This window comes from uncultured Clostridium sp., from assembly GCF_900547735.1.
Classification (GTDB): Bacteria; Bacillota; Clostridia; order Lachnospirales; family Lachnospiraceae; genus Otoolea.
Map to the genome: position 1 here is coordinate 1 of NZ_URHZ01000013.1, position 57,671 is coordinate 57,671.

Consider the following 57,671-nt stretch of genomic DNA (forward strand, 5'->3'; position numbering starts at 1 on the left):
ATCCAACCTCCCACTCCCCCGTCCGCCGTCTTACAGAGGCGTCCTCGCATCTCAATTAAATCCTTATTAGATCTTGTTACGTTTATGTATACCAGAAGAGAAATATAATGTCAATAGAGTGTGAGGACACACTATTGAAGGAAAATAATGGAATATTGAACAAAGTATCAGAAATGACGGCGAACAATAAAAAAAGTGCAAATTTTATCAGGAACAGTACACACTGAAACATTTCACCGAGAAATTTAAAAATCTTAAAGTGTACATGGAAATAAAAAAACGGCACACAAATCTGCAAATCAGACACTCTAAAATAAAATCAAAATGTAAAATCGTAAAAAAGCACTGTAAGACAACACACTTGACGGAGAGTTAAAAATCTGACAATTTTTGACTTATGTTTCTTCTGTTGTTACAATAATGCCATCGATGATTGGAACGTTCTAAAGAGATTAATAAAAACGGGAAAGGATGGCTGAAGTGGGAGAGAGAAAAAGTAAATTGTTCGTCTGTACGCATGGACGGTTTGGTGAAGAACTGATTCGGACGGCAGAAATGATTGTCGGGGAGATTAAGGACGTAACGCCGTTTTCGCTGCTTCCGGAGACTTCACCGGAAGAACTGAAAGAGGCAGTGAGGACCGAACTTGAGAAGGGCAGGAATGAAAGTTTTCTGTGCCTGGTTGATTTGCTTGGGGGGACGCCTTTTAATGTTATGGCTGAATTCCGCAAGGAATATGATATCACGATTGTGACGGGATTAAACCTTCCAATGTTTTTGGAAGCATACGGCGAATTTAGCGGCCGGCCGGTGTGGGAAACGGCGGAATGTGCCGGAGAAGCTTTGAAAGACAGCGGACGTGTGATAAAAAGCATAAAAGCGGAGGAGGAAGACAATGGGTGTTGAATTAATCCGGGTTGATTTCAGAATGATTCATGGTCAGGTAATGGTTAAGTGGTTAAAACAGACCGGCGCGAAAAAAATTGTTGGAGTAAATGATGGAGTGGCAACCGATCCTTTTCTGGGGGATATTTATAAAATGTCGGCGCCGGTAGGCGTGGACATCGATATTATGACACGGGATCAGGCAGCAGATTATTTTAGCGGTGAAATCGGGGAAAAGGTGCTTGTACTGTTTAAATGTGTGGAGGATGCGGAGTACTGTTTCAAGAGGGGATTTCCGATGAGATCATTGCAGATAGGCGGGCTTGGGGCAGGACCGGGCCGGATTAATGTATACGGACCGATTACCCTGGATGCAAAAGACGCCGCCATGCTGAAGGGAATGAGTGACGCGGGAGTGGACGTGGTATTTCAGCAGGTGCCGGATGAATCCAGCACATCACTGGAAAAAATATTGAAGAAGTTTGATTTTGGTTTGAGATAGGAGGAGGAGAGTATGAATTTAATAATGGCCTTAACTGCCGGATTATGCTACTTTATAGGCTCGTGCCGGGTTGGTTCCGGCACATACCATTCACTTGGTTCGGGCTGTTTTATCGGATTAATCTGTGGTCTGGTATTTGGTGATGTTCCCAAAGGACTTCTGATTGGAGCAAGTATCAATCTTGTTTATCTGGGAGTCGTCGCACCGGGAGGAAATATCCCGACGGATGAGATTCTGGCAAGCAGCATTGCAATTCCTCTGGCGCTCCAGGGCAATCTAGAGCCGGAAATGGCTGTTACACTGGCAATGCCGTTTGGAATGCTTGGAGTGTTCCTGGAACAGATCCGGAAAACCACGAATATTTATTGGGTACATAAAGCGGACCGCTATGCGGAAGAGGGCAACGACAGGGGAATCTATATGTGCGGAACCTGGTATCCTTTGGCACTGGCGTTTGTACTGCGGTTTGTTCCTGTTTTTACACTTCAGTTTTTCGGAGCGGATGTTATCTACCGTCTGTTGGAAATTCTGCCGACGTGGCTCACCAGTGGTTTAAACGTGGCGGGAGGCATGCTGCCGGCAATCGGCTTTGCGATTATTTTAAAATGCATTGGCAACAAGCTGCTTCTTCCCTACTTTTTTATTGGATTTTTTGCTGTTAAATATCTGGGGATTAATACAATGGCAGCATCGATATTCGGAGGATGCCTGGCCCTCATTATCTATTTTAACTCTATGAAAAAGGAGGCGGCATAGGATGGAAAATATTTTAGAAAATGGAAAGAAACCTGAGATAACCAGACTCAGCAACAAAGAACTGTTCCGCACCTATATGAGGCTCTATATCACGAATGAGATGAGCAACTCTTATGAGAGGCTGCAGTCCTTAAACTTCTGCGTGACGGTGGCGCCGCATCTGAAAAAATGGTATGCGGATAATAAAGAAGAATATGTAAGCGCCCTTCAGAGGCACCTGCAGTTTTATAATACGGAGTCCACAATCGGTTCCATCATCTGCGGCGTGGTGCTTTCCATGGAAGAGCGCAAGGCCCAGGGAGAGGACATTCCGGAAGAAGCAATTACCGGAATTAAAACCGGTCTGATGGGGCCGATGGCCGGAGTAGGTGACTCCCTGATCCGTTCAACACTCAAATCCACTATCCTGGCGTTAGCCTGTTCCTTTGCCCTTGCAGGGAATGCCCTGGGAGGCGTCCTGCCGCTGCTGTATCCGGTTATTATGATTATTGTGGGATATTACATGCTGAAAATCGGATATGAGGTAGGCCGAGAAGCAATTATGAACATCATGAAGACCGGAAAATTTGCCGCCATCATCCAGGCGACGGGAATTATGGGAATGTTCATGATGGGAGCTCTGTCCTCATCCTATGTGAAGCTGTCTACACCGCTTCAGTTTCAGATGGAGAATGCCGCCAATCCGATTATCGTCCAGCAGATTCTGGATGGAATTATACCGGGCCTCCTGCCCCTCGGACTGGTGTTTCTGGTCTACGGTTACCTGTCGAAAGGCGGTCAGAAATACAGCAACATAGTATGGCTCATTCTTGCAGCCGCTTTAATTGGAAGTATTATCGGACTATTCGGTTAAATGATAAGGAGGATTTGATTCATGATTATACCAATGCACATACTTTTGGAGGATGCAAAGAAAAACGGATATGCGGTTGCAGCCCCCAATGTATTTAACAGAGAAACAATCGAAGCCGCATTTATGGCAGGAAAGGAACTTAAATCGCCTGTTATCCTGGATGTTCATCCGGTGCACGGAATTTATGAATGTGCGGAAATCGCGAGATTCTATGAAAAGAGATATCCGGAAGTGGCGGCAGCGCTGAATCTGGACCACGGCAGTGAGTACGAGGTGGTGGTTAATGCAATTCATGCCGGATTCTCCTCCGTTATGATTGACCGTTCTACCTGCCCTTACAGGCAGAATGTGGACGAGGTGAAGGAGATTGCCAAAATTGCCCATGCAGTGGGGATTTCCGTAGAGGCTGAACTGGGACATGTCGGTCAGGGCAATGAATATGAGGAAACCAGGGATTCGGGCCTTACGAGGCTGGAAGAAGCGCTTCCCTTTATAGAAGAGACGGACGCGGACTGTCTGGCCGTTGCGGTAGGAACTTCCCATGGCGTTTATAAAGGCGAACCGAAGATTGACTTTGAACTCCTTAAAGTGCTGGCGGAACAAATTCCGGTTCCCCTGGTACTCCATGGCGGTTCCGGTACAGGAGATGACAATCTCCAAAAATCAATCCGGCACGGAATATCGAAAATTAATTTAAACACAGATTTAAATGAGGGCGGAATTGCCGCTATTAAGGAGGCGTGTGACAAGGACTTTACAAGAATTGTCAAAGGGAAAACCGATGATGAGATGAAAACGGCCCGCATGAATCTTCAGATGGTGTTTGCGGAAGGTGCAAAAGGGTGGAAGGAAAAACTGGAATATTACATGAAGCTGTTCGGCAGTGTGAACCGCATCTAATTGCCGGGAACTGTGAAAAAAGCGGTTTCGCAAAACAGGGAGGAGAACGTTATGGATTTTACTAAAACAGCCGTCCTCCGGGGAAAAGAGCAGGTTACCCTGGAACAGAGGAGGCTGCCGGAACTGGATGAAAATTCCGTTCTGGTAAAAATACATGCATGCAATATCTGTACGTCGGAATACGGCGTATATAACGGCAGCCGGACATCGCGTCCGATGCCTCTGGTCTTCGGCCATGAGTGGTCGGGGGAGGTCCTTAAGGCAGGCGCCCATGTTATGGGATTTAAAGAAGGCGATATGGTTGCCTGCGGCTACGAGTTTGATCCTTACAGCCCGGAGTCTTTGGAGGGAAGAACCGGTGAATGCCGCCATATTAAAACGGCAAATGATTTAAATGACGACGGGTATTACGGGAACGCCGGATGCGCGGAATATGCGGTTAAATCACAGGTGGGCCTCTATAAAATCGATCAATCGGTGGATCCGGCTGTCGGCGGGCTGTTAGAACCTGTTGCTTCCGTCGTATATGGACTCAGAAAGCTCCACGTTGAAAAAAACGAGACAATCGCGGTAATCGGCGCGGGGACGATGGGAATTATTAATGCCGTTACAGCCAGAGAATATGGATGCCGTGTCATTATCAGCGAGCTTCTCGACAAAAAGCTGGAGACGGCCAGGGCATACGGGTTTGAAGTAATCGATGCAAAAGAGACGGATCCGGTTAAAGAGGTTATGCGCCTGACGGACAACCGAGGAGCGGATGCCGTTGTGGTTGCAGTGGGCGCGCAGGCTGCTACGGATCAGGCGTTTGAAATGCTGAAACCGAAAAGAGGACGGGTACTGCTGTTTGCCGCAGCGTATCCCAGCCCGAAAATAAGCCTCGATGTAAATACAATCCACTACAGGAAAATCGATATTATCGGAACATTCGGCGCGGATCACTGTGACTTTACGGAGGCGGCGAGACTGATTAATAAGGGCGTGGATTACAGCCGGGTAATCGAGTGCTGTTATAAATTGGATCAGATAGACGAGGCCTTTCAAGCGGCCTGTGCAATGGGAGCATACCGTGTATGTGTGAAAATGGATTAGATGCACCGGCCGGTAAGAAGATACTGGTTGCAGGAGCCGGAAACATAGGTCTCGGCGTGGTGGGCCGGCTGTTTGGCGAGGCCGGCTGGCGTGTTTCATTTTACCGAAAAAATCAGGGCAGGCTGAGAAAACTCCGGGACATGGGATATTATGTGGTGACACAGAAAGACCCATCAAGGGAATCGTATACATATATTTATGGTTTTGAATGCGTGTTTGAGAATTGCCTTGCGGAAATGATAGTGGAGACGGACGTTGTGGCCTGCTGTGTTTATGAAGATGCTTTTCCGGATATCTGCAGTAAAATCGGCGAGGCGCTTAAACTAAAAGCCGGTTCCGGACGTAACAATAAGCTGGATATTCTTCTGTGTGTCAACCAGTTGAACGCCGCCCGGCAGTTTCACCGGTATATTGCTCAGGAGGTGGAGGGAAATCCGGGAGCGGAGCGGCTGCTTGATACGGCAACGGGAATCAGCCGTGTGCTGGTTCTCTCAGCCGCCATGCCGGACGGGGGTGCCGGAAAGAGGCTGCCATGTGAAGTAATATGCGTCTCCGGGGACGGCAGTCTTGAAATTGAGAGAGACACCTTTCTGGGGGCGCAGAGTTCCATGAAGGGAATCACCTTTACAGACGGTGTCGGAGACAAACTGGTGCGAAAAGTCTATCTTGGAAATATGAGGCATACAATGGCCGCCTGCATGGGAGCATTGAAAGGATATCAAACGATTGATGAATGCCATCAGGATCCCGAAATCAGGGGGAGCATTATCGCTGCATTTAAGGAAGCGGAGAAAGGCTATTTTAAGGAATACGGCATAGAAAAATCAGAACAGGAGGAGTATTGGAACTGGAAAAAGCGGCTGGATGAGAAGCTGGATATCAGGACCGGAGATCAAATCAGAAGGATTGTGTCAAACCCTGCCAAAAAACTCGGCAGGGAGGAACGTTTTACGGGCCCGGCACTCCTCTGTGTGAAACATGGCATAACGCCGGAATACCTGGCATTGGGAATCGCATCCTGCTTGATGCTCACCGAAGACTATGGCAGCGAACGCCGGATAATACAGAGCTGTATTGGTGAACTTGGAATTGAAAGGGCGGTGAGGGAATTCTGCGGCCTCCGCCAATCCGAAAGAGAAGAGGCGTATTTGACGGAAGAAATTGTAAGACAGTATAAAAAATTAGAAGATAAGACCCGGAAGGAGGAACGGCAGAATGAGGCAGTTCAGCTATAAGGTAAATGACAAACTTGGAATTCATGCCCGTCCGGCCAATGCCCTGGCAAAAATGGCAAAAAAATATGAATGCCGCATTGAACTGAAAAAGGGAAATGAGGGCGTTGATATGAAAAAAATGATGGCAATGATGAAACTGAATATTCACTGCGGTGAGGCGGTACAGGTGGTATTGGAAGGAGCCGATGAAGATATGGCCTATTCGGAAGTCAGTGAATATTTCCAAAATAACATTTAGTGAGTGATTGCATATGGAAATAAGGACCGGAAAAGCAGTAGTAAATAAAAGTGCAATAGGAAGAGTCTGGCTGTACAGGAAAAACAGGCCTGATATTAAAAAACGGAGCGTCGATGATATTGCACTGGAATTGGCGCGGTTTGAGAAGGCACAAAAAAAGGCTGCAGATTATCTGAACAGCCTGTATGAAAAGGCGTTAAAAGAAATTGGAGAGGAAGAGGCCGCTATTTTCGAGGCCCACCTCATGATGATGGAAGATGATGATTTTGCCGGAGAGATAAAGAACTTAATCACTGCCGAATGTGTAAATGCGGAATATGCGGTATCTCATGTTTCCTGTCTGCTGCAGCGCGAATTTGAAGATATGGAAGGGGATTATATGAGGGCAAGAGCCCTTGATATACGCGACATATCGGAGCGCCTTATATCGGCGTTAGGTGACGGAGAGTGGGAAATAGACTTTCCGGAAGAGCAGAGAATTGTAATTTCGGAAGATCTTGCCCCCAGTGAAACACTTCGGATGGATAAGAATAAAATCCTGGGCTTTATTATAAAAAATGGTTCTCTGAATTCCCATACGGCAATACTCGCAAGGACGATGGGAGTCCCGGCCCTGATGGGAGTGGAAATCTCAGAGGAATGGGATGGATGTCTTGCGGCCATCGACGGTGAGAAAGGACTTGTCTGCATTGATCCGGAGCCGGAACAGGTGGCCGCAATACGGCGGCAGATCAGCCGTGAAGAGGAAGAAGAAATCCTTCTGAAAGATTACAAGGGAAAAGAAACCGTCACACAGGATGGAAAAAAGATAAAGTTGTATACCAACATTGCCGGAGAAGAAGACATGGATTCAGCCTGCAAAAGTGATGCAGAGGGAATTGGACTTTTACGCAGCGAGTTCCTCTATTTACAAAACAGTGATTATCCGACGGAGGAGGAACAGTTTCTTACCTATAAAAATGTATTGGAGAGGATGGAGAATCAGGACGTAATTATCCGGACAATGGACATAGGGGCCGATAAAAAGATTTCTTATTTCGGACTGCCGGAGGAAGAAAATCCGGCGCTGGGCTTCCGGGGCATACGAATCTGCCTGGAGCGCAGAGAGATTTTTAAAACGCAGATGAGGGCGCTGCTGCGGGCGGGTCTGTATGGCTCACTTTCTGTAATGTATCCGATGATTACCTCTGTGCGGGAAGTCCGTGAAATCAGGGAGATAGTGGAGGAGGCGGAAAAAGAGCTTTCACAGAAGAATCTGAGGTACGGCAAAATAAAGCACGGGATTATGATAGAAACACCGGCCGCCGTGATGATAAGCGATGAACTGGCCCGGGAAGTTGATTTTTTCAGCATCGGAACAAATGATTTGACACAGTATACGCTTGCCATCGATCGGCAGAACGACAAACTCGACCGATTTTATGATCCGTATCATCCTGCGGTCTTTCGGATGATAAAGCTTGTGTGTGAAAATGCACACAAAAACGGCATCTGGGCGGGAATCTGCGGAGAGCTGGCCGCCGATCCCGGGGCGACGGAGCAATTGATAGCCGCGGGAATTGATGAGCTCTCGGTTGCGCCGTCGTCGGTTCTGGCGATTAGAAAAAAGATCGCATCCGTTTCTTCGGCGGTGAGAGACGGCTTTTAATCAAGGACAGAGGAGGAAATTTCAACCACCTAATAATACTCGACTTATGTTTCATAATGTGGTAAAGTTATATAGTGCGACTTGATACCGAATGAATGATTGGAATGTTTAGTTATGGGACAGTATATTGTATTAGACTTGGAATGGAATCAGAGTCCTCTTGGGAAAGACGGCTCGATGGACCGGCTGCCGTTTGAGATTATAGAGATAGGCGCGGTCAAGCTGAATACGAGCCTGCAGATCATATCGGAATTTCACCGCCTGATCCGCCCCAGGGTATATCGGCAGATGCACTTTAAGATATCCGAAGTAACCCATATGTCCATGGAAGAACTAAACATGGAGGGCGAAGAATTCGGAAAAGCCATGGAAGAATTTCTGGCCTGGTGCGGAGATGATTACAAATTCTGTACATGGGGTACCATGGATCTGACGGAGCTTCAGAGAAATATGGTGTACCACGGGCTGGACATACCTTTTAAGATGCCGCTGCTTTATTATGACCTTCAGAAGATCTACGGTCTTATCAAGGGGGACAAACGCAAGGATTCCCTGGACACGGTTGTGGAGGAGCTGGGTATTGCGGAGGACAGGCCGTTTCACAGGGCGCTGGACGATGCGTACTATACGGGCCGTATTATGGCTGAGATGGATTTCTACAGCATGGTGGAATACGTTTCCGTGGATTATTACAGACTGCCGGAGACGGAAGAGGAAGAGATTTATCTGGAATTTCCCGGATACGCAAAGTTTGTATCCAGGACTTACGATACAAAAGAGAAGGTGTTGGAAGAGCGAAGGATAACGGATATGGTCTGTTATAAATGCCACCGCACCCTCAGGAAAAAAATAAGGTGGTTTTCTTCAAACCAGAAGTTCTATTTCTGCCTTTCATATTGTCCGGAACATGGCTATATGAAGGGGAAAATCCGCATGAAGAAGTCGGAGGACGGCAGCGTCTATGCAGTAAAGACGACAAAGCTGACCGGCGAGGAGGGCGCAGCCCTGATCATGAAGAAGAAGGAAGAGGCGAAGAAGAAACGCACGGAGAGAAATAAAGCCAAACGTGCGTGTAAACACGATTCGGAAGATGAATGGCAGCAGTGATGCCGGTTTAGATGAATAAGAGAAATAGGTTGGCGGTAATATATCGGGACGATATATTACCGCCTTTTTCATATTCCCCTTGCCATGCCCGTCAACACCGGATAAAATAAAATCAGACGATAAAGTGCGTGAAAGGGCAGAGGAAATGACAAGAAAGATTACGATGGCGGACATCGCCGAGATGGCGGGCGTGACAAAAAGCACGGTATCCCGTTATTTTAACGGCGGTTATGTCAAGCAGGAGACCAGGGAGCGGATCCAGGAAATAATTAAAGAATATAATTATGAGCCCAATACGTTTGCCAGATTGAACGCCAGGGAAAGCAATGTGATCGGCGTGGTCGTTCCCACGCTGAATTCCAAGGTGACGAGCCGTGTTATCACAAGCATCGACCGTTATCTGAGGAACCAGGGATACGAGACGTTAATTAAGAACTCGGATCACGACAGTGAGCTGGAGCTTAAGAATATTCAGCGGCTGATCAGCCTGAATGTGGACGGAATCCTGTTCAGTGCAATTACCCTTACGAAAGCACACAGGGAGCTGATTGCAAACTGCGGGATTCCTGTTGTAGTCCTCGCGCAGGAATGGGAAGAGGGAATTGCCGTCGTAGACGACGACTACAGCGCAGGCCGCCGGATGGGGGAATACATCGGGAAAAATCATCCGCAGCGGGTGGCTTATATTGGCGTCGGTGAATCGGATGCGGCCGTGGGGATACAGCGGAAGAGAGGGGTTCTCGACGGACTTAAGTCCTGCGGCGTGCCCGAAGCGCTGGTCGTAACGGGAGATTACAGCTATGAGAGCGGCCAGGCGTCAATGAAAGAAATTTTGAATTCAGGTCCTGTGGATGCGGTTATCTGCGCAACGGACCGGCTGGCTTACGGCGCATACCGTATACTGCAGCAGGCGGGACTGCGGATCCCTGAGGACGTGTCGGTGGCCGGATTTGGCGGCTATGATGAGAGCGAGCTTTTGAGTCCGGAACTGACGACCCTTAAGTTTGATTCCTACGCAATGGGATATCTGGGTGCGGAGACGCTTTTAAAAATTATAAAAAGGGAACCGGTTCCAAAGAAACAGGTTGTAGGATATGAATTTATCTGTGGAAACAGCGTGAGAGTGGATGGAACATAAGGGGCCGCGGCAGGAGGACAGACTGGCAAAGATGTTTCGGACGAGTCTCCTTCCCCGGACGGGGGACGCCGGCAGGGAAATCAGCATCGGAAAAAGTCCGGCTCCGTGTGCAGTCGGAGGGTAAAAAAGTATTCTGAGGAGAAAAATCCTTAGAATACTTTTTTGATTGGCTGCTTTAGCGACTAAAATTGTATAAACTGCACAAAAATAAGAGAGAAAATTCTACACCTCAATGTGGAATCGGTTCCACAAACTGTATTGACTTTCGAACGGGGATGATCTAATATTTAAATATGGAACCGATACCACAAATAGTTGCAGAGAAGGGGTTATAGTTATGAATTATGAGAAGATTGCCAGTGAAGTAATCCGTTATGTAGGCGGAAAGGGGAATATCAAATCGGTGGCTCATTGTGCGACCAGGCTGCGTTTTCAACTGAGGAATAATGAACTGAGGGATGAGGAGGCCCTGGGCGGTGTCGAGGGTGTCAAAGGTGTTTTTCTGACTCAGTCACAGTTCCAGATTATATTCGGCTCGGGAACCGTTAATCTGGTGTGCCAGGAAGTCCAGAAACAGTTAGGAACCGCGAACGAGACCGGGGATGAAGCGGACGGGAAGACGGAGAAAAAAGGGAATCCGCTCCAGCGTTTTGTAAAGATGTTAAGCGATATTTTTGTTCCGATTATTCCCGCCATTGTGGCCGGCGGTCTTTTGATGGGACTTAACAACCTGCTGACCTCCGGGCTGTTCCACGGACAGTCGGTGATTGAGATGTATCCTCAGTGGCAGGGACTGGCAACGGCGATTAATACATTTGCCAGCGCACCGTTTACCTTTCTGCCCGTCCTGATAGGATTCAGCGCGACGAAGAAATTCGGCGGCAATCCGTTTCTGGGAGCGGCCATGGGCATGATCATGGTTCATCCGGATTTGATGAACGCCTATCAGATAGGAGTGGGAACCGCACCGGTCTGGAATATGTTCGGACTGGACATTGCGGCTATCGGCTATCAGGGAACCGTCCTTCCGGTACTGGCGGTATCATGGATTCTAGCCAATCTGGAAAAACGGCTGCACAGAGTTACACCGTCCTGGCTGGATAACCTGACGACACCGCTGCTGTCTATTCTCGTTACATCATTTTTAACTTTTATCTTTGTGGGGCCGCTGCTCCGCGAGGCCGGAAACCTTCTGGCAGCAGGCATCACATGGCTTTACAATACACTGGGACCGGTCGGCGGCGCTTTGTTCGGGCTTGCCTATGCGCCAATCACATTGACCGGTATGCATCACAGCTTTATCGCGATTGAGACGCAGTTGATTGCCGACAGTGTCCATACGGGCGGAAGTTTTATTTTCTCGACCGCAAGTATGAACAATGTGGCTCAGGGCGCCGCCGTACTGGCTGTCCTGATGCTGACAAAGAACGAAAGAATGAAATCCATCTGTTCCGCGTCCGGTATATCCGCACTTTTGGGAATTACGGAACCGGCCATGTTCGGTGTGACTCTTAAACTGAAATATCCATTTTACGCGGCAATAGCCGGATCGGCAGTGGGCAGCGCCTATCTGGCCTGGACGAAGACACTGGCACAGGCTCTGGGGGCCGCCGGTCTTCCGGGATTCATTTCCATGAAACCGGATCACTATCTGAATTTTGCAATAGGACTGATTTTATCCATGGGCGTTTCCTTCCTGCTGACGGTGTTTTTCTGGAAAAAATATGGCCTGGGGCAGGCAGAGGCCGCCGGGGAGAATGGAGGACAGAAGAAAGCTCTGAATGAGTCGGATGTGGTAGATGGCATGGCTGGAGAAGAAGCAAAGGAAGAGGACGCAAAGGAAGAAGATGCAAAGGAAGAGGATGCAAAGGAAGAAGATGCGGAGGAAGAAGCCGCCGAAAGGGAATCGTTAAAAGATAGGCAGGCAGAAGAGAGAACGGAAAAAGTCCTGGAACTTTATGCGCCTGTAAAGGGAGCGGTACTACCGGTAACGGGTTCCGACGATCCGATGTTTGCATCAAAAGCGCTGGGAGACGGCGTTGCGGTCAATCCGGCCGAAGGCACGGTCTATGCTCCGTGTGACGGAACTATCAGCCTGCTGTTTCCGACAAAGCATGCGGTCGGCATCACTTCAGAAGCAGGAATTGACGTGCTGATTCACGTGGGAATTGATACGGTACAGATGAAAGGAGAAGGTTTTGAGGCGTTTACCGAACAGGGAGCAAAGGTTAAAAGGGGCGACCGCCTGTTATCATTTGACCTCGCGCTGCTGAGAGAAAAGGGCGTCAATCCGCAGACCATGATGATTCTGCCTGAGGCGGGCGGCGTAGAACTGGAGATAATGGAATTTGATATGGCGGCGCCGGAAGACCGGATTGCTGTAATCAGTAAAAAGTCAGAGGTTTAAAATGGAAAAATATCAGAAAGTATATAGGTCAGACTACGAGCAGTGGTACAGAGACAACAGGAATTACAGGGAAAAGGTAAAAAATGCTCCGGGGCGGCTTAAATACCACCTGATGCCGGAAACGGGCTGGCTGAATGACCCGAACGGCCTCTGTGAGAAGGATGGTACTTATCATATTTATTATCAGTATACGCCGTTCGAACCGACGGGGGAGATAAAGCTCTGGGGACATTACACCACAAAAGATTTTATCCGCTATGAGGACAGAGGGCCGTTTTTGTTTCCCGATAACGACTTTGACGCCCATGGCGTATACTCCGGTTCCGCCTTTGTTGAGAACGGGGTGATCCATTACTTTTATACGGGCAATATCAAACTGTTCGACCGGGATGATTACGATTATATCACGGCCGGCCGAGGCAGTAATACGCTCCATTTCACCAGCAGGGACGGTGATGAGGCGGGGCCTAAGGAGCTCATTTTTACAAATCGGGATTATCCGCAGGATGTAAGCTGCCATGTGAGAGATCCCAAGGTATTTAAGAAAAATGGCGCTTATTATATGGTTCTCGGAGCCAGGGACCGGGAGAACCGCGGGCTCGTTTTACTGTATCGATCGGATGACCTGAAAAACTGGAAATATGATAACCGGATTACGACAAAAGAGCCGTTCGGATATATGTGGGAGTGCCCGGATTTGTTTGAATTGGACGGACAGTTATGTATGATTAACTGTCCCCAGGGAGTCGGTCCCCGGGGAATCGACTATCGGAATGTGCATCAGTGTACGGTTATGCCACTGAACTGGGATTTTGAGCGTAACACCTGCGGAATCGAGGAAGAAAAGATTCGGATGGTGGACCGGGGGTTCGATTTTTACGCACCTCAGACCTTCTGTGACGAAAAAGGGCGCAGGATTCTGATTGGATGGATGGGAATTCCGGATGCCGAATATGGAAATCCGACGGTGGAGGACGGGTGGCAGCACGCCCTGACTCTCCCGAGGGAGCTTCATATGAAGGATGGGAAATTGATCCAGACGCCGGTTGAGGAGCTGAACATGCTATGCGGTGAGGAGCACTGTTATGAGAGCAAGGAGAAGCTGAACGAAGCGGATGAAGATCAGCTGGTATTTGAGGCGGAGATTTGCTTCCATTTCTGCGAGGATGGTTCCTGCGATGATAATTCCTGTGATGATACGGCGATACAACTGAGAAAAGGAACAAAACTCACCTACAGCCGCACGGACGGATTGTTGACACTTTCTCTGAAAGAGGGCGGATATGGCCGTACGGAAAGAAGCGTGAAGATAAAGGCGCTTGATAATTTGCGGATTTATTCCGACACGACTTCCCTGGAGATATTTGTCAATGACGGAGAAGAGGTATTCACGACAAGAGTATATGGGAAAAGGGGCGGTTTTCGGATAGATGGCGGATGCAGTGCAAAGGTCAGGTTGTACCGGCTGAATCCTTTTATAATCGACAGAGAGCCGGGACGGCCGGAGACGGAGGAACAGAAAGGACTCTGCGCCATAGGAGAAGCGCTGATCGATTTTATTCCCGAGCGCAGAGGACAGCGGTTAAAAGATGTGGCGGCCTTCAAACGGGCGGCCGGAGGGGCGCCGGCCAATGTGGCTGGGGCGGTCAGCCGTCTGGGACTTCCGGCCAGACTCCTGACAAAGACAGGAAACGACGCTTTTGGAGACTACCTGATTGAAAGTTTTGCTGCGGCCGGGATAGACACAAGATTTATAAAGAGAGACAGTACCAAAGAGACACCTCTGGCATTCGTCTCCCTGGCGGAAGACGGGAACCGTGATTTCCAGTTTTACCGCAAAAACAGCGCAGATCTGTTTTATTCCCCGGAAGATGTGACGCCGGCGGTTCTGGATGGCTGCGGAATTCTGCATTTTGGCAGTGTGGATCTGGTGGAGTCACCAATGAAGGAGGCTCACAGAAAGCTGATCCGCATGGCGGATGAAAATGGGATCCTGATTTCATTTGATCCGAACCTGCGCCCGTCACTCTGGAATGATGATGTGAAATTAAAAGAAACCGTACTCGAATTTTTGCCGAAGGCGGATATTGTCAAGATTTCGGAAGAAGAACTGGAATTTATTACGGGCAGGACGAAAATTGAAGAGGCGCTGCCGGAACTGCTGCAGGGGAAGACCCGGTGCGTCCTCTATACACGAGGTAAAGACGGCGCCGCCGCTTACACTGAGAAATGGTCTGTCTCACGTCCCGGACTCAGGGTTGAGGCAAGAGATACGACCGGAGCCGGTGACTCCTTTACCGGGGCATTTCTCTCACGGCTGCTGTGGTACGGCATTACCGATCTGGCGGAAATGTCCGCCGGACAAATGGAAGACTTTCTGGACTTTGCCAATGCCTATGCAGCCCGTACAACGACGGCAGAGGGAGGGCTAACGGCAATGGCGCCGAAACCGGAGTTTGACGAGTGGATGAGACGGAAATAAATTATTGGAATTAAAAAATGGCATGAAGAGAGGAGGGGATCTCCCCGGCCGGTTTATGGCCTGAGAGATACCCTCCTCTTTTGAATATTGATTGCATTTTATTTTCTTGTAATTCTATTTCAGCACGCCAATCTCTTTGTAATATTTTGCAGCGCCGTCATGAAGCGGAAGGTCTGCAATATCCGTGATGGCATCTTCTGCCTTTAAACCGGTCATGGAACTGTTGCTTTCAGCCAGCTTGTCTACGTTCTCCCAGAAGGTTTTTGTCAAATCGTAAACCGTATCCTCGTCCAAATCGGCTGTTGTGAACATAACCATCTTGATGGCTGTGGTCTGGATATCGGAATCCTGGCCGGAGTAGGTGCCTGCCGGGATAGTGAATTTAGCATACCAGGGGTACTGCTCCTGAAGCGCTGCAATCACATCATCGCCGATATTTAACACTTTTGCATCAGCGGTGGAGGTAGCTTCTGTTACGGCTGAGTTGCCGAGAGCCGCCATGATCCAGGCGCCGTCAAGCTGTTTATTTCTCATCATGTCTACAGCTTCGGTGAAGCCGATATTCTCGATTTTGATATCGTCCGGGTAGGTGAGTCCGGCTGCGGTGAAATGGTTTCTGGATTCTCCCTCAGTGGAGCTTCCCACTGCGCCGCTGGCGAAATGTTTGCCTTTTACATCGGTCAGGCTGTTAATGCCGGAGGCTCCGGTCACGACTACCTGGTTTGGATTGTAGTAGAGGCCTGCGATTACGCGGAAGTTTTCGTTCTTGCGGCCGTCAAATGTTCCGGTTCCTGTGTAGGATTCATAGCAGTTGCTGCTGATGGCAATACTCACCTGAGCCTCTCCATCGGCCAGCAGATTCAAGTTCTCAACACCGCCGCCGGATGCCTGGGAGCTTGCTTTCACATAATCAAGTTCCGTGCTCCAGAGGTTGGTGATTGCCGCTCCCAGAGGATAAAGGGCGCCTGTGGTAGCTGCCGTTGGAAAGTTAATCGTTACGGTATCCTTTTTGTCATCTGCCGCTTTTTCTTCTCCCGCTGCTGCGCTCTCGCCGGATTTTGCTTCTTCCGTCTTTGCGGGTTCTTCCTTACTGCTGTTGGAAGAGCTGCAGCCGGTCAGCATGGCTGCGCCCATGGCAAAGCATAAACCCATGGCTAATACTTTTTTCATTGATTTTTTCATCTCGTTGTCCCTCTCTTTTTTGACATATTTTCTTGCATGATATATTAATTTGTTTATTAATATCTGAATTAAGCTGTACATCGGACGGGCCGCTTGCGGCCCGCCCGAAAACTAACAGGCTGTCGCGTCCGGATCCATTTTTTGTTTTTTCACTGCCGAATATTGGAACAGGAGCACGGCTGCGAACAGTGCGACTCCCACCACATCGGTAATCATTCCGACGTCGATGCCGCAGAATGCAACGATGAGAAGAATGGCGCGTTCCGGCAGGCTGCAGACTTTCAGGAGCATTCCCTGGAGCGCTGCGGCCAGTGCAATGACGCCGATGGTTGCCGTAGCCGCCGCCACGGCCGTAGCTATAAATGAGGCGTCCGTCACGCCGATCAGCAGGATCGGATTGCCCAGGAAGAAGAACGGAAGGATAAATCCGGTCAGTCCCAGTTTCACCGCAATCAGCGAAGTCTTTGTCTGATTGGAGTCGGCAATGCCCGCCGCCACATAGGAGCTCATGGCTACCGGCGGTGTGATATTGGACAGGCAGGCGTAAATCAGGCAGAACATGTGAGCGGCCACCGGATTTGCACCAATCTCGATCAGAACCGGAATTGCCACTGCCACTACGATAACGTAAGCCGCTACTCCGGGTACGCCCATACCCAGGATAATGCTCATAATCATAACCATAAAACCACCCAGATAGAGCTGGTTTTCACCCACCACGCGCAGAATCAGATATCCGATGGTCAGACCCAGTCCCGTCAGGGAAACGGTTCCGATAATCACGCCGATGACGACGCAGGACACGCCCACGCTGACCGCGCCTTTCGAACCTTCCACTGTGGCATCTATGATATCCCGAAAACTCATTCTGGTGTCTTTTCTGAGCCAGGAGGCCAGTACCGTGGAAAAGGTGGCAAATACCGCTGCATAGAGCGGCGTATATCCTGTAACGATCATACCAATTAAGACAACCAGCGGGATTACCAGATGGCCCTGCTTTTTAATTACCTCCATGGCGTTCGGAATATTTTCCGGGGCCAGGCCCTTGAGTCCCAGTTTCCTGGCCTCAAAATGGACGGAGAAGAGCAGGGATAAATAGTAAAGGAATGCGGGAATGCATGCCGCAATCATAACCTTGCTGTAACTGATGCTTAAAAATTCAGCCATAACGAATCCGACCGCGCCCATAATCGGCGGGGCGAACTGTCCGCCGGTGGATGCCACGGCCTCGACTGCGGCGGCGAACTCTTTCTTGTAACCGGTCTTTTTCATCAGAGGAATTGTGATCGTTCCGGTGGTTGCCACATTGGCAATGGCGCTTCCGTTGATCATGCCCAACAGGGCGCTGGCCAGAACCGCTACCTTGGCAGGTCCGCCCGGGCTCCTTCCCACCAGAGTCAGCGCGAGGTCGTTGATAAACTGGCTGAATCCGCTGTATTTCAAAAATGCCCCAAACAGCACAAAGAGGAAGATATAGGTAGCGCTGACACCGATACCGACGCCGAAGATTCCCTGGCTGCCCCAGACCATATGACTGAGAACGCGCTTTAAAGAGAATCCCGTATGGCCCAAGTCTCCCGGGATATAGGCTCCGAAAAAGTTATAGGCCAGGAATATAAGTCCCAGCACCGCCAGGCTGGGGCAGGCCCTTCTGGCAGCTTCAAATACCATCAGAAGTCCGATGGCGGCGATCCAGATATCCTGTTTTGAGAGATATCCGCCGCTCTGTGCGATCTTTGTGTAATGAAGCAGCATGTAACCGAATGCAAAGGCCGTCAGTCCGATCAGGACAAAATCCCAGATGGGAGGCAGCACACGCTTCTTTTTCTCTTTTTTATAAGTTGGGTACAGTAAAAATGTAAATACCAGCAGGAACATGCAGTGCCACATCCTGAGATTCATGGCGTTCATTACGCCGATCGTGTTGACATAGAGCTGAAAAACTGCCCAGCCCGTCAGCAGAACCACCAGAAGGCCGCCGAATATTCCGTCATAGGAGCGGGTTCTCGCTTCCGCTTCCTTCTCCTCCAAAAGTTTCTGGGCTCTTTCTTCCACAGTCTCAGAAACCTCTGATTTTCCTTTCTTTTCCATCACTCTTTCATCCTCCTGTATTTCTTTCAACCCGATACAACGGGTGACTTGCCGCGTTAAATCGTTAAACCGACACTATTATATCAGAGAAATGGGAAATAGTCAAAGAAATAACGAGGAATTGGCTGAGGAATGAGAACGCCGCCGGGACGGCTTGGGAAGGAATGGTTAGGGGAGGACTATGAGTCTTCAGTCCCGGTTTGCAGGTTGTTGCGGGTGGGGAATCCGGGCAGAAAAAGTCCCTGCGGGAAACGCTCGAGCACTTTGGAGTACATAGTGGTTCTAACCTCGAAAAGCCCTTGGTAAGTGCCGATGAACTCCCAGGTTCCCTACGGAATCGTTTTAGTTTTTTAGAATTACGACAGTGGCGTGACAGAAACAGGAAATACGCATTATGCCGTATTAACGAAGCGGTCTCCTTAAATATATGTGTGAAATGAATCCCCGAGCTTTTCCATTTCCTCCATCCGTTCCAGTGCCCGATCCGGGTTGCTTTTTGCGACGGAGGTAGTCAGGTACATGGCGATGGACATTGCCTCTGCGACCGGGTAGCTGCTTGAACTGGTGACCGAGAGAACGTATTCGGAGGATAGGGCGATTGGGGAAGTGTAACTGTCCGTGATGGCAATCACAATGCATCCCTTATCATAAAAATAATTAGCCGTTTCGCAGGTAATCCTTGTATAGCGTGCAAATCCGATTGCTATCAGGCAGTCGTCGGAGGTGGCGTCCGCAAAGGCGCTGAAATCCCCCTGTGGCAGCAAAACAATGTTGTCCTGCAGATTATTTAGAATCGAGCCCAGATACACCGCGACGGAAAACGAGGAGCGGGCTCCGATAATGTAGACGCGGCGGGCTTTTGAAATGGCCTCGACTGCGGAGTGAAAATGCGCTTCGAAGGTTTCGTTGTACATCTGTTTCAGGGAAGATACATTTCCGTCTATCATGGATTTTAAGGAGCTTTCAACCGGAGCTTCCACTGCGCGCTTAATCCGTTCCCATGGCGCTAAATCCTGCTGTACGTCCTTCCGGGCGCAGGCAATAAATTCCGAAAAATTGGCAAAAGAGAGCATGCGGACAAAACGCGTTATACTGGGACCGCTGACTCCGGATTGCCGGGCAATCTCGTTGATGGACATAAATGGAATCGTCCGGATATTTGCTTTTACAAAGTCTGAAAGTATTTTGTTTGTTTTTGAAAATGTGGAATAGTTCTGTTCGATCAACTGGATAATATTTTTTTCCAAAGGTGTTTCCTCCTCATAGTAAGAGCGGTCGCGGAATATTACCCTCTGAACCACTGGCAATAAATTCAATATAACAAACTCTATTGTGAAAATCAACATTAAAACAGGTCTTTACGGGGCAGCAGCAAATTTGCTTTAGTTAATTCTCACAAAAGTATAGGGGGGAATTTGACAGAATAGCCAAATGTGAAATTTAAATTTCAAATTATTGATTTTTATTTTCATAAAGAGTATGATGAAGTTGCTGCAGCCAATAAAAACAGGAGGGAGGAATAAATAATAATGATCCCATTAACTGAAATATCCGGTTCGTCACTGGATGCTCTGTTTGTCTATATGGCACTGCTGGGCATTCTGTTGTTAGTTGCATCCTGGCTCAGGCTGAAGGTTCCGCTGTTTAAAAAGTATTATATACCGGCATCCCTGATCGCAGGCGTAATCGGCCTGATTCTTGGGCCTTATTTTCTCAAAGTGATACCAAAAGAAATCATGTCCGCCTGGTCCGGTATGTCCAGCCGTCTGATAGTCCTCATCTATGCACCCATGCTGATGGGGAAGAGGCAGAAAAGCGGCGGTAAAATGATAAAGCGGGCGAGTGAGTCTCTGGTTTTTTCCTACTTTGTGTTTTTTACGCAATACGGCATTCCACTTGTTTTAACTGCACTGGTTCTGGTTCCTCTGTTCGGCGTGGATCCTTTGTTCGGCACTATTGTAGAACAGGGCTGGTCGGGCGGGCATGGTACGGCCGGAGGCATGGCTGCCGTGTTCCAGGAACTGGGCTGGAAAGACGGCGTCAGTTTATCGGTCACTTCTGCTACTGTGGGTCTGGTATTTGGTGTCCTTGGAGGCATTGTGCTGATTAACATCGGCGCCCGCAGAGGATGGACCTCATTTCTTAACAGCTCTGTCGGCCTGGAAAACAAGAATGAGGAAGTCTATACCGACAGTTCCGGACGTGAGGCTGATACACACCGTGTAATTCATCCGTCAGTCATCGATAATCTGGCATTTCATATGGCTCTGCTCTCCGTTGCCATTTTCTTCGGCTGGGTGATAAACAGGGCGTTAAAAATCTGGTTTAATTTTACAATGGCCTGGTTTACCGCGGCCATGCTCGCCGGTCTGCTTATCCAGTTGATACTCAACCGCACCAAGTGGGCGGATATTGTGGACCGTCCCTCTATGAGCCGGATTCAGGGCGTATCCCTGGAATTTCTGGTGGCCGGGGCCGTGGCCTCTGTCAATGTATCCGTGATTGTAGAATATGCCACCCCGTTAATTATCGAACAGGTACTTGCGGCCGTTGCTCTGGTATGGTGCTGTACCTGGGTTGCAAGCCATGTTTTTGGAGAAGACTGGTTTGAACATTCGATTATGCTGTTTGGCGCATTTGCAGGCGTTACGGCAACCGGCCTGCTCCTGGTGAAGACGTGTGATCCGAAAATGGAGTCAGGAGCCGCTGAGGTATTTGCAGCCCGTTCACCTTTGCTGGCATGGGCAACCGGCGGCGGAATTCTGACAGCCATGACACCGGTTTGGGTGGTCAGATACGGAGCGCTTAGGGTCGGTCTGGTTTACTGCGCCGCCATGGTGATTGCCTTTGCAATGCAGTTTGTGCTGAAATTCTGGCACTCACCGCAAAAATCCAGGGGTTGATGAATTCCGGCATTGACACAGTTCGGCCGATTATTTTAAGCTAAAAAAGGAGACAGAAATGGAGCGTATTGTTTTAATGGCCCCAAACTTCAGCGAGGGCCGTGATCAGGAAATAATTAAACAAATCTTAACCTGCTTTAGTAACAGAGAAAATATGCGGATTGTCCGGTGGCAGGGTGATCCCGATCACAACCGTCTGGGAATCAATGTGATTGGCGAACCCGATGCTCTCTGCGATGCAATGCTTGAGGCCATTGGCACCGCCCTTAAACTGATTGACATGAGATGCCATAAAGGACAGCACCCGCGTATGGGGGCGGTGGATGTCATTCCGCTGACTCCGCTGCGGGGGTGTACGTTAGAGGATTGTAATGAGATGGCCCACAGGATAGGAAAATGTGCCGCCGCCAGATATAATCTTCCGATCTTTTTGTATGAGGCCTCCGCCAGCTCTCCGGACAGAGTGAGTCTGGCCGAAATCCGCAAAGGAGAATTTGAGGGGATGCAGGAAAAGCTTCAAAATCCGTTATGGAAACCCGACTATGGCCCTGCTGTCATTCATACGACCGGCGGAGTTACGGCGATCGGCGCCAGGGATTTTATGATCGCACTAAACATTAATCTGAACACTGCGGATTTATCGGTTGCAAAAGATATCGCAAAACGCGTCCGTTACAGCAGCGGCGGATTCCGCAATGTAAAAGCGATTGGGGTGGAACTGGAAAAACGCCGCCAGGTACAGGTATCCATGGATCTTACCGATTATAAAAAGACTTCCGTCTATACGGTAGTGGAGTGTGTCAGGGCACAGGCCGCCAGGTATGGAGTAAACATTACCGGCTGTCAGGTGGGGATGCTCACCCTTGAAATGCTGGTAGAGATCGCCAGGGATTACCTGAATCTGGAGGCCTTGGATCAGGGGCCTTTTACATCGGAACAGATATTTGAGACATACCTGCTGTAAGATGCCCAGAGTCTTTAGGGAAGATTTACCGGGAAAAGGAGGGGCGAAATGGATTTCAAGGATATGACGGTAGGTGATTTTGCAGGAGGGATTGGTGCCGAGACACCGCTAGCCGGGGGAGGAAGTGTATCTGCCCTGGCCGGGGCATACGGTGCGGCACTGATAATGATGGTTTCCAGAAAAACCGTTCATAATAAAAAGTATGCCGGTGAGGCGGAGCGGTTTATGGAAATAATCCGGCAGGCCGCTCCCTTATGTGAAGAGCTCCTGGACGATATCCAGGGAGACATCAGTTCGTTTGGCAAATATAAGAAGGCGTTGGCGCTTCCCAAGGGGACGGAAGACGAAAGGGAAAAACGGAACGACGCACTGCAGGAAGGATTAAAAGCCGCCGCCCAGGCGCCATTAAATGCTGCCGCCCGTGCCGCTGATTTGCTGCCGCTTTGCCGTGAGACAGTTGAGAAGGGAAATAAAAATGCTGTTTCTGATGCACTGGTCGGGATTTTAATGCTCCGGGCCGCAATTTTAGGGGCTGTCTACAACATCAGAATCAATGTTCAGTCAATTACGGATGATGCGTACCGGGGGGAAATGCTCCGAAAGGCAGATGAACTGCAGAAAAAGGCATTGGAGAGCGAGGCGGAGATTTTAGGGATGGTACCGGAACTTACAAGGTGTCTTTGAAGTATCGGAGGACTTAAAAAGCTTTCACTATTCCGCCAGTCAAAAACAGGCCGTCCATATGCATATGGATGGCCTGTTTTTACAGTAACATATCTATCGTCCTTTACGTCCCTTTTTCCTAGTGCTGTCATGCTCCCGGCCGGGTGAAAACGTTCTCTTTTCCTGCATCATCAGGTCAAATTCAGCCTCTGAGATGCCGGTCTCTTTCAGTCTTTCGGCCCTGCGTCTGCGCCGTTCCAGCAGTGCGGCTTCTTCCTGCGCCCTGCGCCGTTTGAGGGTGAAGACGGCAAAGGTTCCGGTGCCGCCGATGATGATAATTGCGGCCAGTATCTTCCAGAACAGGGAAGGAATCTTTAATGATATTCTGAACTTGCTGCCGCCGGAGCCGTCCGGTGACGACTCGGGTTCGGCCGCCTTGCCCAGGGGAGAACTGGCGGAGATGCTCTCCGCTATGCCTTCGCTTCCCGAGTGAGCCGCGTCCGGATCCTCTGCGGCGGGGGCCAGAGCGGAGGGCTGTACCTCAATCAGCGCCTGGGGCAGCTTTATTCCGGCCTCCGATACGGCGTCTTTCAGCGTTAAATAAGCCTGTCCAACGGTCCTGTCGCCGAGCAGGTAATTCACGCAGGCGATCGAGCCGTCCGGCGCGCCGGCGGGTAAAACATAGTCCAGAGATACGGTAGTCTCGGAAAAGTCGGCGGTCATGGGCAGGATAATCCGGCTGTCGGGATCAATGGTCAGAACCTGTTTTTCCGATGTCGGTAATCCGGATATCTTTAAATCGTCCCCTATCGTGGAGAAGGTCTTGTCGTAATCTGCAATTTTGACGGATTTAAAATTGGCAAAACCGAAATTCAGCAGTGCCTTTGTATCGCTATACTGAGTTGCCGAGCTGTGCAGGATAACGGTGATAAACTTCGTATCCCCCTGCTGTGCCCCGATGACAAGCGTATTAAGCGCGATGGAGGTATAACCTGTCTTGCCTCCGATGACATCGGCGCGGTACTGGTCCGGCCAATTTTTCTTGACCATCTTATTACCTGGGGAAATTCCCTGGCCCTCCGGGTTCTTCTTGTTGGGAGGCAGTTCATAATAGGTCGTTGCCACAATCCTGGAAAATTCCGCATTTTCAAAGGCAGCTTTTGTAATCAGCGCCATATCGTAAGCGCTGACATAGTGAGCTTCATCATTCAGGCCGCTGGGATTGGAAAAATGGGAATCCTGGCATCCGAGCTGTTCGGCCTTCTCGTTCATCAGCTTTGCAAACTCTTCGGTCGTGCCTGAGATATGCTCGGCCAGGGCGTTGGCGGACTCATTGGCAGACTTCAGAAGAAGCGCGTACAGGCAGTCCTTAACACTGGCCGTGTCCCCGGTGTCATAACCGGCGCTGCTGCTGTTGGACTCCACATTATACACCGCATTCTGTGAAAAGGTCACCGTCTCGTCCAGGGAACAGCGTTCCAGCACAATCAGGGCGGTCAGTACTTTGGTGATACTGGCCGGTGCATAGGTGTCGTGAATATTCTTACCATATAATACGGCTCCGGAGTGGGCGTCCATAATAATACCCGCATCGGATTCAATCGAGACATTATCCGGCCAATCTGCGGAAGCCAGGGCGGTTGATGGAAAAAGCCCTGTCAGCAGAAGCAGGCATAATAACATGCTTATAATTTTTCGTTTCATTCTATAATCAAATCCTGTTCTTGTTTTTATTGATGGGCAATGAAAAGTCCGAGAAGCGTTCTTTTCGCTGCTTACGGGTTTCTAAGGCTCACACGCATATATTAATAATTGTAATAAAAACGTAATTACTATTTAACAGTATATAGGATTCCCATTTTCATGTAAAGAAAAATTGTCCGCATGTGGAAAAGTCTGTAAATTCAGGTAACTGTTTGTGCAGAAAGTATTCAGTGATTTGTCCGCCCGGTCTTCGGGGTGCGGCGGATGAGCCAGACGCATACGGCAAACAGCAGAGCCGTCACCAGGGCGAACAGAATACCGATTCTGGCGGCCGTATCCACAAAAAATGGCTCCGGCACGATGTTTATCAACAAATCCGTGGCAGGATCGAGGATCCATAAGTCGTTATTGAAAAAGATTTCGTGGAAAACTATAAAATATTTTGTGAAATTTGTGGATATCACTCCGGCCAGTATGGCGGTCAGGGCAAAAAACAGCGCGGTTCCGGTACAAAGCATCCGCGGCATCAGACGCCTGATATCGGCCCTGGTCCAAAACAGCACGCCGACACAGATGAGAATCACAAGTGCACAGATCCTCCGCAGGGCGATGGCCGCCAGAAAGAGATTCCGTACATCGACCATATGGGCAATTTCCCTTTCATTAAAAAATTCGCGCTCCACGCCGCCTACGACTGTCGGTACATGAAGATTGTCACGGTCTCCGCGCAGGAATGCCATCATTTCGTGGGTGACGTCGAGCAGATCATCCATCTCCATATTGACATCTGCGGTGACGTTGTACTTGGTATATTCTTTTTCATAATACCCCGGGGTCCAGTAAGCGACAGCTTCCACCGAGGTGATTAGAAAAATAATCATCAGACAGAAGGCGCACAGGATACCGAGAAAATTCTGGAAATATTTCATGATTGTATATTGCAGGAGACCGCTCATTACGAGGGGACCTGCAGCTCCTTTCTCATTATCTCAAAGACTCATCAGGATGTATCATCAGATTGTAATAAAATCAGCGATCGACACTCAAGGGTAAATCCTCCCGTAATTCTCCTCGTAACTATGAAGGTGCTGAACAGTTGCAATCTCTCTCGATTATAACAGAAAGGAAAAGGGAGGAAAAGGCAGTGTGAAGGAAAAATTATGTTTTTTTTAATGATTTTTTCGTATTCCAGGGGGCCGTACGCCTTGCAAAAAACCACCTGATTCCTGTATACTATCAGCAAAAGGCAAAAAATCAGGAGGATTTATGATAAAAGCAGTAATTTTTGACATGGACGGAGTAATAATCGACAGCGAGATGGAATACCTGAAATATATCTATGAGTTTGCCAGGGAGAAGAACCCGGATATCCGGATCGAGGACTTATACGGTACGGTCGGCACAACGAAGAGGGACTGCTGGATCGTGGTGGAGAAGGCCGTAGCCAATGGGGAAACATGGGAAGAACTCAGGGAACAGTACCGCGGACGCTGGGATGAGGTGTTTGATCTCGTGGATTACCAGGAGATTTTCCGGCCGGAGATTCTCGGCGTTATGGACTGGCTTCGGGATAAGGGGCTCAGGCTGGCCGTGGCATCATCCACTAACATTGAACAGGTAACAAAAATACTGACTATGAACCATGTGGCGGAGCGTTTGGAGCTGATGGTCAGCGGAGGAATGTTTAAAAGGAGCAAACCGGATCCGGAGATTTATTTCTATACGGCTGAAAAGCTGGGAGTAAAACCGGAAGAATGCCTTGTGATTGAAGACTCCACGGTGGGCATTACCGCGGCTCACAGAGCCGGTATGCATGTGGCCGCTCTGATTGACAGCCGCTTTCATTTTGACAGGAGTCTTGCGGAGTTTGAGCTGGAAAGCCTGAAAGATATACCGACACTTATTGAAAAAATATGCGGTAAAAAGGTTGACAAAAGCGTAACTTTACATTAACGTTAATGTAAAAGGGGGGCGACCGTGTGAAAAGACCAAAAAGAACCGTGACTTTGAAAGATCTGGCTGAAAAAACCGGATACAGCATCAATACAATATCCAGAGCCCTCCGCGGGAAGGACGATATAGCACAGGAGACAATCCAGAGAATTAAGCAGACGGCCAAGGAAATGGGATATATTAATAATACAATCGCATCCTCCCTGCGCCTGGGGTATACCAATACGATTGCCGTGATTCTGGGAGACATCTCCAACCCGCATTTTGCGATCATGACAAAAGAGATTGAGAACCATGCCAGACAGTTTGGCTACAGTGCATTTCTTCTCAATACAAACGAAAACAGTGAGATGGAGCGGGAGGCAATCAAAACCGCTATCAATAAAAATGTGGACGGGATTATAATCTGTCCGACCCAGGAAACGGATGACAACGTCAAATTCCTCATGGAATCCGGCGTACCGTTTATCCAGATCGGGCGCCACAGCGAGAAACTGGATGCCAATTATGTTGTCTGCGACGACGTGCAGGGCGGTTATCTGGCGGCAAAGTACCTGATTGAGAACGGCCACAGCCGGATTTTGTTCCTGAACGGTCCGTCCTACATATCCAGTGCAAAAGAGAGGTGCAGGGGGTACATCCAGGCCCATGAGGAGGCCGGGATTCCCGTCTGCCGTGACTTGATCCGGGAAGTATCCGTATCGGAGAGCAATATCCCGGATATTCTGAAACAGATGAAAGAGGACGGCGTGGATTATACCGCGATCTTTGCATTCAGTGACAGCATGGCCTGGGAGGCCTGGACCTGGCTTGACCAGAACGGCTTAAGCGTGCCGGGAGATTATTCCCTGGTGGGCTTTGACCACATCCAGTCCCGGATGGCGATTCCCTTTCCGCTTACGACGATAAGCTCGTATAAGGCGAAGATGTCAATCACCGCGGTGGACTGCCTGCGATGCAAAATAAACCCGGACTGCGAGGAAGCCGGGCACTGCGACGAAATTTGCCGTCATGTGATTAAGACGGCATTGGTGGAAGGGAAGACGGTAAGGAAAGTTAAGTAACTGACAGGCAGCAAAATGAATTATATACGGAATCCGTCTGCTGACATAAAAGTGGAATAGCTTCAATTTATGAAGCTTTCAGATACTGATATACGAATCAGAGGATGGTACTGTTACTCCCCGGCTTGTAAGAGCCGGGGAGTTTTTTGCCGTATGAAATAACTAAATGACTATTTTTGAACATTTTTCTGGATTATATCAAAACATCGTAGTAACACATCGTGTTCTTCATCCGAAATCCCATCTAATACAAAGTCGTTGGCATCTTCAATTGCTTTTGTAATGCCCTCCTGCAGACTGCTTCCAAGCTCCGTTATATGGATAACAATGATACGCAGATCTTCCTGCCGGTATTGCCGCTGGATTAGTTTCTTACCTTCCATGCGTGAAATTAACCCGGTCAGAGTCGAGGGATCCAGATTCAGTTTCTGGGCGAGTTGCGAAGGAGGCTGCAAATCCTGTTCCCATAAGCAGCTTAACACAGAATACTGTGAAGGGGTAACCCCAAACGGCAACAGAATTTTGCGGAAGTATGAAAGAACGGAATTTTGAACGTTCGATAGCTGGAAATTAATACAATCATAAATGCGCATGTTTTAAGACCTTTCATTTAATAAAAGTTGCTTTATTTGTCTATCTCTTCCATTTTATAGGGTTTCTATTGACTTGTCATTGTCTAAAAGTAACAAAAAGATTTTCGGCGCTTTGTCGAAAAAGTAGAAAAAAGTGAAAATAATATAAATAAATTGACAAAAATCAATAAAAAGATATAATGAGTTTAAAAAGGTTGATATACCAACTATTTACATGTCAAATATTTATATATCAAATAATTTAAAAGATATTTAGATGATATAATAAACTTTTTACAGTATATAGAAGAGGGAAGGTATCAATTAAACGGTCATAAATCAGAGCGGAAATAGAACTTGAACCCAGGGTAAATAGAGTTAAAAGGAAATGTGAGCAGGCCCCGGGATATAATTATAAAAATTTTGATAAAAAGGGGGAGATAACGAAGGACAAGCTTGATGAGTATTATATGGTTTGATTGAGGAGGGATGCGATAAGAAAAAGCAGTATGTATATGCGGCTGCAGCCAAAAGTTTATAAAGGGGGAGAACGTGTGGATGTAAAAGATGCGATAAACGGAAGAAAGGCAATCCGGGGCTTTTTGGATAAACCGGTTCCCAGGGAAATTCTGCAGGAAGTATTACAGCTTGCAGCCCGTGCTGTATCTGCAGTCAATGCACAACCCTGGGAGATTGCAGTAATTACCGGGGAAACTTTGAAATTCATCCGGAACGATAATATGGACAGCGTAAATAGCGGGGGGCCTGAGGACAATCCCTTCCCCGGCGTCTCAGGCATTTATCGTCAGAGAAGTATCCAGGTAGCAAAACAGCTATTTTCAGCTATGGATATTGCAAGAGACGACAAGGAAAAAAGGACCTGGTGGGGAAGCAGGGGATACCGTTTTTTCGATGCACCTGTGGGCATTGTGCTTTATATGGACAAGGAACTGGATTCAGAGTGTTTTCGGTTCGATATGGGCTGCATCGCCCAAAACATTTGTATTGCAGCTATGGAATTTGATCTGGGAACGTGTGTGGCATATCAGCCGATTGAATACGAAAGGGGATTGCGAAAGTACTTAAAAATTCCGGATAACAAAAAATTGATTTGCGGTATTGCAATTGGGTATCCGGATTGGGAATTTTCCGCGAACCAGGTAATCAGTATGAGGGAGTCGGTAGATGACATTGTTAAATGGTATGGATATCACTAAAACTTATGGGATGAGAAAGATTCGTACAATGTAAAAAGGAGGAAGGTAAATGGTAGATATAATCACTAACCCGATTTTCGTTTCTGTTATTGTTATGGTTGTCCTGTGTTTGCTGAAAATGAACGTTTACATATCCATTATTCTTGCCGGACTTGTCTGTGGACTTATGGGGGGACTGAATTACCTGGATACGATAAAGCTTTTTATGAGCGGTATGGGCGGTAATGTAACATCAATGTTCAGCCGCCTGCTCCTTGGAATTCTTGCCGTTACACTGACCCTTTCCGGAGTTGGCGATGTGCTGGGGCCGCGAATTACTAAAGTAATGGGTAAAAAATCCTGGTTGCTCATGCTCGGTATGCTGGTTGCGGCTGCCTGCTGTGAGACCATTATTACACTTGGCGCAGTATTTACGACCATTTTAATTCCGCCGCTTCTTCCCGCATTTAACAGATTTAATATTGACCGAAGAAAGGTCTGTACAATTATCATGTGCGGCCTGCAGATTGGTTATGTCTGTATCCCGTTGGGATATGGCAACCAGTTCATGGATATCGTTGCTGGTGAAATGTTAAACAATGGTGTTACCGATGTGACAATCGGCACGGTTGCAAGTGCAAATATTCCCATTATTTTTGCCATGCTGATCGCCGCAGGACTTGTTATGGTAATATACCGTAAACCGCGTGAGTATACACCAGTGCCCGGCGTTACGGCGCCAAAGGAAGGCGAGATTGAAGCCAGCGAAAATGAGATGCCGAAAATTGAAAGAAAGCATATTCTTGCACTGACAGCAGCGCTCTCCTCCGTAGTGTTCCAGGTAATAACCGGTTCTCTGCAGATCGGAGCCATGGTAGCAGTATTTTTGTTATTGGTTTTCCGCGTTATTAAATGGAAAGATTTTGACGACGTAGCTACTCAGGGTATGATGAGAATGGCCTATGTAACATTTGTTCTGATGGCCGGGTGCGGCTATGCAACCGTCAGTAAAGAGGTGGGAGATGTGTTAGGGCTGGTTAATGCTACGGTCTCCCTTCTAGGTGGAAGCAAGCTAATCGGCTCGTTTGTTATGCTTCTGCTCGGCCTGGTAGTTACTATGGGAATCGGTTCATCCTGGGGCACCGTTCCGATTGTTGCGGTTATCATGGTCCCCATGGGCCTTAAAATGGGCTTTAGTATTCCTGCAATTATTATGCTGATCTCGGCAGCGGCGGCACTCGGTGATTCCGGATCACCTGCATCGGATCAGACGCTTTTGCCTACGGCCGCATTTAATATGGACGGTCAGCACGACCATATTTGGGACACCTGCGTTCCGTCCTTTATCTGCATAAACGTACCGCTTTTGGTTGTCTGCTCTATTGTATCCTGTTTTATGTAAAGGTAATTACAGCATAATACCACTCAGTTTGGCTCTTACGAAAGGAGATATCTAATATGTATCAATACAAGGAATATCAGCATTTATCCATAACAAAAAAGGGGAGTGTTGCAAAACTGATGCTTAACCGTCCGAAGGTACGAAATGCAATAAGCGATGTAACACTGGAAGAGCTTGACAGTGCCTTTAAGGAAATAGAACTGGATGATGATGTAAAGGTTGTTATATTTGGCGGAGAAGGAGCAGCGTTTTGTTCGGGTGTGGATCTCTTTGCACATGCATCGGAAATTAAAAACCATGTTCCTACGGAATGGCTTGTCCACTTTAACCGGTTTCTGAGAGTCAGCAAGACGATGTTCCACCTAAAGAAAATGCTGATCTGCGCGGTGCACGGCGCGGCCTTCGGATTCGGTTTTGATTTGGCCCTTGTCGGCGATTTTACTATAATGGCGGAAGGAACCGCTTTAGGACTCACGGAAAATGACCGCCTCTCCGCAGATATGATGATGCTGCTTCCGTATCTGACGGGAATGAAAAATGCAAAACGCTTGATGTTCATGTATGAAAAGCTGACGTCACAGGATGCTCTTGAGATGGGCCTCATCAATAAGGTTGTTCCGGCAGATAAACTTATGGAGGAAGCGGAAGCTTGGGCGGCACGCCTCGCGGTGGTTCCTTCCATTACGCTGGAACAGAATAAGCGCGCCATTAATTATGCATATGAGCTTGCAGGGCTTGATAAAGCATTTGAGTATAATGTCCAGACCGGAGCTCATATCGAGCAGAGCGCAGATCCGGCAGCGCGCGCGGAGCGGAATGCTTTTATCCTTGAGAATGGCGTAAGTGCATGGCTGAAGCAGCATAATGCGGAGATGGCAAAAAAAGCAGAAGAAGAAAAATAACAGAGCCTGTAAATTTTATGAGGTATAAAATGAAAACATTAAGCGGCATAACTGTAATTGATTTAACAGAAGCGGTTTCCGGCCCTTATTGTACGATGATGATGGGAGACCTGGGGGCGGATGTTATTAAAGTTGAGAAAATCGGAACAGGCGATACCGTCCGCACCTCAGCCCCCGTTATCAGGGGAGGGAACCCGGTTTTTACGGCGTATAACCGTAATAAAAAAAGCATAGCGCTTGATCTGAACAGTCCGGATGGAATTGAAGTGATAAAAATGCTTTTGCAAAAAGCCGATGTTCTCATCGACAGTTTTAATCCGGGAACAATGGAACGCTTAGGGTTGGACTATGAAGCGTTAAAGGAGGCATACCCGAGGCTGATATGTGTCTCACTGACAGGTTTCGGAGCGGAGGGTCCGTATAGCGGAAGGCCGGTTTATGAAGGGACAATACAGGCAGAAAGCGGGATGACCCAATCGCTGATCAATGACAGTCTGGGAACGCCATACTATGTAGGAGGCAATATTGCGGGGTATGCAAGCGCTTATTTCTGCTTAATTGCAACACTTGCAGCGGTGCATCAGGCAAGGGTAAGCGGATACGGGCAGAAAGTGGAAGCCAATATGTACGGATCCCTTGTTGCAATGTTCAGTCTGCCAATCAACGACTATTTATTTAACGGAGTGGAAAGGCCGATAGACGGCAATGCGCCGGAAGGATTTATACGTTCAAAAGACGGATGGCTGCGGGTCTCCTGCGGAGATCAGCCTATATGGGAACGGGCGGTAAAACTGATGGATGATCCGATTATGAATGAAGCACGTTTTTCAGATCCTGCCGTGCGTGAACAACACAGAGAGCTGCTCCTTGAAAGAATGGAAATGTGGTCTTTAAAATATACATCCGACGAAGCGGTGAAACTTTTCACCGAGACAGGCATATCCGGAGGGATTGTACGTACCATAGATGATTTGAAGAAAGATCCCCACCTTATGGCCAGGCATGGAATCATGGAGGTCGAGGTATCGGGACTTGGCAGGCTCCCCTATTTTGCCAGCCCGTTTAGAATTGATGGCATGACGGTGGATTATAACAGCGCGCCGTCACTCGGACAGAACACGGATGAAATCCTCTCAGATTATCTTAAACTTAACAGCAGCGAAATAACGAAAATGAGAGAACGGCACGTTGTAGGATGAACAGGGGGTAAAACAATATGCAAAAAGCGTTAGAAGGTATGGTAGTGCTTGATTTTACCCGTTATATCGCAGGACCGTACGCGGCCTATCTTTTAGGCCACCTGGGAGCCAGCGTTATAAAAGTAGAAAAGGCGATTACCGGTGACGATTTCCGGATGTATCCGCCCTTTTACAACGGCGAGAGTCTTGCATATCCCAGTTACAGCAGTAATAAATACAGCCTGAGTATGGATTTAAGAAATGACAGGGCCAAAGAGATACTGAAGGAATTGCTCCCTCATGTGGATATTGTTATGCAGAACTTCCGCGCGGGCACAATAGAAAAGATGGGATTTGACTGGGAAACCATACACAGGATCAACCCCCGGATTATCATGGCGAACAATTCAGGATTTGGACAGTACGGCCCTTATTCAAAGAGGGTGGCATTCGACAGCATTATTCAAAGTGAATCCGGTCTGATTAACTCACTGCTTGAATCCGGAGCGGAACGGCCCTATTATCCCGGAGGCAATAACAGTGATCACATTGGTGCGCTCTGCTTTTGCAGCGCGATTATGGCGGCAGTCAACGAACGTGACAGGACCGGTGTCGGACAATATCTGGAAGTAGACATGATGAGTTCGGTGACGAATATGTTTTCTGCGGAGTTAAGTCTCTATACAGCGGCAGGAGGCAGGGCAAGAATCAATGATTTGGCTCCCTGCGGTTATTATCATGATAAAGAGGGGAGGTTTGTCCATATTTCCTGTCCGGACCATTTATGGAAAGTGTTCAGGGAAATTACAAGAATTGACCGCCTGGGTGATGAAAAATTCTCCACCATACAGGGACGTATTGATAATGCCTCGGAAATGAACAGTCTGATTGACAACTGGACTTCCGCACAGGATGGCTACGATATTGTACAAGCGCTTGAAAAATTGCAAATAGGGGCTGCCGTTGTCAAGGATTATAAGGATATTGTTACGGATCGGCATGCGAAAGCAGTTAATGCTTTTGTAGAGCTGGATGTACCGTATGTAGGCAAGGCGCCTTATCCTTCAGTTCCGTTCAGATTGTCGGAATCACCAATTGATTATGGGAGGATTTCCAAGATGGGAGAGGACAATTATGAGATTTTGCACCGGTTTCTTGGTATGGATCATGAAACGGTGGACAATTTGACCAAGGAAGGCGTGCTTTATCAGGCTGAACACGCGCGCTGGAAATAGAACGGAGCCTGGTTCTGTGACGCTTGACTCTCCGGATGCGGACAGAGAGAGTCGCGGGGAGTTTTATATGGAATTTCAATTTATATAATTATAAAAGGTGCCGATACACGGATGGTTTAACAATTATCAGTGTATCGGCACCTTTTGCCGTTCTGGGCTATTTTCAGTTTATTGGAGAACTACAGGCCCGATTATGCAGCCTGAGCCTCTGCATTCTTTGTGCAAAGACTTACAATAATGTAAGCAATGGCGGAAGGAATAACAGGGAAGACACCGCTCGGGATGATATTGCCAAGCGGGAAGACGATACCCGTCCAGCTTATAAGTACAGTGGCAACGCCCACGATGGAGGCAGCCACGGCGCCCATAGCCGTGCCTCGTTTCCAGGCCACACCGCCGACGAACGGAACAAAGCAGGCGGCTGCCAGGAAGGAGTATACGGAGTTCAGAAGTCCCAGGATGCTGCTGGCGGATAATGCCAGTGCGGTCGAGGTGAACATAAATCCGATGTTGACTCCCAGTGTGATTTTCTTTAACTGTGCCTCTGTTGGGGTTTTCTTAAGCGTACCCTGCCAGATATCGCGTGTTAATACGGTGGACATCGTGATCAGGCCGCAGTCGATAGTCGACATGCAGGCGGCCAGAACGGCGGCAATAATCAGTGCGCATACGACAGCGGGAAGTTCCATCAGGATAACATCGAAGAAAGCGCTGTTTCCGGTGGCGCCGTATTTGAAGGAGCCGTAGGAACCGATGAATGCGGGCATCAAAGCCAGCGGAATCATAACGAGGCAGGAGAAATAACAGGCAATACGGGAAATCTTTGCACTCTTTGCGGAGTTGATACGCTGATAGGTCGGCTGATCGGTAACAATACCTAAGAGCAGAGGCAGCATCATGCCTGCAAAGCCGGCTGCGGACAGACCGCTGAAATCCAGCGATGAGCTTGCCAGAGTGCCGGCCTGGACAGCCGCGCTCATTTCACCGACAGCGCCCTTGCTGAACAGGACAAGCGTGGTGGAAACGAGACCAACCAGGATAACGCCGGTCTGGATAACGGAGGTGGCAAAAGCACCCCAAAGTCCGGAGAGCTGAGAGTACAGCAGAACGACTACTGCGATAGCGATAGCTCCCACGTTGCCGGGAAGACCAAGTGCTTCGAACAGGGCCTTGCCGGCCATAATCTGTCCGGCGATTAAGCCGATGGAGGAAATTGCGGTACTTAAGTCGTAGATAGTACCCGGAATTTCATTTTGATAGCGTTTACGTGTATAGTCTGTCATTGACATATAGCCGTTGTTGTAGATAAAGTTGTTAAGGAAAAGGGCTACTACGACTGTGGAGAGTGCACAGGCGATACCGTAGGCAGCGCCGGCCAGACCGCTGGTAGCACCCTCGGCAGCGCCGCCGACTACGAAACCGTTGCCGATCTGTCCGCCGATTGCTCCGCCCATCAGAAGCAGAACGCCGGCGGAACGGCCCATGCTCAAATAACCCTCGAAGTTACTGGCCTTGCTGCGGCCCATCCATCCGATAACGACCATTGCCGCGAAATAAATGATAAGAACGATTACGATTGTAGGAATCATTGCATTCATAATATAACATTCCTTTCTGCCGTGTTACACCTTCAACACGGTCTCCAGATTATTAGGATATATGTATTTTTTATTCGATGTAGGAACCTGCATCATAGCCCTCATGAATGGCAAGACGGACATTTCGGGCCTGTTTGCAGTCGCCGATTTTCCAGAATTCCGGAGCACAGGAACGGAAGGATTCCGCCTCCTCCAGACAGGGAGCCAGGCCGGCCGCAATGATGACGGTATCTGCGGTGATTTTAATTTCTTTTCCATCCTGTTCCGCATGAACGCCGTCCGGAAGAATTTCCGTACAGCGCGTGCCGGTATGGGTGACAACGCCCAGCCGCTCCATTTCCAGGAGCACTGCCTCATGGTGCAGATAAGGAGCATCGCGGCAGAGTTCGGGTTTCATCTCAAGAACAGTAACTTTCTTTCCAAGCCCGCCAAGGACGATGCTTTCCTCACAGCCAACCAGGCCGCCGCCCAGAATCACAACATTTTGGCCGATTTCTTCCATGTGCTCATGCATGCCCACTGCGGAAACAACGTGTTCCAGCTCTACACCGGGAATTGGAGGAACAATGGGGGAAGCTCCGATGGCACATACAATTGCGTCGGGTTTTATCTGCCTGGCCAGTTCCGGGGTCATGGCTGTGTTCAGTTTGACGGTAATTCCACGTTCTCCAACTCTTCGGATCAGTACCTGCATAAACTGATCCAGCTTGTTTTTGAAAGACACATGTCTGGCAAAACGGATGGCGCCGCCGAGACAGTCCGACTTTTCAGCCAGGATAACCTGGTGTCCACGGTCAGCCAGAGTGATGGCAGCTTCCATGCCTGCGGGACCGCCGCCGATGACCAGAACCTTTTTTGGGGAAACGGCAGGGCGGACGTCTTTTTCGGTGTACTCCCGTCCGGCTACCGGATTGACCGAGCAGCGGGTCAGGCGGGAAGAGTATTTTACGTAGGGGACAAAGGATTCACTGATACAGTTGTTACAGCGGATACACGGGGTAACGTCATAGTCACGTCCATTTGCCAGCTTACACGGCATCTGCGCGTCGGCAAGGATGGAACGCCCCACGGCGATGACATCCGCTTTGCCTTCTGCCAGTACCTGTTCCATCAGTTTCGGATCATCCAGTCCGCCTACGACGGCCACCGGAGTCTTCACCGCTTTTTTGATAGCTGCGGCATATTCTACATTGACGCCGAATGGATGGAACATGCTGGGAACCATGTGCTGGTTGGTTTCGGGGTAGTGAAAGGTTCCGGCCGTGACATGAATTAAATCCACTTTGCCGTCCAGCATCCTGGCGAATTCGACCTGATCCTCTATGGTCAGTCCGCCCTCCACCAGTTCGCTGCCGCTGAGACGAAACTCGATCAACAGGTCTGGACAGCGGCTGCGGATTGCGTCCACCACCATGAGGGAAATTCTGGCCCGGTTTTCCAGGCTGCCGCCGAATTTGTCGGTGCGGTGGTTATTCAGCGGGGAAAGGAACTCATGAAGCAGCCATCCGTGACCGCCATGAACCATAATCATCTCCACACCACCCAGATATGCGATTTCCGCAGCATCGGCAAAACGTTTTACTATGTAGTTTATGGTCTCCTCGTCCAGGGCAGTGTAATCCTTGCCAAGGTGTCCGGGGGCATCGCTGGGAGCCCAGATTGGACCGTCATAATATTCCGGGTTGGCACGGCCGCCGGGATGAAGGATCTCAATGGCGGGAATTGCATTATGGCGTTTGATGGCATCGGTAGCCAGGATTAAGGATGGCATAACTTCGGGATCGTCCAGAGCCAGGCACAGCAGATGGGAGATACCGGTTTTCAGATCGATGCGGGCCTCACCCATGTTGATGATAGCGGCTCCGCCTTTGGCCTTGCGTTCAAATATGGCAATATTGTCCGGGGTGAAGTGAGCCTGTGGCGTCAGATTAGACACCGATACAGGAGCCGCTTCAATTCGGTTTTTTAATACGGTGCGGCCTAGCCGCAGAGGCTGGAACAGCTGTGGATACGGATTCATAGCAGTTCTCCTTTCACGTGGCCCTCAGTTTTATTGGCTGAGGGCATATTGGAATAATTTGATTGCGGCACAGAAAAAAGCTTATTGATATTATAATCGGGCAAAGAGAAAAAGTAATTCAACAATTCTGACGAATAATTTAATAATTTTGACATCTGAGCGTAGGAGAGAATGCCACCTGCTATGCTCCACCCACAAAAATACCGAGTTACACGGCGCGAAACGGCACTTTTTGCCGTTTCTGTGCATCGCGAAGCGTGTTATTGTTCACAGCGAAATGCGGTGTGAACAGTAACCCTCCCATCTCAACTATCCGATAAGCCTCTCTATGGACTTGTGTTCACATCCAAAATTTGATAAAATTTAAACAAATAGATTGAATAATAATAACTGTAACCCAGAAGCCGGTTATCCCGGGAAAGGTAGGTAGATGTTGTGGATAAAACAAAAATGATTCCCATGTCACTGGACTATTGGAAAGGTTATATCACGCTGTATCATGTACTGGCCTGCGAGCTGTCTTACAGCCTGATCTACAACAATATCCGCCCGGATAAGGTGGGGGATGCCCTGGCCACCGTAGGCCTGGACACGCTTCCCAACCGTTTTCTTTTGATCCAGGTGGATGACTACTATAATTTCAGCAGCAAGATGCATATCACTCAGGAATTTTTTCAAAAGACCGCCCTTATCAACATGCTCCGGGAAAGCATGGATCACATGGGCCTGAAGGGGTTTATGGCCAATCTGGTAGGCCTTGACAAGCTGATCTGCTTTTTATGCTGCCCGGAGTGGGAGGGAGCGGAGATTTACGATCACCTGTCACGTGTGGCGGAGGCATTAAAGAAAGAGATCAGAACCAGAAGCGCTTATACCATTTCGGTCTGCATCAGCCAGCAGTGCTGCCGTCTCGGGCAGTATTCCCAGATGTATCCCCGGATGGATCTGGCTCTGAATAAGAGTTATTTTTCAGGAAAGGAAGTCACAATGCTTCTGGAAAATATGGAACAGGAAAAGAAGGAGCCGGAGGAGGTTGACTTAAACCGGTATTACCCCGAACTGCTGGCTGCTTTTGCCCGGCGCAACCGGGAGCAGCTGGAAGGCGTGCTGCAGGAGATGGTGCGCGCCCTTCTGGAAGGAAGGACGCGGCCGCAGAAAGCAAAGGTGGAAATGCTCCGTCTGGTGCAGCGTATCGGAGATTACTGTGTGCGGTGCGGCGTGCCGGAGAACTGGATGCAGCACAGGAGCGATACGGCCATGTCACGTATCCTTTCATGCAGCTTTGTGGCGGATACGAGAAGCTGTTTCCTGGAGTTTTATGATGAGGTGACCCAGGCGCTGGAGGAGCGCGGGGCCGATGAGGAATATTCGTTCAAAATCCCGGTGTCCGAGTATATTGATACCCACTATATGGAAAATATCAGGCTGGGCTATCTGGCGGATATGATGGGATTCAGCGAGGGGCATTTTGCCCGGATTTTCCGAAAAGAATTCGGCGTGACATTCGTCCAGTATCTGACGGAGTGCAGGATCCAGCGGAGCAAGGAACTGTTGGCCGATACCTGTATCCCCATTGAGCAGATTGCCTACCGGGTGGGGCTGAACAGCTACAGCTATTTCTGCACCTGTTTTAAGAGGTCCTGCGGCATGTCCCCCGGTGCGTTCCGGGCCAGCGCGTCCTTACAGGATGAGAAAGTGGGAACAGGGAAGAATGAAACAGAAAAGGACGGAGCAGTCTGTCCATATCCTAAAAGTTGATTTTTTGAAATAAAATGTTTGAAAATTGAATAACATTTGATGCGGTAAGTTGTTAGTATGTACATATTGGCACAGAGAAAAAAGCGAATTTTTAAGTACAGAAAATTTGACGGGGCGGATTTTATCCGCTCCTGGATTATGATGCTTCAGACTGATACCCTGAAGAGAAGAGGAGGCCATTATGTCCAATTATCCGCATCTTTTTGCGCCCATCCGCGTGCGCAATGTTTACATTAAAAACCGTGTTGAATCGGCTCCCATGTCCGCCAGCGGCGAAGTTCCGTTCTATACCCGCGAGGCCTATGAGATGTACAATTCCATCGCCAAAGGAGGCGCCGGTATCGTCACTCTGGGTGAGGCAGGCGTTCACAGCCTGACGGATCATGCCCATCCCGCCATGCCGCATCTGGATGACGAGAATCTTCTTCCGTCCCTGATTCAGACCGTGGATACCGTACATAAGTGGGGAGCGCTTGCATCGATTGAGCTGACCCATTCCGGCTGCCGCGCCAAAGGAGCATTCCTGGCCGAGGGCGGTTATGTCATCGGGCCGAGCCCCATGGAGGAGAACCTCTATGGCGATAAGGTCATCGAGATGGATGAAGACATGATGAATGAGATTGCCGACGCCTATGCGCAGGCTGCCTATATGGCCGAGTTTGCAGGCTGTGATATGGTAAATATCCATGGAGGCCACGGCTGGCTCATCAGCCAGTTCCTGTCCGATTTAAATAACCACCGGACCGACAAATACGGCGGCTCCATCGAGAACAAAGCACGTTTTCCACTGATGATCGTAGACCGCATCCGGCAGAAATGTCCGAACCTGATCATCGAATTCCGCTTAAGCGGCGTTGAAGAGACCGAGGGAGGCATTACCATTGACGAGACGGTGGAATTTGCCAAAATGCTGGACGGAAAGGTAGATATTATCCACGTTTCCGCAGCCACCTTCCACGATACGGGTTCCGCAGCCCGCATGTTCCCGACTGTGTTCTATCCAAGAGGCTGCAACGTAGAAAATGCGTCAAAAATTAAAGCCGTAGTGAAAAATTCACTTGTGTCCGTAGTGGGCGGAATTAACGATCCTGAATTTATGGATGCAACCCTTGCCGATGGAAAGGCCGACTTTGTAGTAGTGGGACGTCAGTTTATCGCTGATCCCGACTGGGTTGTGAAAGCGCGTACGGGCAGAGCCGATGAGATCAGCAAATGTATCCGCTGCGAAACATGTATCAGCGCCGGATTTATCCCCCATGTTCCGTTCTCCTCCGGTGTACTCCGCTGCAGTGTTAATCCTGCGTGGGGACGCGAGTATGAGAACACCCGCAAAGAGGAAAAACCGGAACATCTGAAAAAAGTACTGGTAGCAGGCGGAGGCCCGGGAGGCATGGAAGCGGCTATGACGGCGGCGCGGCGCGGCCATACGGTGATTCTCTGTGAAAAGAGCGATCATCTGGCGGCCAATCTGGACTACGCAAAACAGATTTCATTTAAACATGACATTGTGGACTTCCTGAAATCCATGGTGGTAAGAGTCCAGCGCACCCCGAATCTGGAGATCCGTCTTGATACGGAAGTGACCGAGGAACTGATCCGCGCCGAGAAGCCGGATGTAATTATTGCGGCCTGCGGTTCCGAACCTATCACGCCGCCTATTCCGGGACTGGACCGCCCGATTGTCCACCACATTACCGACCTGTACAGGAAACATCTTTCCATAGGGAAAAAGGTCGTGGTGATCGGCGGCGGCCTGGCAGGATGCGAAGAGGGCCTTGGCCTTGCCTGGGAAGGCCATGACGTCACCATCGTGGAGATGAAGGATGGTCTGGCAAAAGACGCTCCTTACATTCACTGGCGCCATCTGCTCACCAAGCTGAATGAATCGGTTCACTCCTACTGCTCCGCCAGGGTTCTTTCCGTGGAGGAGAACGGTGTGAAAATCGTGGATGCCGAAGGTACGGAACAGCTTTTAGAGGCCGACACCGTTCTGGTTGCCGCCGGTATGCGCGGCACTTCCGAGCACTTCGACAGTTGGCATGATCTGGCCGATGAAGTGATTGTTGTGGGTGACTGCCGCAAAGCTTCCAAGATTCTGGAGGCTATGAGAACCGGTTACTGTGCCGGAATGACGATATAAAAATTTTTTGAAATAACCCGTATGTACCGCATATAAGCGGCGCAGATGATGGAAGGGCCGGACTTTGTTTAACTGCAAAGTCCGGCCCTTTTGACGAACACCAAAGAGAGTCTACCAATGAAAGTCCCAGCCGTCACGGCCATTCCAAACGCCAAATCAAAGAAATTCCCTAAATAAAACCTATAAAATTTGCTAAAAATCAAAAATATATCTTGACAAATCTGTACAATGCATATAATATAAAATTACATTAACGTTAATGTGAACGTTAATGTTGGGTGTGGCAGAACACCAAAAAACAAATGTATGGGAGGAAAACAAATGAAGAAATTAGTTGCGGCATTATTAGTATCAAGTATGGTACTGGCTACGACAGGGTGTTCATCTAAGACAGAGGCACCGGCACCGACAGAGGCGCCAAAGACAGAGGCTCCGGCAGAAGCCGGCGGCGAGACGGAAGCAGCAGAGAGTAAAGAAGCAGGAAAACAGTACGAGATTGCTTTCAGTTTAAAGACAGTTACCAACGATGCATTCCAGAGCGGAATTGCAGATGCGATTAAGTCGAATGTTGAGGCGGCAGGCCACAAGTTCACACTGGTTACGGCCGGTGACGAGACCGCAGTATCCGCACAGGTAACACAGATTGAGGATTTAATTGCTAAAAAAGTTGATGCCATCATCGTTAACCCAATGGATGCCAATGCAGTCGTTCCGGCTCTCCAGAAGGCAAAAGACGCAGGTATTCCGGTTGTCCTTGTAGACAGCACAATTGCTGAGGGCAACGAAGATTTATATGTTACATATGTAGGTACGGACAACTATGCAGCAGCCAAACTCGGCGCAGAGAAGCTGACGGAAAAACTTGGAAACAAGGGAAAAGTTATTATTGTCAGAGGCGCTAACGGAAACTCCGTAGGCGATGCCCGTGTAAACGGATTCAAAGACGGCCTTGGCGACGGAATCGAAATCGTAGGCGAGCAGCCAGGCGACTGGAGCAACGACGTGGCAAAACAGGTTACGGAGAACATGCTTCAGGCAAACCCGGAAGTAGACGGTTTATTCACAGCATCCGACGTTATGCTGGACGGTATCCTTCAGGCAATGGACGATGCAAAACGTGAAGGCATCCAGATCATGAGCTTCGACGGTTCCGACGATGGAAAAGCACTGATCGAAGAAGGCCTTGTACTTGGCACAATGGCACAGTTCCCGGATCATATGGGCAAGATTGCCGTAGATACCCTGGTTGGCGTATTAGACGGAACAACCGACGCGGCAAGCGTTGACAAATACATCGACTCCGGTACAGAGTGTGTTACCGCAGAAAACCTTAAATAATAAAGGAATGAAGTAAGTACAGGATAGAAGTAAGTACGGGATAGTGGAGGAGGTGCTGCAAAATTCTCAGGGAAGCAACAGGCTGAAGAATTTTACAGCACCTTTTCTTAAAAGCAGCGGTTGCAGAGTGAACCGTAACTTTGCAAGGACTCTGCATTAATCAGGGTAACAGTTCATGCTGTCTGAACTGTTACTAATCAGGAAAGGTATGGGAGTAGTGAAGGATAAAAATCTGAGAATTTCAAAGAAAACAATGCTTATCATTGGTGCAGTCTTACTTTTTTTAATTGTTGGGTCGCAGATTCCAAACTATCTTACAGTCAGAAACATTTTTAATGTAATAAGACAGAGTTCCATTGTCTCACTGGTGTCTTACGGTATGACCATGGTTATCATTGTTAAGGGAATCGACCTGTCGGTCGGCGGAATTATTGCATGCTGCGCTATGATAAGCGGATTAATGATGAAGGGCGGATGCCCGATATGGCTTTCGATTGCCGCTGGTTTACTGGCGGGCGCCCTGATGGGATGGTTTAACGGCGTTATGGTTGAAAAACTGGAAGTGCCGGCTTTTATTACAACTCTGGTGGTTGGACAGGTGGCAAGCGGAATTGCCCTTATGTTAAATGGAGGCGGCTCCCTGGGCGGCTTCCCGAAAGAATATGTCAATATCGGAAACGGAACACTCTTAGGAATGCCAATTTCTAATTATATTACATTTATCTTCTGTATCGTGTCGGCCCTGATTATGGGACGGACCCGCCTGGGAACTTACATCTATGCCCTCGGCGGCAATGATATGGTTGTGAAGCAGCAGGGAATCAGCACTGCGAAAATCAACTATTTTGTCTTTGCATTTTCCGGTTTCTGTGCAGCGGTGGCGGGGATCCTCCTGAGCGCGCAGATGAATACGGTCCACCCGACACAGGGAGGAACTTATCAGCTCGATGCCGTTGCGGCCTGTGTTATCGGCGGCGTCAACATGGCAGGCGGGGAAGGCAAGGTTTATCTGTCTCTCGTAGGCGCCCTTCTCATCGGTTTCCTGAGGAACGGCCTGAACCTTTACGGACTTCATCCGTTCTACCAGAACCTGGTGATTGGATTTATTATCATCGTGATTGTGGCCGTATCCATTTACAGCCGTAACCGGAAGATAGAGGCTGCCAAGGTATTCTAATATTTATTGCGAAGGGAAGAAAAATGGGTAAAGAACAAAAAACTATGGAAAATAATAAACAGGCGCTGAGGATGTTTGTGAAGAAGAATGGCAGCGTTGTTGTTTTTGCAATTCTCTGCATCGCGGCTGCCATATTTGTTCCCAGATTTGCTTCTGTGAACAACTTTCTTCTGATTATCAAGCAGTCGGCCATTCCGGTTATTGCCTGTATCGGTATGACGATGGTACTGATGACCGGCGGCATCGATCTGTCGCTCGGCTATACGATAGGACTCAGCTCCACGATCGTCGGCATGCTGGTAAAGACTCATGAAATGGCGTATCTGCCGGCGATTCTCATCACTTTGGGAGTCGGAGTGGTCATCGGCCTTATCAATGGTTTCTGTGTGCAGGCCATTAAAGTGCCGGCATTTATCACAACCCTAGGAACCGGATACATCATTTATGGAATAGCAGAAATTGTAAGCCACGGCGAATCGGTAAACCGTCTGCCAAAGGGATTTCTGGCAATCGGTAAAACAGAGGTGCTTGGAGTTAATACAACGGTAGTGATTACCGCAGTAATCTGTCTCGTATTTTTTTACATATTACATATGTCCACATTCGGCAGGAATCTGTCGGCATTCGGACTCAGTGAACCGGCCAGCCGTCTGAGCGGCGTGGCGACGGCGAAAATCAACGTGCTGGTTTATGTAAACTGTGCAGTGCTCGCCAGCCTCGTGGGAATCCTTCTTTCCATCGACGTTAACTGTGCCCAGCCGACCATGGGCGGCGGAAATTATACGTTCGAAGTCATTACGGGAGCGGTGCTTGGAGGCGCCAGCCTGTTCGGCGGAGTCGGCTCCGTTGTGGGCGCGCTCTTCGGCGTCATGACCATCAAGGTAATCGGTAACTGTATCAACCTGATGAATGCGGCTTACTATCTCTATGACGCAATCATGGGAATCATCATTTTAGCTGCGATTGTTTTTGAGAATGTCAAGAACAGAAAGCTGTAAGGAGTCGATCAGATGAGCAAAACCATTTTAAGAATGGATCATATAACAAAATATATTTTTGACGCCTACGGAAAACCGATTCGGGGGACGGATGTAAAGATTCTGGATGACGTGCATTTTGACATGTATGAGTCGGAGGTGCATATCCTGATTGGTGAAAACGGCGCCGGCAAATCCACCCTGATGAAAATTCTGGGAGGCATTATTCCCCAGGACGGAGGGGAAATGGAGCTGTTCGGGCAGAATGTAAACTTCTCCAACCCAAGGCAGGCCGAGGCAATGGGCGTCGGCTTTATCCATCAGGAACTCAACCTGTGCCCGAACCTGAGCGTTGCGGAGAACCTGTTCCTGGGAAGGGAAATCACGGGCAAGGGAAATATTTTCAGCAACAAGAAGGAGATGTATGCCCAGAGCCGGAAGATGCTGATGAAACTGGGATTTGACATTGATCCTCAAATTCTTGTGCGCAACCTTTCCACGGCGCAGCAGCAGATTGTGGAAATTGTAAAGGCCATTTCCTATGATTCGAAGATTATTATCATGGATGAGCCGACGGCCAGCCTGACGCAGGCTGAGATTGACCATCTGTTTGAAATTATCAGGGATATGAAGAAACAGGGAATCAGTATTATCTATATTTCCCACCGTTTCGAGGAGTTAAAAGAGATTGGGGACAGGCTGACGGTGCTCCGCGACGGCTGCTATGTCGGAACGATTGATATGGCGGAGTTCAGCCATGACAAGGTAATCGGCATGATGGTCGGAAGAACTTTAAACCAGATGTATACCTGCGCCCACGTGCCGCAGGACGAGGAAATCCTCAGAGTGGAGAACCTTAAAATCGCTCCGAACACCGAACCTCTGAGTCTCTATGTGAAAAAAGGCGAGGTTGTGGGAATCGGAGGACTGGTGGGAGCCGGAAGGACGGAAGTGGCCAAGAGTATTTTCGGCGCACGCAAATTCTACGGCGGTAAGATTGTCTATAAGGGCGAGGCGGTAACAAAACCGGCACCAAAAGAGATGATTAAAAAGGGACTGATGTACCTGACCGAGGACCGCAAGATTGAAGGTCTGGTTCTCCGGATGGATATTGAACAGAATATTACCCTGGCCTCCCTGTCGGAAATGTTTAAGAACGGGTTTATAAAGAGGGGACAGGAGCACGAAGTATCCGAGGAAAAAATAAAGGAACTGAATATCGTATGCACGTCCGGCCATCAGCTTGCCAACACGCTGAGCGGCGGGAACCAGCAGAAGGTGGCCCTGGCGAAATGGCTGGCCAGCCATCCGGCCCTGCTGATACTGGATGAACCGACAAGGGGTATCGATGTCAATGCGAAGTCGGAAATTTATCAGATTATCGACGATCTGGCGAAAAAGGGCGTTGCCATTCTTATGATATCCTCCGAACTGCCGGAACTGATTGGCATGAGCGACAGGATTTATGTGATGAGACGCGGAACCATCTCTGCGGAGCTGACCGTGCGGGAAGATTTCCAGCAGGAAACGATTTTATCATATACAATTTGACGGGCCATGCGAAAGGAGCTTAAAAATGAAAAAACTGATGGTTAAAAATATATTGGACAGCGATTTTTCCGTTTATGGAAGATGCGTGAATCTTCTGTCTCCGTCTTCTCCCTGTATCGGCGAGAAACCGATCCGGTTTTACAGGGATATGATGCCCCTTGGAGGCAATGAGACACTTTCACTGTCCGTGACGGCGGTGGAGCCGATGAAAATGATCGTGGATGTGCTGGAGTTCCACTCCGGTACAGGAGAATGTTTTCTGAGTTTGGATGGAGACACCTGTATCTGCGTTGGACCCGCGACCGCGGACCCGTACCCGCAGGCGGAGACGCTGGAGGCATTTTTTGTGCCTTCCGGGACCGCGGTTTACATCCATCCCGGCGTATGGCACTACGCACCGTATCCGGCCGGAAATCATCCGATCCACTCCCTGGTGATGCTGCCTCAGAGAACCTATGCCAATGACTGTTATAAGTGCGGACTTAAGGCGGATGAGGTAATGGAACTGGAGATTTAAAGACGGAATGGAAAAAACGGGCGTAATATTTGATATAAAGCAATTTGCGGTATTTGACGGACCGGGCATCAGAACCACCGTGTTTTTAAAGGGCTGTCCTCTGCGCTGCATGTGGTGCCACAACCCGGAGGGGCTGTCGTTTGAACCACAGCTTATGGTGTCGCCAAACGGCTGTACGGACTGCGGGAGCTGCCGCCTGGTCTGTAAGCACCCGGACGGCTGTATTCTCTGCGGAGACTGTGTCAGAGCCTGCCCGGCGCGGCTTAGAAAGATCTGCGGGGAGCGCATGACGGTGGAAGAGCTGACCGGAAAGCTGCTGCGTGACCGGGAATACCTGGAAATGCAGGGCGGAGGGGTTACCTTTTCCGGCGGGGAGCCGACGGGACAGCCGGAATTTCTTCTGAATTGTCTGAAAGAACTGCGCACAATGCACCGTGCGGTTGAAACAAGCGGATACTGCAGGAACGATATTTTTAAGAATATCATGGATGAGCTGGATTATATCATCATGGATATCAAGATTGCGGATAATGAGAAACATAAGATTTACACCGGAGTGAGCAACCGGATGATCCTTGAGAATCTTGAACAGGTTAAGAAAAGCGGGAAACCGTTCCGGATCCGGATTCCTGTCATTCCCGGGGTCAATGATACAGAGGAAAACTACCGTCTGACGGCGGAGCTTTTAAAAGGAGCCGAAAACCTGGAGATGGTGGAACTTCTACCCTATCACAAAACGGCAGGGGCCAAATATGGCATGGTGGGGCGCGCCTACGCCCCGGATTTTGATGTCGACAGGGAACCGGTCCTTGAGACATCGGCTTTTGAAAATGCGGGAATCTGCTGCCGTAAGATGTAGACCGGACAGCGGTTACCGATGAAGTTAGGAGGAAAAGATGACAGCATATATAGAAAAATTGCTGGAACGTTTTATCGTAGAAAAGGATCAGAAAAAATACCGCGACACTCCGGAAGACCCGAGGGCCCTTGCAGCCGGTTTTGAGGAGGAAGGGCTCCCGGATCTTGAACGGGCGGTGAGAAGACTGGCCTTTATGCTGAAAGAGGAGCGTCCGATCGTATATCCCGATGAAAAAATTGTCCTGCTCCGCACGAGAACCACAGTGCCGGAAATCTTTACGGAACGGGAATATGAAGAGATAAAAAAAGAGCATTATATCCACGAGCAGGGGAAGGTGTGCAATATTAACCCCTCATACAGCATGCTGATTGACGCCGGTTTTGACAAAAAGCGGGAGGAAATCAGGGAGGCCCTGGGAGAACCGGAGCTTTCACAGGATAAAAAAGAATATCTGGATGCGCTGATGACGGTTCTTAACCTGATTGAAGAATTTGCAGGGAGGTACAGGGAAGAGGCCGTGCGCGTCGGAAACACAGAAGCGGCAAAGGTATTTGAAAGAATCCCCTCCAAAGGGGCGGAAAATTTCAGGGAAGCGCTCCAGTTTCTCCGTCTGATCCATTACTGCCTGTGGTGCAGTTTTAACTATCACAATACCTTTGGCCGGTTTGACCAGTACATGTATCCCTATTTTAAAAAAGATATGGAGAGCGGGCTGATTGACAGCGAGCAGGCCCTGGAGCTGGTGGAGGAATTCTTTATCTCCTGCAATAAGGACAGTGATCTCTATACAGGGATGCAGCAGGGGGACAACGGACAGAGCATTGTTCTTGGAGGATTGAATCCGGACGGCACGGAGAGCTATAATGAACTTTCTGCTCTCTGCCTTCAGGCCAGCCTGGAACTGAAACTGATCGACCCTAAAATCAATCTCAGGGTAAATAAGAATACGCCTCTCGATATGTATGAAAAAGGCACCCGCCTGACCAAACAGGGACTGGGATTTCCGCAGTATGCCAATGACGATGTGATTGTGCCTGCCCTGAAACGCTGGGGATATGAGGAGGAGGACGCTTATAATTACGTGGTTGCCGCCTGCTGGGAATTTATTATACCGGGAACCGGAATGGATATTCCCAATATCAATGGCCTGTCCTTTGCCCATGCGGTGATTTCCAGCATGGAAAAACTGCCGGAATGCAGTACATTTGAGGAATTCATGGAGTTTGTAAGGGAGAAAATCATGGCTCAGGCGGACGAACTGATCGCCGGGGTTAAGGATGTTTATATGGAACCTGCGCCGCTTATGAGCCTGATGATGAAGGACTGCATCAGCACGGGCCGCGATGTGTCGAAGGGCAACAAGTACAACAATTACGGCTTCCACGGCACCGGCCTCTCCACCGCAGTGGACTCTCTGGCCGTCATCAGGAAATACGTGTTTGAAGAGCGGAAATTTACCGCGAAAGAGCTTAATGAGATGCTTGCCGTTGACTTTAAGGGATATGAGACGGTGCAGAATATGCTCCGCTATGAGGCTCCGAAGATGGGCAATGACGATGACCGGGTGGACGGTCTCGCCGTGACGCTTCTGGACTGGTTCGCCGATTCCCTGGAAGGGAAAAAGAATGACAGGGGCGGCATTTTCCGGGCAGGAACCGGTTCGGCCATGTACTATATCTGGCATGCAAAGGACGAAGTGACGACTCCCGACGGAAGAAGGAAAGGAGAATCCCTGGCCTGCAACTACTCGCCAAGCCTGTTTACCCGCCTGGACGGTCCGGTATCCATCATTAAATCCTTTGCCAAGCCGCACCTGGTACGGGTTGCCAACGGCGGACCGCTGACCATAGAGCTTCATGATACGCTGTTCCGTAACGATGACAGCATCCGCAAGGTTGCCATGTTTGTAAAGAGCTTCATGGACATGGGAGGCCACCAGATGCAGATTAATGCGGTCAACCGCGATAAGATGCTGGACGCTAAAAAACATCCCGAAAATTACAGGAACCTGATTGTCAGGGTCTGGGGATGGAGCGGATATTTTGTGGAGCTGGATGAGGTTTATCAGGATCACATTATAGAGCGTATGGAACTTTCGATGTAAAAAGCAGCAGGGATAAATTAAATGAAAGAGGCGCTTGTGCCCGTCCGGAGGAATTCATTAACTTGAAGCTCCGGGAGTGCACAAGCGTTTTTTTACGTGGAGGGGAAGAGAATGGTATAGAAAATGCCCAAGCACTTACGGCGTTTTAGAAAATGATGTATGGATTGGCAGCAGCACAGTCTATAATAGTTCCTGAAGTACTTTATGTACGTTATATCCGGGGAAGAAAAGAATCTCAGCAAGTAAAATCAAGCGGCAGCTTTCCCGTTCCATTATAATAAACGCAGAGCAGTTGAAACAGGGAGAACAGACGAATGTACGAGTGGCAGAAGCAGATACAGATAATCGTGGATGAAATTGACCGGTGTATTAAGAATTATAACGACGAAGCTTTAACGCTGCGTTTCCTTTCCAGAAAGCTGGGGTACTCCGAATTTTACACCACAAGAAAATTTAAAGAAATATCGGGGATGCAGTTTCGGGATTATTTGAGGCTCAGAAGACTGGCCTTTGCGTTAAAGGAGATCCGGGACAGTGAGAAAAGCATTTTGGATATTGCTTTTGACTATGGTTTTTCATCACATGAAGCTTTTACAAGAGCTTTTAAGGGAACATACGGCGTGACGCCGAGCGAATACCGTAAAAAGCCAAGGCCTGTTGTCCTCCGTACAAAAATCAACCTTTTCGACCGCTACTTTTTAGGATTTGGAGAGATTGGCATGATAAGACCGGACGAAGATATTAAAACGTATTTTGTTACTATCCCCGCACATAAATTTCTGTATATTAAGAATTATGAGAGCAACGGATATTGGGATTTCTGGGAAAAGCAGAGCCGCATTCCGGGGCAGGACTACGAGACGATCTGCGGACTGCTCGACAGCATTAAGGGCAAACTGGGTGATGACGGCGGGAGCGAGGCAAACAGCGGCAGCGGACAGATTATGGCGTATATGAATGATCCGGAGGGCAGGCTCTGCGACTGGGGATTTCCGCGTACGGAGTGCTTCGGCGCGCGTCTTCCCGCCGATTATAAGGGCGAAGTGCCGCCTCAGATGATTCTGACGGATGTACCCGAAGCCGAGTATGTCGTTTTTGAACACGGGCCGTTCGATTATGAGCAGGAAAACCGCAGTGTGGAAGAAAAAATTGAAAAGGCCATGGCGGAGTTTGATTTCGATGGCACCGGATACTCCTTTGATACGGACACTCCCGGCAGATTATTTTATTTCTATCATAATCCGGAACAGTTTTGGAAATATATCAGGCCGGTGCGCCACCGGTAAAAAAGTGGGCCAATTGAGGCGGCAGTATTAAGCCGCTCCAATTGGCCCATCTGATTCTTTCTTTTTATCCTGCCGGAATGTGAAAAACATACCGCAGAGTTTTCTATTCTGACTCTTTAACGTCGCTGTCTATATTTTTTCCTTCCATATACGGCGTGATGTCATGGCAGGAAAGGAGACAGGCATCCCCTGATTCCCAATGGATAAAGGAGGCGTCCGCCAGTGACCAGACATTGAGTAACGGGTTGAACACTTCCATCGTGCGGTTAATCGTCGTACGGATATCGCGGGCAGGACAGCGTTTACACGGCTCTTTATGATTAAAGAATGCCTCATAGCAGGGAGAGCCCAGCGCCGACTCGGGTGCAAGCGCGCGGGTCTTTGCGTTGATGTATTTGAGCGCATAGGTGTCCGGATCAATCACATAGATCCAGGAGTTCTGGTTATCGAGCAGCATCTGGAGGTTTTCAGCCATAGTCACCGCCCGGTCCTGGGCGCGCATTTTTAACAGGAAGGTGGATAAAAGCTCTGAAATAAAGGTCAGAGCGTCGATCTGAGCCTGCGTCCAGATCCGTTTTTCACTGCAGTCGTCAAAGCCCACAAAGCCCGAGAAACGGCCGTCATTGCGGATTGCGCACTGCAGCAGGGACTGTATCCCCTGGGCATTTAACATCTCACCAAGTCCGGGCGGCAGCACAGAGATATCGGGGCAGTAAAAAACTCCGTTTTCATTAAAGAGATCGCTGTACTTTCCGTCCAGATAAGAGTCATAGACAACATGCTGCAGATTGGCGATCTCGGGAGAGATCCCTTCATTGCACCATTCAAAGGTATTGGCGCAGCAGAAGCCGTCACCAAATTCCTCGAAAATATAGACACGGCTGACATTATATTTGCGGCCGACCATTTCAAGGATGGAATAGATCGCCACCTCCAGGTCTCCGGCGGCATAGAGCATTTTAAATGCCTGCTGGATAATGCCGTATGTGACCAGGTTTGGGGAGTCATCCGACTCGATCCGGGTGCTGGCCGTCATGCCCTGTCCCGAGTTACGAAGGAATGCGTTTGTAACAACCGACTTGTCAAACATGGAAAACCGGTCTTTACCCTGCAGTTTGGCATGGTAAAGCGCCTGGTCGCAGGCCTGGAACAGCGTCTGGTAATCTGTGCCGTCGTCCGGGAAACAGGAGATGCCGATGCTGCAGGAAAGGCGCGTATCCTGCAATTCCTCGGTGAGGCAGTTGTGAAAGGCCTCGATGACTCTCCGGGCGCGCGCCTGTATGGCCGGTACGTCGGAAAAGTTGTAGACGAACACGAGAAATTCATCCCCGCCAATCCGGGCCACAATATCTTTTGAGCGGAACAGACGCAGAAGCTGGGAAGAGATCTCCGTCAGCACGGCATCGCCGAACATGTGGCCGTAAGAGTCATTGATCTGCTTGAAGTTATCCAGATCAATGATCATCATGGCCGATCGCTCCTCCTGGCTGTGGTTATCCAGCAGGTACTGTATTTTACGCCATCCGGCGCTCTTGTTATACAGTCCGGTCAGCGCATCCCGCTCCGCTTTATCGGTCAGTTCCTGTGTCCGGCGTTTTTCGGCGTCGATATCGAGTATCACTCCGACCGCTTTAATGGGAGCGCCGGAGCGGTCGAACTGGGCGGTCGCGCGCACACGGCACCAGATATAGCGGCCTGCCGAATTGGCGATGCGCAGTTCAGTCTCGCCATAGGGACTGCCGGTTTCAATATTGTTAAGCAGAGCAAGGAACTTCGGAATATCATCCGGGAAAAAGTGGGAGGCCTGCGGAATCTGTGTGCGCACACTCTCGGCAGCCGGTTGATAACCAAACTTTTTCTCCCAGTTGGGCGAATAGTTAATAGAGTTTCCTGTAATGTCCCATTCAAAAATAATGTCATTGGTCTGATCAAGGATAATCTGATGACGTTCCATGGTCAGCCGGAGCGCTTCCTGGGCCTGCATTACCTGGGTCATGTCGGTCAGGACGCAGTTTAAGTACTCTGTTCCGTCTTCGTCGACGGATAGACGGCATTTATCCAAAACCCAGATAATGCGGCCGTCCTTTGCCGTGACACGGTATTCCAGTTCAATAGACTGTCCGGCCAGGAGCTGTTCCTTAAAACGCGTTGTTACCGATTCCCTGTCGTCGGGATGGATCATGGCAACGTAGCGGCTGTGAAACCGGTCGCGGATCTCTTCGCGCGTATACCCCAGCAGATTCAGGAAACCCTGATTGACGTCACGTATCGTGAACCAGCGGTCATTGACACACTGGCTGATGGCGACCATCAGGTTCTGGATGGCGTCAATCTCCTTGGAATTGTCTTTTTGGCACGGCGGTTTTTGCGCCTCGATGCCCGTCTCTTTCCAGACAATCAGAATTCTGTGGGAATGAGGGGACTGGATATTTACGCGGAGGATGACCGCTTCATACCAGAGGTAAGTCCCAGTGGCGCGGTGGAGCACCCGGTATTTTCTGGTGCGTTTGAGCAGGCCGTTGTCGACAAAATCGTGTATGTATTCCGCACTTGAACTCGATACAATGGCCCTGTCGTCCGGATGTACGGATTTTTCGATGAAGTTGTGAAGGGAGTCACGGTAATTGTCACCGTGGCGCAGTGTGTCGAAGTCTTCGCTGGCCATATATACCAGATGGTAGATTTCCGAGCTCAGATCAACTTCCATGACCGTGGCGCCGAGGCAGCGCAGCATGGCGGAATATTTCATCTGGCCGAACTGCTGGGTATCCTGTTCCTCCGTCTGCTGAAGCTGAGGCGGTGTTTCCAGTTTTTTTAAGTCCATTTTAGGGGAGTGGCCGTCGGCGTAGCTGTGTGTCAGGGCTACAAACTGTTCCCTTGAGCTTTTGAAGCATTCCAACAGTCTGGGTGAAAATGCGCCGCACTCTCCGTTCAGAATCATCGTATACGCTTTTTCAGGGGTAAATGCCTTTTTGTATACACGATCGGTCGTCAGGGCGTCGTAGGCGTCGGCAATGCCGGCCGCCTGGGCGCAGATCGGGATGCTGTCTCCCTTCAGCCCGTCGGGATACCCGCGGCCGTCCCAGCGCTCATGATGGTAGCGGCAGATTCTGTAGGCGTAGCGCAGGTATTCCCTGTCATCCATCCGATCGAGCCCCGCCAGAATTTCACATCCCTTTTCGGAGTGGGTTTTCATGATTGTGAATTCTTCTGCGGTGAGAGGACCCGGTTTGTTTAAAATGGCGTCGGGGATTGATATTTTTCCGATATCGTGAAGCGCCGATGCGCTGGCTATTACATTGATGATGCGTTCATTTAGCGAATACTCGGGATAGCTGCGCATGATATTTTCAAGCAGTATCTTGGTAAACATGCGGATGCGCAGAATATGCTGGCCGGATTCGACATTCCGGTGCTCTACGACGGAGGAGAGAGCATCCATCAGGACGTCCTGTGATTCGCGCAGTTTTATGGCCTGGCGCTCTACAAGATCTTCAAGGTGCTCTCTGTGAAGGTTCAGCTCTATGGCATTCTGTACCCGCCGCTTGACGACATGCGGTTCAAACGGCTTCATTACAATATCCGACGCGCCGAGATCAAAGGCGCGGACTTCGCTCTCCATAGAATCTTCTGCGGTGATGATTATGACAGGGATATTTTTTAAAAGGCCGGCTCTGCTCATGTCCGCCATAACCTCAAAACCGTCTTTGACCGGCATAATAATGTCCAGCAGTAAGGCGGTGATGGAATCACGGTACTGGTGCAGCAGAAGCAGGGCCTGTTCCCCGTTTTCAGCCTCCAGAATATTGTAGTCCTTTTCGAACAGGTTCCGGAGGATGGCGCGGTTTATCTCTACATCATCCACAATTAAAAGTGTGTTACGGTTCATATGGAGTTTCTCCTCTTTAGTTGCGCCGCCTCTTAATCACTTTCAGGCGGGTAAATTCTTCACGGTCTTTTTCTTCCAGAGAGTTCGTAATGTTACGGACGAGACTGCTGTAGGACGGGATGGTAATATTTTTCAATGCGTTGGCGCGTTTCTGGGTCTTCTTAATGCTGGCGGCCAGGCGGTAGGCGGAATTTTCCACCATGGACAGCCGGATGGTCAGCTCTTTTACCCGTTCGAATGCGGCACGCGCCTGATCCAGGGATTCTTTTGTGCTGTAGAACGCATAGGAAGGAGGTTCTCCCTCCGCCTTGTGAAAACGCACAAGGGGAATCTCCGTTCCCATAATGCTGCGGGCCTTTATCTCGATGGAGTCCTCAACCGGGATGGACTCCCCGGCCTCCTGGACATAGCTGATTCCCAGCTCGATATTGGCCTTCTGCAGACACTTATAGGCGGTCTGGAAGGTGACGTCGATTTCCGACTGGATGTCTTTGGCCTGGTCGATCAGGGCCATCAGCTCCCGGATCAGGATGTTCCTCTTTTTATCCATCAGCTCATAACCCTGGCTTGCCAGAGCCAGGGAATTTTTGGCCAGTATGAGGTTTCCCTTTGTGGGGAATGTATTTGGATTCATAATTAATACCTCCTGTGAGCTGCAGTGCGTTTATTACTGTCCGCTGTCGGCCGGTTTGTAGTACTGATCCAGCACCTTGGTGTCGATACGGTCGAGTTCCGTTCTCGGGAGCATGCCCAGAAGTTCCCAGCCGATGTCCAGTGTCTTTAGTATGGTCCTGTTTTCATGGGGATCCTGGCCGATAAACCGGGTCTCAAACTCTTTACCGAATTTCAGATACAATTTATCGATCGGCGACAATTCGTCCTCGCCGATAACCGAAGCCAGGGCTCTTGCATCGCCGACTTTGGCGTAGCAGGAGAACAGCTGGTTGGCAACGTCCTGGTGATCGGCCCTGGTAAATCCTTCGCCGATGCCGTCCTTCATCAGTCGGGAGAGGGACGGGAGGACGCTGACGGGAGGGTAGATGGACTGTCCCTGAAGCCCGCGGTCTAAAACAATCTGACCCTCGGTGATATAGCCGGTCAGATCGGGGATCGGATGGGTGATATCATCATTTGGCATGGTCAGAATCGGGATTTGCGTAACGGAGCCGCTGATTCCCGCCACAATGCCTGCGCGCTCGTAAATGGAGGCAAGCTCGCTGTACAGATATCCGGGATAACCTTTACGCGACGGGATCTCTCCCTTAGAGGAGGATACCTCTCGCATGGCCTCTGCAAACGACGTCATATCCGTCAGGATAACCAGGATATGCATATGCTTTTCAAATGCCAGATACTCCGCCGTGGTCAGGGCGATCTTTGGTGTGATCAGACGTTCCATGACGGGATCATTGGCAAGGTTGATAAAGGTGACGACGTGATCGGAAACGCCGCTCTCTTCAAAGGTCCGGCGGAAATAGTCGCCGACCTCGTATTTCACGCCCATGGCCGCAAACACGATGGCAAATTTCTCTTTGGAGTCATCTCCGAGGGAGGCCTGCTGTACGATCTGTGCGGCAAGCTGGTCGTGGGGAAGTCCGTTGCCGGAGAAAATCGGCAGCTTCTGTCCGCGGATCAGGGTGGTCAGGCCGTCGATGGCGGAGATTCCGGTCCTGATGTAGTTTCGCGGATATTCCCTGGAAACCGGGTTAAGCGGTTTTCCGTTGACATCCAGCCTGACGTTGCCGGGTACGGGACCGAGTCCGTCGATGGGCTGGCCGATTCCGTTGAAGGTGCGGCCCAGCATCTCCTCTGAGACGATAATCTCCATCGGATGGCCGGTCAGTCTGGTGTGGGTATTGCGAAGGGCCATATTTTCCGTGCCTTCGAATACCTGTATGATGGCTTTTTCGCCATAAAGTTCAATGATTTTTCCGAGTTTGCGTTCCTGCCCGCCGACGCTCATCTCCACGATCTCGTCGTAAGCGGCATTCTCAACGCCATCCAGTATTACCAGAGGTCCGTTAATGGAACTGAGCCCTAAATATTCAATTGCCATAATAAAGTCCCTCCTTAAGCGTTCCGCTCCACGACGTCGTCGTAGAATTTGTCGATTGCCTCGCGGTATCCGTCAAAAAGATCGAGGCGGTTGTTGGGAACGTCATATTTGATTGATATGATTTTTTCAAAAATATTATCCTGTTTTAA

General features: G+C 49.3%; 45 protein-coding genes (1 of these 45 running past the window's edge). 33 read left to right on the top strand and 12 right to left on the bottom strand.

The window, feature by feature from the left end:
• Positions 1-480: 480 nt before the first annotated feature.
• The 13 genes from QZT18_RS05950 to QZT18_RS06010 all read left to right on the top strand — a co-directional run bounded on the left by QZT18_RS05950 (position 481) and on the right by QZT18_RS06010 (position 15,243).
• A complete protein-coding gene (locus tag QZT18_RS05950; RefSeq protein ID WP_294145542.1) occupies positions 481-906 on the top strand; it encodes a PTS sugar transporter subunit IIA in 426 nt (141 codons plus the stop codon).
• Complete coding sequence (locus QZT18_RS05955; protein WP_294145544.1) at positions 896-1,387, top strand: PTS sugar transporter subunit IIB; 492 nt, start codon at positions 896-898, stop codon at positions 1,385-1,387. Before QZT18_RS05950 ends, QZT18_RS05955 begins: the two co-directional genes overlap by 11 nt.
• A 12-nt stretch (positions 1,388-1,399) precedes the next feature.
• Positions 1,400-2,143 carry a PTS sugar transporter subunit IIC gene (locus QZT18_RS05960; protein WP_294145549.1) on the top strand — a complete coding sequence of 248 codons (744 nt, stop codon included), beginning with the start codon at positions 1,400-1,402 and terminating at the stop codon, positions 2,141-2,143.
• 1 nt (position 2,144) lies between these two features.
• Positions 2,145-2,996, top strand: a complete 852-nt coding sequence (locus QZT18_RS05965) for a PTS system mannose/fructose/sorbose family transporter subunit IID (protein WP_294145553.1) — start codon at positions 2,145-2,147, stop codon at positions 2,994-2,996.
• Positions 2,997-3,017: 21 nt separating this feature from the next.
• Positions 3,018-3,896 carry a class II fructose-bisphosphate aldolase gene (locus tag QZT18_RS05970; RefSeq protein ID WP_294145556.1) on the top strand — a complete coding sequence of 293 codons (879 nt, stop codon included), beginning with the start codon at positions 3,018-3,020 and terminating at the stop codon, positions 3,894-3,896.
• A gap of 51 nt (positions 3,897-3,947) precedes the next feature.
• Positions 3,948-4,988: a zinc-binding dehydrogenase gene (locus QZT18_RS05975; RefSeq protein ID WP_294145558.1), complete on the top strand. Its 1,041-nt coding sequence runs from the start codon at positions 3,948-3,950 to the stop codon at positions 4,986-4,988.
• The gene (locus tag QZT18_RS05980) at positions 4,970-6,223 is read left to right on the top strand and encodes a hypothetical protein (RefSeq protein WP_294145561.1); all 1,254 of its coding nucleotides are present in this window, start codon (positions 4,970-4,972) and stop codon (positions 6,221-6,223) included. Before QZT18_RS05975 ends, QZT18_RS05980 begins: the two co-directional genes overlap by 19 nt.
• On the top strand, positions 6,204-6,461 hold the full coding sequence (locus QZT18_RS05985) for an HPr family phosphocarrier protein (protein WP_294145563.1): 258 nt from the start codon (positions 6,204-6,206) through the stop codon (positions 6,459-6,461). Before QZT18_RS05980 ends, QZT18_RS05985 begins: the two co-directional genes overlap by 20 nt.
• Before the next feature lie 13 nt (positions 6,462-6,474).
• Complete coding sequence (gene ptsP, locus QZT18_RS05990) at positions 6,475-8,109, top strand: phosphoenolpyruvate--protein phosphotransferase (RefSeq protein ID WP_294145566.1); 1,635 nt, start codon at positions 6,475-6,477, stop codon at positions 8,107-8,109.
• A gap of 114 nt (positions 8,110-8,223) precedes the next feature.
• A complete protein-coding gene (locus QZT18_RS05995) occupies positions 8,224-9,216 on the top strand; it encodes a 3'-5' exonuclease (protein ID WP_294145568.1) in 993 nt (330 codons plus the stop codon).
• Between the two features lie 145 nt (positions 9,217-9,361).
• Positions 9,362-10,354, top strand: a complete 993-nt coding sequence (locus QZT18_RS06000) for a LacI family DNA-binding transcriptional regulator (protein WP_294145570.1) — start codon at positions 9,362-9,364, stop codon at positions 10,352-10,354.
• Positions 10,355-10,691: 337 nt separating this feature from the next.
• Positions 10,692-12,761: a sucrose-specific PTS transporter subunit IIBC gene (locus QZT18_RS06005; protein WP_294145573.1), complete on the top strand. Its 2,070-nt coding sequence runs from the start codon at positions 10,692-10,694 to the stop codon at positions 12,759-12,761.
• A gap of 1 nt (position 12,762) precedes the next feature.
• Positions 12,763-15,243, top strand: coding sequence for a sucrose-6-phosphate hydrolase (locus QZT18_RS06010; protein WP_294145576.1), 2,481 nt, complete (start codon positions 12,763-12,765; stop codon positions 15,241-15,243).
• Positions 15,244-15,357: 114 nt separating this feature from the next.
• Here QZT18_RS06010 and QZT18_RS06015 read toward each other — a convergent pair whose 3' ends face one another.
• The 3 genes from QZT18_RS06015 to QZT18_RS06025 all read right to left on the bottom strand — a co-directional run bounded on the left by QZT18_RS06015 (position 15,358) and on the right by QZT18_RS06025 (position 19,763).
• Positions 15,358-16,425 carry a TAXI family TRAP transporter solute-binding subunit gene (locus QZT18_RS06015; protein ID WP_294145578.1) on the bottom strand — a complete coding sequence of 356 codons (1,068 nt, stop codon included), beginning with the start codon at positions 16,423-16,425 and terminating at the stop codon, positions 15,358-15,360.
• Between the two features lie 111 nt (positions 16,426-16,536).
• The gene (locus QZT18_RS06020; protein ID WP_294145671.1) at positions 16,537-18,516 is read right to left on the bottom strand and encodes a TRAP transporter permease; all 1,980 of its coding nucleotides are present in this window, start codon (positions 18,514-18,516) and stop codon (positions 16,537-16,539) included.
• Positions 18,517-18,935: 419 nt separating this feature from the next.
• A complete protein-coding gene (locus tag QZT18_RS06025; protein WP_294145580.1) occupies positions 18,936-19,763 on the bottom strand; it encodes a MurR/RpiR family transcriptional regulator in 828 nt (275 codons plus the stop codon).
• A gap of 282 nt (positions 19,764-20,045) precedes the next feature.
• On the opposite strand from QZT18_RS06025, the gene QZT18_RS06030 reads away from it, so the two are divergent.
• Genes QZT18_RS06030 through QZT18_RS06040 form a run of 3 tightly spaced genes read left to right on the top strand, consistent with a single transcriptional unit; the run spans position 20,046 to position 23,067 of the window.
• On the top strand, positions 20,046-21,419 hold the full coding sequence (locus QZT18_RS06030; RefSeq protein WP_294145582.1) for a sodium/glutamate symporter: 1,374 nt from the start codon (positions 20,046-20,048) through the stop codon (positions 21,417-21,419).
• A 58-nt stretch (positions 21,420-21,477) separates the two neighbouring features.
• Positions 21,478-22,383 carry a glutamate formimidoyltransferase gene (gene ftcD / locus QZT18_RS06035; protein WP_294145584.1) on the top strand — a complete coding sequence of 302 codons (906 nt, stop codon included), beginning with the start codon at positions 21,478-21,480 and terminating at the stop codon, positions 22,381-22,383.
• Positions 22,384-22,431: 48 nt separating this feature from the next.
• Positions 22,432-23,067, top strand: coding sequence for a cyclodeaminase/cyclohydrolase family protein (locus tag QZT18_RS06040; protein WP_294145586.1), 636 nt, complete (start codon positions 22,432-22,434; stop codon positions 23,065-23,067).
• 93 nt (positions 23,068-23,160) lie between these two features.
• Here the strand turns inward: QZT18_RS06040 and QZT18_RS06045 are convergent, their stop codons facing one another.
• Both QZT18_RS06045 and QZT18_RS06050 read right to left on the bottom strand, forming a co-directional pair.
• A complete protein-coding gene (locus QZT18_RS06045; protein WP_294145588.1) occupies positions 23,161-24,750 on the bottom strand; it encodes a D-alanyl-D-alanine carboxypeptidase family protein in 1,590 nt (529 codons plus the stop codon).
• A 227-nt stretch (positions 24,751-24,977) separates the two neighbouring features.
• A complete protein-coding gene (locus tag QZT18_RS06050) occupies positions 24,978-25,706 on the bottom strand; it encodes a TIGR01906 family membrane protein (protein ID WP_366925805.1) in 729 nt (242 codons plus the stop codon).
• 310 nt (positions 25,707-26,016) lie between these two features.
• Between QZT18_RS06050 and QZT18_RS06055 the strand changes: the two genes are divergently transcribed.
• Positions 26,017-26,703, top strand: coding sequence for an HAD family phosphatase (locus QZT18_RS06055; protein ID WP_294145590.1), 687 nt, complete (start codon positions 26,017-26,019; stop codon positions 26,701-26,703).
• Between the two features lie 26 nt (positions 26,704-26,729).
• Positions 26,730-27,767 carry a LacI family DNA-binding transcriptional regulator gene (locus tag QZT18_RS06060; protein WP_294145592.1) on the top strand — a complete coding sequence of 346 codons (1,038 nt, stop codon included), beginning with the start codon at positions 26,730-26,732 and terminating at the stop codon, positions 27,765-27,767.
• A 170-nt stretch (positions 27,768-27,937) separates the two neighbouring features.
• Here the strand turns inward: QZT18_RS06060 and QZT18_RS06065 are convergent, their stop codons facing one another.
• Positions 27,938-28,360: a MarR family winged helix-turn-helix transcriptional regulator gene (locus tag QZT18_RS06065; RefSeq protein WP_294145594.1), complete on the bottom strand. Its 423-nt coding sequence runs from the start codon at positions 28,358-28,360 to the stop codon at positions 27,938-27,940.
• Between the two features lie 533 nt (positions 28,361-28,893).
• Between QZT18_RS06065 and QZT18_RS06070 the strand changes: the two genes are divergently transcribed.
• Genes QZT18_RS06070 through QZT18_RS06090 form a run of 5 tightly spaced genes read left to right on the top strand, consistent with a single transcriptional unit; the run spans position 28,894 to position 34,252 of the window.
• Positions 28,894-29,556, top strand: a complete 663-nt coding sequence (locus QZT18_RS06070; protein WP_294145596.1) for a nitroreductase — start codon at positions 28,894-28,896, stop codon at positions 29,554-29,556.
• 49 nt (positions 29,557-29,605) lie between these two features.
• On the top strand, positions 29,606-30,937 hold the full coding sequence (locus QZT18_RS06075) for a Na+/H+ antiporter NhaC family protein (protein ID WP_294145597.1): 1,332 nt from the start codon (positions 29,606-29,608) through the stop codon (positions 30,935-30,937).
• 56 nt (positions 30,938-30,993) lie between these two features.
• Positions 30,994-31,839, top strand: a complete 846-nt coding sequence (locus QZT18_RS06080) for an enoyl-CoA hydratase/isomerase family protein (protein ID WP_294145599.1) — start codon at positions 30,994-30,996, stop codon at positions 31,837-31,839.
• A 29-nt stretch (positions 31,840-31,868) separates the two neighbouring features.
• On the top strand, positions 31,869-33,038 hold the full coding sequence (locus QZT18_RS06085) for a CaiB/BaiF CoA-transferase family protein (RefSeq protein ID WP_294145602.1): 1,170 nt from the start codon (positions 31,869-31,871) through the stop codon (positions 33,036-33,038).
• A 17-nt stretch (positions 33,039-33,055) separates the two neighbouring features.
• Positions 33,056-34,252, top strand: coding sequence for a CaiB/BaiF CoA-transferase family protein (locus QZT18_RS06090; protein ID WP_294145604.1), 1,197 nt, complete (start codon positions 33,056-33,058; stop codon positions 34,250-34,252).
• A gap of 191 nt (positions 34,253-34,443) precedes the next feature.
• Here the strand turns inward: QZT18_RS06090 and QZT18_RS06095 are convergent, their stop codons facing one another.
• Both QZT18_RS06095 and QZT18_RS06100 read right to left on the bottom strand, forming a co-directional pair.
• Positions 34,444-35,850 carry a sodium:solute symporter gene (locus QZT18_RS06095; RefSeq protein ID WP_294145606.1) on the bottom strand — a complete coding sequence of 469 codons (1,407 nt, stop codon included), beginning with the start codon at positions 35,848-35,850 and terminating at the stop codon, positions 34,444-34,446.
• A 70-nt stretch (positions 35,851-35,920) separates the two neighbouring features.
• Positions 35,921-37,870, bottom strand: coding sequence for an FAD-dependent oxidoreductase (locus tag QZT18_RS06100; RefSeq protein WP_294145609.1), 1,950 nt, complete (start codon positions 37,868-37,870; stop codon positions 35,921-35,923).
• A gap of 435 nt (positions 37,871-38,305) precedes the next feature.
• Here QZT18_RS06100 and QZT18_RS06105 point away from each other — a divergent pair, with 435 nt between their 5' ends.
• The 10 genes from QZT18_RS06105 (at position 38,306) to QZT18_RS06150 (ending at position 51,577) form a co-directional block, all read left to right on the top strand.
• A complete protein-coding gene (locus QZT18_RS06105; protein WP_294145611.1) occupies positions 38,306-39,628 on the top strand; it encodes an AraC family transcriptional regulator in 1,323 nt (440 codons plus the stop codon).
• 181 nt (positions 39,629-39,809) lie between these two features.
• Positions 39,810-41,768, top strand: coding sequence for an FAD-dependent oxidoreductase (locus tag QZT18_RS06110; protein ID WP_294145613.1), 1,959 nt, complete (start codon positions 39,810-39,812; stop codon positions 41,766-41,768).
• 321 nt (positions 41,769-42,089) lie between these two features.
• The gene (locus QZT18_RS06115) at positions 42,090-43,106 is read left to right on the top strand and encodes a sugar ABC transporter substrate-binding protein (protein WP_294145615.1); all 1,017 of its coding nucleotides are present in this window, start codon (positions 42,090-42,092) and stop codon (positions 43,104-43,106) included.
• A gap of 208 nt (positions 43,107-43,314) precedes the next feature.
• A complete protein-coding gene (locus QZT18_RS06120; protein WP_164516787.1) occupies positions 43,315-44,283 on the top strand; it encodes an ABC transporter permease in 969 nt (322 codons plus the stop codon).
• A 23-nt stretch (positions 44,284-44,306) separates the two neighbouring features.
• Positions 44,307-45,281: an ABC transporter permease gene (locus QZT18_RS06125; RefSeq protein WP_294145617.1), complete on the top strand. Its 975-nt coding sequence runs from the start codon at positions 44,307-44,309 to the stop codon at positions 45,279-45,281.
• 12 nt (positions 45,282-45,293) lie between these two features.
• Positions 45,294-46,811, top strand: coding sequence for a sugar ABC transporter ATP-binding protein (locus tag QZT18_RS06130; protein ID WP_294145619.1), 1,518 nt, complete (start codon positions 45,294-45,296; stop codon positions 46,809-46,811).
• A 25-nt stretch (positions 46,812-46,836) separates the two neighbouring features.
• Positions 46,837-47,328, top strand: coding sequence for an ureidoglycolate lyase (locus tag QZT18_RS06135; RefSeq protein ID WP_294145621.1), 492 nt, complete (start codon positions 46,837-46,839; stop codon positions 47,326-47,328).
• A 7-nt stretch (positions 47,329-47,335) separates the two neighbouring features.
• Positions 47,336-48,187: a glycyl-radical enzyme activating protein gene (locus QZT18_RS06140; protein ID WP_294145622.1), complete on the top strand. Its 852-nt coding sequence runs from the start codon at positions 47,336-47,338 to the stop codon at positions 48,185-48,187.
• 37 nt (positions 48,188-48,224) lie between these two features.
• Complete coding sequence (locus QZT18_RS06145; RefSeq protein WP_294145623.1) at positions 48,225-50,291, top strand: pyruvate formate lyase family protein; 2,067 nt, start codon at positions 48,225-48,227, stop codon at positions 50,289-50,291.
• A gap of 314 nt (positions 50,292-50,605) precedes the next feature.
• Entirely contained in the window at positions 50,606-51,577 is a 972-nt protein-coding gene (locus QZT18_RS06150; RefSeq protein ID WP_294145625.1) for a helix-turn-helix transcriptional regulator, read from the top strand.
• Between the two features lie 103 nt (positions 51,578-51,680).
• On the opposite strand, the gene QZT18_RS06155 is transcribed toward QZT18_RS06150, so the two are convergent.
• The 4 genes in view from QZT18_RS06155 to QZT18_RS06170 are tightly spaced (at most 33 nt apart) and all read right to left on the bottom strand, a layout consistent with a single transcriptional unit that may run on beyond the window.
• Positions 51,681-55,466 carry a diguanylate cyclase domain-containing protein gene (locus tag QZT18_RS06155; RefSeq protein ID WP_294145627.1) on the bottom strand — a complete coding sequence of 1,262 codons (3,786 nt, stop codon included), beginning with the start codon at positions 55,464-55,466 and terminating at the stop codon, positions 51,681-51,683.
• A 16-nt stretch (positions 55,467-55,482) separates the two neighbouring features.
• Positions 55,483-56,100, bottom strand: coding sequence for a V-type ATP synthase subunit D (locus tag QZT18_RS06160; protein WP_294145629.1), 618 nt, complete (start codon positions 56,098-56,100; stop codon positions 55,483-55,485).
• 33 nt (positions 56,101-56,133) lie between these two features.
• Entirely contained in the window at positions 56,134-57,522 is a 1,389-nt protein-coding gene (locus QZT18_RS06165; RefSeq protein WP_227031394.1) for a V-type ATP synthase subunit B, read from the bottom strand.
• Positions 57,523-57,536: 14 nt separating this feature from the next.
• Positions 57,537-57,671: the final stretch of a V-type ATP synthase subunit A gene (locus tag QZT18_RS06170; RefSeq protein WP_294145636.1), read on the bottom strand. 1,632 nt of this gene lie beyond the right edge of the window; 135 of the gene's 1,767 nt are visible here — the last part of the coding sequence; its start codon lies beyond the right edge, outside the window — the gene reads right to left on this strand; its stop codon occupies positions 57,537-57,539.

Bases quoted from the DNA above. Each gene is read 5' to 3' on its own strand.
- QZT18_RS06130 (WP_294145619.1), top strand. From the start codon at position 45,294: ATGAGCAAAACCATTTTAAGAATGGATCATATAACAAAATATATTTTT.
- QZT18_RS05960 (WP_294145549.1), top strand. From the start codon at position 1,400: ATGAATTTAATAATGGCCTTAACTGCCGGATTATGCTACTTTATAGGC.
- QZT18_RS06040 (WP_294145586.1), top strand. From the start codon at position 22,432: ATGGATTTCAAGGATATGACGGTAGGTGATTTTGCAGGAGGGATTGGT.
- QZT18_RS06005 (WP_294145573.1), top strand. From the start codon at position 10,692: ATGAATTATGAGAAGATTGCCAGTGAAGTAATCCGTTATGTAGGCGGA.
- QZT18_RS06125 (WP_294145617.1), top strand. From the start codon at position 44,307: ATGGGTAAAGAACAAAAAACTATGGAAAATAATAAACAGGCGCTGAGG.
- QZT18_RS05980 (WP_294145561.1), top strand. From the start codon at position 4,970: ATGTGTGAAAATGGATTAGATGCACCGGCCGGTAAGAAGATACTGGTT.
- QZT18_RS06085 (WP_294145602.1), top strand. From the start codon at position 31,869: ATGAAAACATTAAGCGGCATAACTGTAATTGATTTAACAGAAGCGGTT.
- QZT18_RS06110 (WP_294145613.1), top strand. From the start codon at position 39,810: ATGTCCAATTATCCGCATCTTTTTGCGCCCATCCGCGTGCGCAATGTT.
- QZT18_RS06080 (WP_294145599.1), top strand. From the start codon at position 30,994: ATGTATCAATACAAGGAATATCAGCATTTATCCATAACAAAAAAGGGG.
- QZT18_RS06020 (WP_294145671.1), bottom strand. From the start codon at position 18,516: ATGGAAAAGAAAGGAAAATCAGAGGTTTCTGAGACTGTGGAAGAAAGA.
- QZT18_RS06065 (WP_294145594.1), bottom strand. From the start codon at position 28,360: ATGCGCATTTATGATTGTATTAATTTCCAGCTATCGAACGTTCAAAAT.
- ftcD (WP_294145584.1), top strand. From the start codon at position 21,478: ATGGAGCGTATTGTTTTAATGGCCCCAAACTTCAGCGAGGGCCGTGAT.
- QZT18_RS06030 (WP_294145582.1), top strand. From the start codon at position 20,046: ATGATCCCATTAACTGAAATATCCGGTTCGTCACTGGATGCTCTGTTT.
- QZT18_RS06050 (WP_366925805.1), bottom strand. From the start codon at position 25,706: ATGAGCGGTCTCCTGCAATATACAATCATGAAATATTTCCAGAATTTT.
- QZT18_RS06075 (WP_294145597.1), top strand. From the start codon at position 29,606: ATGGTAGATATAATCACTAACCCGATTTTCGTTTCTGTTATTGTTATG.
- QZT18_RS06045 (WP_294145588.1), bottom strand. From the start codon at position 24,750: ATGAAACGAAAAATTATAAGCATGTTATTATGCCTGCTTCTGCTGACA.
- QZT18_RS06090 (WP_294145604.1), top strand. From the start codon at position 33,056: ATGCAAAAAGCGTTAGAAGGTATGGTAGTGCTTGATTTTACCCGTTAT.
- QZT18_RS06115 (WP_294145615.1), top strand. From the start codon at position 42,090: ATGAAGAAATTAGTTGCGGCATTATTAGTATCAAGTATGGTACTGGCT.
- QZT18_RS05970 (WP_294145556.1), top strand. From the start codon at position 3,018: ATGATTATACCAATGCACATACTTTTGGAGGATGCAAAGAAAAACGGA.
- QZT18_RS06055 (WP_294145590.1), top strand. From the start codon at position 26,017: ATGATAAAAGCAGTAATTTTTGACATGGACGGAGTAATAATCGACAGC.
- QZT18_RS06140 (WP_294145622.1), top strand. From the start codon at position 47,336: ATGGAAAAAACGGGCGTAATATTTGATATAAAGCAATTTGCGGTATTT.
- QZT18_RS06015 (WP_294145578.1), bottom strand. From the start codon at position 16,425: ATGAAAAAATCAATGAAAAAAGTATTAGCCATGGGTTTATGCTTTGCC.
- QZT18_RS06150 (WP_294145625.1), top strand. From the start codon at position 50,606: ATGTACGAGTGGCAGAAGCAGATACAGATAATCGTGGATGAAATTGAC.
- QZT18_RS06000 (WP_294145570.1), top strand. From the start codon at position 9,362: ATGACAAGAAAGATTACGATGGCGGACATCGCCGAGATGGCGGGCGTG.
- QZT18_RS05965 (WP_294145553.1), top strand. From the start codon at position 2,145: ATGGAAAATATTTTAGAAAATGGAAAGAAACCTGAGATAACCAGACTC.
- QZT18_RS06160 (WP_294145629.1), bottom strand. From the start codon at position 56,100: ATGAATCCAAATACATTCCCCACAAAGGGAAACCTCATACTGGCCAAA.
- QZT18_RS06145 (WP_294145623.1), top strand. From the start codon at position 48,225: ATGACAGCATATATAGAAAAATTGCTGGAACGTTTTATCGTAGAAAAG.
- QZT18_RS05985 (WP_294145563.1), top strand. From the start codon at position 6,204: ATGAGGCAGTTCAGCTATAAGGTAAATGACAAACTTGGAATTCATGCC.
- QZT18_RS05955 (WP_294145544.1), top strand. From the start codon at position 896: ATGGGTGTTGAATTAATCCGGGTTGATTTCAGAATGATTCATGGTCAG.
- QZT18_RS06155 (WP_294145627.1), bottom strand. From the start codon at position 55,466: ATGAACCGTAACACACTTTTAATTGTGGATGATGTAGAGATAAACCGC.
- QZT18_RS06135 (WP_294145621.1), top strand. From the start codon at position 46,837: ATGAAAAAACTGATGGTTAAAAATATATTGGACAGCGATTTTTCCGTT.
- QZT18_RS06100 (WP_294145609.1), bottom strand. From the start codon at position 37,870: ATGAATCCGTATCCACAGCTGTTCCAGCCTCTGCGGCTAGGCCGCACC.
- ptsP (WP_294145566.1), top strand. From the start codon at position 6,475: ATGGAAATAAGGACCGGAAAAGCAGTAGTAAATAAAAGTGCAATAGGA.
- QZT18_RS06010 (WP_294145576.1), top strand. From the start codon at position 12,763: ATGGAAAAATATCAGAAAGTATATAGGTCAGACTACGAGCAGTGGTAC.
- QZT18_RS06165 (WP_227031394.1), bottom strand. From the start codon at position 57,522: ATGGCAATTGAATATTTAGGGCTCAGTTCCATTAACGGACCTCTGGTA.
- QZT18_RS06120 (WP_164516787.1), top strand. From the start codon at position 43,315: ATGGGAGTAGTGAAGGATAAAAATCTGAGAATTTCAAAGAAAACAATG.
- QZT18_RS05995 (WP_294145568.1), top strand. From the start codon at position 8,224: ATGGGACAGTATATTGTATTAGACTTGGAATGGAATCAGAGTCCTCTT.
- QZT18_RS06095 (WP_294145606.1), bottom strand. From the start codon at position 35,850: ATGAATGCAATGATTCCTACAATCGTAATCGTTCTTATCATTTATTTC.
- QZT18_RS05975 (WP_294145558.1), top strand. From the start codon at position 3,948: ATGGATTTTACTAAAACAGCCGTCCTCCGGGGAAAAGAGCAGGTTACC.